The sequence below is a fragment of the Pseudoalteromonas sp. BZA4 genome, from assembly GCF_040104395.1.
Lineage (GTDB): Bacteria > Pseudomonadota > Gammaproteobacteria > Enterobacterales > Alteromonadaceae > Pseudoalteromonas.
Genome location: NZ_JBECOT010000001.1, coordinates 115,343 through 173,013, shown reverse-complemented (window position 1 = coordinate 173,013; position 57,671 = coordinate 115,343). Strand labels below are relative to the sequence as shown.

The following is a 57,671-nucleotide window of genomic DNA, read 5'->3' as shown; positions in this document are numbered from 1 at the left end:
ATTTACCATGGTAGTAATCAAGACACTCTGAGTAACTCAGATACAAGGCAAAATAGTACTCTGTCATTAACTTTCGAGTGCTTTCTCTACTTTTTCAAACAGATCATCACTAAGACCGTCTAAATCAGCTAAACGTTGAAGTTGTGCTTTCATTGCCGCAGAACGATTTTCATCATAGCGTTTCCATGACATAAATGGCGTTAGCATGCGTGATGCATTTTGCGGATTAATATTGTTAAGCTTCACTAATAAGTCACCTAATAGCTGATACCCTTTACCATCAGCACGGTGGAACTGAGTGATATTAAAGTGACTAAAGCTACCAACCAAAGCACGCACGCGGTTAGGGTTACCAAAGTCAAAACTTGGATGATCATAAAGCGCTTTGATATCACTAATACTCGTTGCTGAATCTTTCATCGCTTGCAGTGCAAACCATTTATCCATAACGAGCACATCATGACGCCATTTAGCATCAAACTCTGTTAAAAGCGTATCACATAGTGAGTGATTTGCTTTTACAACAGCACTTAATGCAGCAAGTGCATTGGTCATATTATTACTGTGGGCAGACTCTTCGATAAGGCTATTAACGTCGCTGTGATTTGTTTTCGCTAAATAGTGTAAACAAAGTTGCTTAAGAGCACGCACTGCAACGGCTGTAGCAGATGTTGAACCATCATCTTCAAGCGCGTTATAACAATTAACCAATGATTCTGTTAGGAAGTTGGCAATTTGCGATTCAAATGCATTTTGAACAGCAATAATGTCATCAACAGGGATGACGGCATATTCTGCCGCAAGAGTATCGTAGCTAGGTAGTTTTAACAGCTCAGCAATCAGTGCAAGGTCACCTTCACGATTATCAACTAGTAGCTTTAATGCCGACAAGATATCATCCGATAAGCAAGCTTCACCACTGGCAATCGCCGCTTTCATTTCATTAGTAAATAAGCGCTGCTGAGCATCCCAACGTGAAAAGTCACTGCGAGCAAAACGCATAATATGTAACAGATCAGCGGCAGATGTATTTTGATTAACGATGCATGGCGCAGAGAAATCTTCTAGTAGCACTGCGACTGGGCGCTGTTTAATGCCTTCGAAAACAAACTGCTGTGTTTTTTCTGTGACATTCAATACCGAATCTTGAGGCTGATTATCAATCACAAGAGGTAGCGACTGCCCTTCACTATCTAAAAGTTCAATAGCAAAAGGAATATGCAGTAAGGCATTGTTAGGCTGATTATCAGGTGCAAACTGCTCAATATTTAATGTGAAAGTCTGGTTTTGTTCATCATAGGCTTGCTCTACATTGAGCTTAGGTGTACCCGCTTGACTATACCAGCGCTTAAATTGCGTTAAATCAATGCCAGACGCATCACTCATGGCAGCTACAAAATCATCACAAGTAACTGCTTGTCCGTCATGGCGCTCGAAATACAATGCCATACCTTGTTGGAACTTCTCTTCTCCCAGTAAGGTGTGCATCATACGAATAACTTCAGCCCCTTTGTCATACACAGTCACTGTATAAAAGTTATTCATTTCAATAACTTTTTCCGGGCGAATTGGGTGAGCCATCGGCCCTGCATCTTCACTAAATTGGTGAGTACGCATGACTTTAACCGCATCAATTCGATTAAGTGCACGTGAGCCTAAATCACTACTAAACTCTTGGTCACGGAAAACTGTTAAGCCTTCTTTTAACGACAGTTGGAACCAGTCACGGCAAGTCACACGGTTACCGGTCCAGTTATGGAAGTACTCGTGACCTACAATTGATTCAATCGTATGGTAATCTTTGTCTGTAGCTGTTTCTTGATTCGCAAGAACACATTTAGAGTTAAAGATATTCAGGCCTTTATTTTCCATTGCGCCCATGTTGAAGAAATCAACGGCAACAATCATGTAAATATCTAAATCGTATTCAAGGTTAAAGCGCTCTTCATCCCATTGCATTGATTTCTTTAAAGAAGTCATGGCATGAGGCGTTTTTGATAAATTACCTTTATCAACAAACAAAGCTAATTCAACTTTTCGTCCAGACTGCGTCGTGTAATGGTCACGTAATACGTCAAAATCACCGGCGACTAATGCAAATAAGTAGCTAGGCTTTTTAAATGGGTCTTGCCATTTTACAAAATGACGACCGTCATCTAAGTTACCTGATTCAATTTGGTTACCATTAGACAGCAAGTGAGTGTACTTTTTGTCGGCAATAATGGTTACATCAAAGCTAGCAAGCACGTCTGGTCGGTCAAGGTAATAAGTAATCTTTCTAAAACCTTCAGCTTCACATTGCGTACAGTAAGCACCACCCGACAAGTACAAACCTTCTAACGAGGTATTCGTTTGCGGATCAATATGGTTTTCAATTTTCAGAATAAAGCTTTCAGGTAAGTTATGAATGATCAGTTTTTCATCTTCAAGCGTGTAATCATCATACGCTTTGTCATCAACCTTTACTGAGATAAGTGTTAAATCAACACCATCTAGCGCAAGATCAGCATTGCTTTCATCGGTACGATTGATTGTCATTGTTGACTGCACTGATGTTTTTAAAGGGGCTAATTCGAAGCGTAAATCGATGTGTTGGATTGAGAATTGTGGGGCTTGGTAATCTTTTAAATATTGAGCTTGAGGTTTACTCGTAGCAGACATTACTGACTCCAAATGGCCCTGCTTAGCAGGGCCTAAATAGTTTATTCGGCGTTAGCTTCTTGTTTAAGATGTTTTGGGGTAATACGTAAAATTTTAATACCAAAATAGGCATAAACAACCGCTAAGAATGGATTAATTAAATTAAAGAACGCGTACATTGCATAGTCAAATGGATTGATTAATAAAACACTTTGCATGTAGGCACCACAGGTATTCCAAGGAATAAGTGGGCTAGTAATTGTGCCACCATCTTCTAATGTGCGAGATAAGTTAACAGGCTTTAAACCGCGTTTTTCATATTCGTCTTTAAACATACGTCCAGGAACAACAATCGCGATATATTGGTCAGCTGCAACCGCATTGGTACCAATACACGTTGCAATCGTTGCAGTGATAAGAGAACCCGTGCTTTTAGCAATCTTTAAGATGCTCTTAACGAACATATCAAGTAAGCCAGTTTTTTCCATGATAGCGCCAAACATCAAGGCCGTCATAATCAGCCAAGTGGTTGTTAGCATGCCAGTCATGCCACCACCGCTTAATAGTGAATCCATTTTTTCATCACCAGTGTCAATGCTGAAACCATCAAAGAACGTTGTCCAAACTAATTTAAAGTAACCAATTGCATGGCCTTGTGATGCATCAATTTGGCTATTTATTAAATCTGATTGAAATAACATAGCCCAAATCGCACCTAGCACCGCACCAATCGAAATAGCAGGGAAAGCTGGCATTTTACGAATTGCTAAAAACAATAACACCACCAGTGGTACTAGCATTTCAAAACCAATATTAAAGTTTTGCTCTAATAAATTAACGATTTCATCAATACGGCCAGCTTCAGCAGAACCACCGGCATTAAAGCCCATAAAAATAAAAATAATTAACGCAATAATGAAGCTTGGCACTGTAGTCCAAAGCATATGATGGATATGCTCAAATAAATCTGCCCCTGCCACTGCTGGTGCTAAGTTTGTTGTTTCAGAAAGCGGGCTTAATTTATCACCAAAGTAGGCACCTGAGATAACCGCACCCGCCGTGACGACTTGCTCTAACCCAAGACCAGTTGCAACACCTAATAACGCCACACCGATAGTCGCAGCTGTAGTCCAAGAGCTACCAATACTCATAGCCACAATACCACAAATCAAACAGCTAGCGGCATAGAACCAGCTTGGATTGATAATTTGTAAGCCATAGTAAATTAGAGTGGGTACAGTTCCTGATAACAGCCAAGTACCGATTAAGGCACCCACCATTAACAGTATAATGATTGCTCCAAGGGATAAGGTGATCCCCTCAATCATGGCTTGTTCTAGTTTCTTCCAGGTGTAACCATTTTTTAAGCCAATTAATGCCGCGGTAAAGGTAGCGAATAATAAAGCGATTTGGTTAGGACCCGATGATGAGTTATCACCGAATAAATAAACAGCAGCGCCTAGTAGGCACACGAGCACAGTAATTGGGATTAAGGCATCTAAAAAACTGGCCTGTTTAATTGGCTTCTCTTCAATTGAATTCAAAAGATAGTCTCCTACACGTCTTATGTGGCGTGTTTAATTATTATTGTAAGCTTTGACGCAAAACTTCAGTGGCCTTATGCAGCCAGATTTTGTGATTATACCAATCTAACCTGTTTTAGGTAGCAAAAAAGGCGCTTAAGCGCCTTTTTATTAATCGATATTGCTAATTAATTGCTAATTATTTCTTAGCGATACGACCATATTTTATATAATCTTGGGTGATTAATGCCGCTTCTTCTAAGAAAGGGTCTAGCTCGTCAAGGCTATCAGGTAAATCGTCAAGCTTCTCTACTGGCTTTTCACCAAGGCGAACAAGTCGTTCATTAGCACGTTCTAACGCGCGTTCTTCACCTTCGTCTTTCTCTTTTATGCGCTTTGCTTCAACCAATGAGATTGTCTTACGGTCTTTCTCTTCTTGATAGCGTTCAATGTCAGCAAACACATAACCAAACTCAGGCTCATCTGCAATACGCGCATCATGAAGCTTATTAACGTAAGCAATCGCTGGCTTTAGGTTATCAACAGAGTTGTACTTAGCACGAATGATGCTATCCCAAGGTAAGGCGTTGTCTTGTTGACTCTCACCCCACTCTGATGGCTCAATTGCCGATGGGAATGACACATCTGGGATCACGCCTTTGTGCTGTGTGCTTCCGCCATTAATTCGGTAGAATTTTGCAATGGTATACTGCACGCTACCTAATGGATGGTCGTATAAGTCATAAGCACGGCCAAGTGGTTTGTGCTGCTGTACAGTACCCTTACCAAAGGTTTGCTCACCAATCACAATAGCACGGCCGTAATCTTGCATTGCTGCTGCAAAGATCTCTGAGGCAGATGCACTGTAGCGATCAACTAACACAGTTAGCGGACCATCATAAAAAGTGACACCGTCACGATCTTTTTGCTCTTCAATACGATTATTCAGGGTATGAATTTGTACAACAGGGCCTTGGTCGATGAACAAGCCAGATAACTGAGTCGCTTCGTAAAGTGAACCGCCCCCGTTTTGACGTAAATCGATGATGATGCCGTCTACTTTAGCTTCTTTTAATTTCGCAATTTCAACTTTAACGTCTTGCGATAAATTGTTATAGAAACCAGGGATTTCAATCACACCAATTTTGCTGGTTAAGTCTGAATATTTTGCTTCAAATACTTCAGATTTTGCAGCGCGATCTTCTAAGCGAATTTTATCACGCGTAATTTCAACCACTTTCGGTGTGCCGTGAGCATCTGCCCCTTTAAGATATTGCAGACGAACTTTTGTGCCTTTAGGACCCTTGATCAAATCAACGACGTCATCTAAACGCCAGCCAATTACGTCAACAAAGTCTTCGCCTTCTTGAGCAACACCAATAATACGATCGTCTGCTTTAATTTGTTCTGATTTATCAGCTGGGCCACCAGGCACTAAACTACGGATAACTGTGTAGTCTTCATCATAGCTAAGCACCGCACCAATACCTTCTAATTCAAGATCCATATCCATCTTGAACTGTTCAGCGCGTCGTGGTGATAAATAAGAGGTATGTGCTTCGATGCTTCGTGCGAATGAATTCATCACGATTTGAAACGCATCTTCACTGTTTGTCTGAACTAAACGTTTTTGCGCATTGTGGTAGCGTTTGGTCAAGACTTCTTTAATGCCTTGCCAATCTTTACCAGTCATTTTTAATCGTAAAGCATCGTATTTAACGCGCTGACGCCAAAGTTCATCAAGCTCAGCTTGGCTTGTTGCCCAATTAGCGTCTTCGCGGTCAAACAGATACTCATCTTCTTTATCGAACTTCATTTCGTTTTCAAGTAACGATAAAGAATAGTCATAGCGTTCAAAACGACGTTTTAAACTTAAGTTAAAAATATCAAAGGCAAATCCCAATTTACCTGTCGACAATGCATTATCAAATTGGTCTTTATATTGCTCAAATGAGGCAATGTCAGAGGCTAAAAACACATTCTTATTGTAGTCGAGAGATTCAATGTAACGATCAAAAACCTTCTCAGATAATTCATCGTTAAATTTAATTGGTTTGTAGTGTGCACGAGTAAATAAGTTTGTCACCCGTTTGCTTGCCGTACTATGTTGGCTTTCTTGCTTGAGTACTGGCAGGTCTTTTTCAGTCAGATTGTCTGAAGATGCCAATAATGAACCTGAAAACAGGGCAGCGACTAACGGAATGAGCGTAAACTTTTTACTCATACACAACTCCTTTATTTTTTACAGCTATTAAATGATATACAGGCTGTCTGCTTTGGTCTTAACTTGCATCCCTGTTACTAACTCAACGTGAACTTCATCTTTATTCACTTCAGTAATAACCGCGTTTACAAGTGCTTGGCCAAGTTTAACTTTAACTTTGCTATTAACCTTGACCTCTGAGGCAGGTAAAGGTTCAACTTTTCCTGAACGTTTTGCAGGAGCAGCTTTAGCAGGCTTATTATTTACTTTAGCGCCTTTTTCGCCAGATTTAGCGTGGTGGCCACTATTCTTTTTGTAAGATTTTGTGTCACCGTCTTTGCGTGGACGTTGTGGCTTCTTACGCTTCGCCATTTTAGCGCGGCTTTCTTCTAACGCTTTTTGTGCGTGCTCAATGTGCTCTTGTTCTACTTTTTCGTCTTGATTACCATCAAGATCGATACGGAACTCAGACTTAGTCACAGCTTCTAAATAGCGCCAGTTTGAGGTGTACTTTCTTAGTGCTTGACGAACCTGAGTCTTACTTACTTTCTCAGAACCTTCAATACGCTCAGCGATATCTTTAAAAATACCTACTTTAAGCGGCTGAATACCGTCTTTTTGTTTAAAACATTGTGGAAATTCTTGGTATAAGAAATCCAGTACTTCATTAATATCTTTTAGCTTGTTTGTGGTTTCCATGTTAGAACCTTTTATTACATCTTTTCATCAAGTGATGAATCGACATAGTGTGTTACCCAGTCGGTCAACTCTTCGAAGTCCGCTTCAATAAGCGCTAAATCACCACGAAGGTGTTCCCAAATACCATTTATAATTTCATCAATTGATTCACAGTCAAGGTCATCCGGTAGACGTTCCCATGCCATATGAATCAAGTCGTTGAGCCTTTCGGCAACAACTTCTTCTTCCCCTTCCCAATCACCAACATCTTGGATTGCAAAGAGGTAATCTTGCACATTTAGCAGATCTTTCATTTTAGATTTGCCTCAAAGCATTTTACCAATGCTTCTAAACCAGCTTGATCATCAGCATCGAATCGCGCAATGCTTGGGCTGTCGATATCAAGTACAGCAAATACTTTACCGTCTTTGAAAATCGGCACAACTACTTCTGAGTTAGATGCAGCATCACAGGCAATATGACCAGCAAATGCATGCACGTCTTCAATGAGTTGTGTTTGTTGTGTTTGCGCGGCAGTTCCACATACCCCTTTACCTACTGGAATACGGATACATGCAGGATTACCTTGAAACGGCCCTAGCACTAATTCTTCAGGTGAATCCATTAAATAAAAGCCCGCCCAATTGATATCCTCTAAAGAGGTAAATAACAGCGCACTAATATTTGCCATGTTGGCAATAACATTTGATTCACCAGTGATTAGCGACTCAGTTTGTTTAACTAATGACTGGTAAAAATCTTGCTTTTGCATACCAAACACCTTCTTATTAAACATACAGTAGCTAAAGGTACTCTTTGTAGACGACAAATGAAACCTTTTAAGGGCAAAAAAAAACATTTTGCCCTCAATTTCAGTCAGCTTGATTAAATATTCTGCTATTGATGAGAAGATTGTGTTGTAAGGCCCTGTCTTAAACCAAATAAAAACAGTCCAGCTGCCAGAGCAGACATCACAGCATTGACTATAAAAGCCATACCTGTTGTAGCGCTAAGTAAGTAGCTGAAAATAGCGCCACCTAGTAAGCCAAGTGTCAGAACACCTGAATAATTAACCTTTGCATACTTATACATAAGTAAATAACCAGGTACCACAAACGCTGCCATAGTAAGACCTACAATGTGGGCATTGGCGATTGCGCTAACGAATAAGTTAAAGAAAATGTTTAAACCATTTCCTTCAAGTGTAAACGCATAATAAAGGCCTAAGATACAACCGATGATCACAGGCGATAATAAAGAAAGTCCGACACTCTTTGCTAAACGATGTTTCATAAATTCCCTAATGTCACAAAGATAATACGAGAAGTGTTAAGCATGGACTAACTAGTTAAAATGCGAAATATCGACAATAGTCGTAATTTGCAGAACAAATGGAAAAGCAAAAGAAACAAAAAAGCCGCTGAATAAATTCAGCGGCTTCAATGATGGTGGAGAGATAGGGATTTGAACCCTAGAGGGGCTACAAACCCCTGCCGGTTTTCAAGACCGGTGCATTCGACCACTCTGCCATCTCTCCGAATGCGAAAACCTACCCGCTTGCGCCAGTAGTAAAAATAATGGTGGAGAGATAGGGATTTGAACCCTAGAGGGGCTACAAACCCCTGCCGGTTTTCAAGACCGGTGCATTCGACCACTCTGCCATCTCTCCGACGGCGTGCATAATAGATAAAGCGGCCGTGCTTGTGAAGCTTTTTTTTCAAAAAACTGTTTAAGTGATTAAAAAACAATTAATTTGCTCAGCATTAGTACAACAGCGTTTAGATTGTGCGCAACATTGAACTTTTCGATTATTTATCTTGTCTATTGATCCACAATAGTTTGCCCAAATATATAACTCTTGATAGGCTTAGTTCAGTTTAATAATTGGAACTAACGAACGTATAAGTTCATTTAAAGGAGCTCTAACAATGGCGTTTAATCAATCGTACAATACTGCAAGACCGGTAATGTCGACTATTGAAACCAATAAAGTTTTAAAGAATACCTATTTCTTACTGGCGATGACACTAGCATTTAGCGCAGTGACAGCAGGTATATCAATGGCAATGAATCTACCTTATTTTATGGGGTTAGTATTTAGTTTGATTGCATTCGGTGTGCTTTTTGTTGTTAACAAAAAGGCAGACAGTGCATCAGGTGTTGCTTGGGTATTTGTTTTCACAGGTTTAATGGGCGCAGGACTTGGTCCAATGCTTAACTACTACGCTGCAATGCCAAATGGCCCTATGCTGATTATGCAAGCGTTAGGCTCTACTGCGTTAATCTTCTTTGGTTTGTCGGCTTATGCGCTTACCACTAAAAAAGACTTCTCATTTATGGGTGGCTTTTTAACTGTGGGTTTAATCGTGGTTATTATTGCAAGCCTAGTTAACTTATTTATTGGCAGCTCAATTACCTTTATGGTTATTAATGCTGCAGTTGTGCTAATCATGTCTGGTTTAATCTTATTTGATACTAGCCGCATTATTAATGGCGGCGAGACTAATTACATTCGCGCAACAGTTGCTTTATACCTGAACGTATATAATTTATTTACGTCTCTTCTTCACCTACTTGGTGCAAGTGATGACTAATTAAATAGTTCTGCTAAAATAGCCCCTTTCTAGGGGCTTTTTTATTGGATGCGTTTTGGCACAATTTGTACTTTCTCTTCATACCGCGCCGACCGATCACGACACAACTCAACGGCTAATTAAATTTGCACAGGCCTGTCTTGAATCTGGTCACTCAATTGCAGCTATCTTTCTTTATCAAGCTGGTGTTTACCACGCAAGTAACCATTTAGAACTTGCCAGCGACGAGCTTCCGATTAATCGTTTGTGGCAGTCGTTAAGTGAGCAAGATATCCCTCTTCTGCTATGTGTCACTGCTGCTGAAAAGCGTGGCTTAGATATCGATAACACAGGCGTGTTTACCGTCGCTGGGCTTGCAGAATTTGCGATGCTTGTCAGTGAAGCGGATAAATGGGTGCAATTTAAATGAAAAACATTTTAGTAATAAGCCAACATAGCCCATTTGACGATCAACATATTCGTGAATCACTCGACACGACACTAATTTTTGCTGCTATTGAACAAAACATTAGTTGGCTTCTAAGTGGTGAGGCAGTTTTAGCATTGAAAAAAAATCAACAACCAGAGCAACTTGGCATTAAAAACTATTTTAAAACCATTAAAACCCTTGAGTTATACGATGTTGAAAACATATATGTATGTGAAAAGTCGTTGATGGATTTTAACCTTTCAGAAGATAGTCTGATTATCGATGTTAAAGTAGCTAACTTTGAGCAACAGCGAGACTTAATTAGCCAACAGCATCAAGTGGTGACCTTATGAGTACCTTGCATATTTTTTCAAAACCCTTAGCTCACTATTGCAATAATATGTTGGCAAATTTAATTTCTTCAGAAGATACAGTGCTACTTGTTAGTGACGCTTGTTATAACAACATGCAGTTTAAGCAGTTCTCTTCAGCAATTCATTTACTTGAAGAAGATGCTGCAGCCCGTGATATTTCATTTAATCAAGGCGATATCGCAATAAACTACGCGCAGTTTGTAGAAATGACTTTAAACGCAAAAAACACGATTACTTGGTAAACCATGCTTGAATTTAATAACAAACAGATAGAAACAGACAAACAAGGGTATTTACTTGATTCAAACGATTGGTGTGAAGATCTTGCACCCATTATTGCTGAGCAAGAGAACATTACCTTAAGTGAGCAGCACTGGGAAGTTGTGCATTTTGTGCGTGATTTTTACGTAGAGTACAACACCAGCCCTGCAATACGCATGCTGGTCAAAGCAATGGCCCAAAAGCTAGGTGAGGAAAAAGGTAATAGCATGTATTTGTATAAGCTATTCCCTAAAGGCCCAGCAAAGCAAGCGACTAAAATTGCAGGTTTACCTAAACCGGCTAGGTGTATTTAATGGTTAATAAAGCCAATAGCAAACCACGTCGCAGCAGCGGACGAACTTATTCAAGGCCGACTCAAAAACGCCAAGTTAAAAAAGCAATTAGCCCTGAGCAGCGAAAAGTGGTGCTATTTAACAAACCATTTGATGTGCTTTGCCAATTTACCGATGACCAAAACCGTAAAACGCTTGCCGACTTTATTACTATTAAAGACGTGTATGCAGCAGGACGCTTAGATAGAGATAGCGAAGGACTGTTGCTACTTACCAACTGCGGTAAATTACAACACACACTCACTGAACCCAATAAAAAAACAGCTAAAACTTATTGGGTGCAAGTAGAAGGTGATGTTACTGATGAGGCTATCTTTGCACTTAACAAAGGCGTAGAGCTCAAAGATGGAATGACCAAGCCTGCCAAGGTTAGGCGTATTGACGAGCCGTCAATTTGGCCACGTACCCCGCCCGTTCGCGAGCGTAAAAACATACCAACCAGTTGGTTAGAAATATCTATCACTGAGGGCCGTAATCGCCAAGTTCGCCGTATGACAGCGCATGTTGGCTTCCCTACTTTGCGATTAATTCGTTACAGCATTGGTAACTATACCCTTGATGGATTAGAGAATGGCCAGTTTAAAGTAGTGAACAACCCTGATGCATAAACCAAATGTCACAGTGGCCGCCATCGTCACATGCCAAGACAAATTTTTACTTGTTAAAGAGCGCGATAAACACACAGGTGATATTTGCTATAACCAGCCTGCGGGTCATCTAGAAGCCAATGAAACCTTAGCAGAAGCAGCTCATCGCGAACTTATTGAAGAAACAGGCATTAGCCTTAATGCCTGTCACCTTGTTGGCATTTATAATTTGCATGCCGCAAATGGCGTTCACTATATTCGTTTTAGCTTTGCTTTTAATAGCCCAGAGCTATTTGAACCATCTCCCCAAGATGATGACATTCTTAGCGCAGATTGGTTTAGCCTTGAGCAAATTAAAAGCCTGCCGCTTAGAAGCCCTCTGGTTTTAAAATGCATTGAAGATTATTTAGCTGGTAAAGCCTACCCACTTAGTTTGATTTACCAATAACCACTGTGATTTTGGCTGGTTTGGGTGTCTAAAAGTTTGCTATGCCCAAACCACTATTACTTGCAATCAATGCCTTGCCTAAATCGCTTTTAATTCCAACTGAAACTCGCATCTTGAGGTGGTTTGGGTATATAATATCGGCCTTTCCATAGCAGTTAAAAAATGACAGCGAATATTATGAGCGAAAATAGTCACATTAAAGTCATCGTGGGTATGTCCGGCGGTGTTGATTCTTCTGTATCAGCGTATTTATTAAAGCAACAAGGCTATCAAGTTGAAGGCCTGTTCATGAAAAACTGGGAAGAAGACGATAATGATGAATATTGCGCTGCAGCTGAAGACCTACAAGACGCACAAGCTGTGTGCGATAAGCTAGGTATTGAGCTTCACACTGTAAATTTTGCAGCCGAATACTGGGACAACGTGTTTGAATACTTTTTAGCAGAGTACAAGGCAGGTCGTACACCAAACCCAGACATCATGTGTAATAAAGAAATCAAATTCAAAGCATTTTTAGAATTTGCAGCACAAGCACTTGGTGCTGATTACATCGCTACTGGCCACTATGTTCGCCGTGAAAAGCGCGGTGATAAATTTGTAATGTGTCGTGGCCTTGATGACAACAAAGATCAAAGCTATTTCTTATACACTCTAAGCCATGAGCATATTGCGCAAACACTTTTCCCTGTTGGCGATATTGCTAAGCCTGAAGTACGCCGCATCGCTGAAGAGCAAGACTTAATCACTCACGATAAAAAAGACAGTACCGGTATCTGTTTTATTGGTGAGCGTAAATTTAAAGACTTCTTACAAAAATTCTTACCAGCACAGCCAGGTAAAATTGAAGATACCGATGGCAACGAAGTGGGTGAGCACGAAGGCTTGATGTACCACACACTTGGTCAACGTAAAGGTCTATTAATTGGCGGCATGAAAGAAGGTTCGGGTGAACCTTGGTATGTAGTTGATAAAGACGTTGATCGTAACGTATTAGTGGTTGGTCAAGGTAAAGACCACCCTCGCCTGTACAGCAATGGTTTAAATGCAAACCAGCTTCACTGGGTTGACCGCGAAGGCCCTAAAGGGACCACACGCTGTACTGTTAAAACTCGTTATCGCCAAGAAGATATCAGCTGTACTTTACTTGTTGGTGAAGATGGTATGGCACGCGTATTATTTGATGAGCCACAAAAAGCAGTGACACCGGGCCAATCAGCCGTATTCTACGCTGACGAAGTCTGTTTAGGTGGTGGTATTATTGATTCGGTGATCAAATAATGACAGAGCACCAAGTCATGGCTTTAGCTGCCATGTGTCAAGTTGTTAAACAAGTACAAAAAGTTGCGCAATATGGCCAAGGCAGTGATCACGAATTAGAAAAATTACTAAACTGTATTGTCGAAACATCACCAAATAGCCCTGAAGACGTGTATCAGGGTAAACATAATTTACGTGAAGGCTATCGCATTTTGATTGCACAGCTTTCTGCCGGCGCAGACAAAGACGTCGAAATCGTAAAATATGTGGGTGGTTTAATGCAATTAGAACGTGCATTAAGTTCAAAACAAAACAGCTTAAATGAATTAGGTCGTCGCATTGATGATGTTAAACGTCGCCTCGACCACTTTGCTATCACAGATGATACTGTAGTAGCAGCGCTTGCTGATATTTACTCATCGGTGCTAAGCCCCCTTGGGCATCGTATTCAAGTGTATGGCAAGCCAGAGTTATTAAAACAGCAGCTCACGCAAAACAAAATTCGTGCCCTATTATTGGCCGGAATTCGTAGTGCCGTGTTATGGCGACAAATGGGCGGTAAACGCCGTCACTTTTTCTTTGCAAAAAGAAAAATCCTCGCCATTGCTAAACAATCAATTTAATTATCGTTCAAACTAGACAATTTAGGAGTCATTATGGAGCTTTCAGCGTTAACCGCTATCTCTCCGGTAGATGGTCGCTATGGCAGCAAGACCACGGAACTACGCAGTATTTTCAGCGAATTTGGTTTAATCAAATACCGTGTAACTGTTGAAGTTCGTTGGTTACAAGCTTTATCTGCAGCTAGCGCAATCAAAGAAGTACCGGCATTTAGCGACGAGGCTAATGCTTTACTTAATGCCATTGTTGATAACTTTAGTGAAGCTGATGCAGCACGCGTTAAAGAGATCGAGCGCACAACTAACCATGACGTAAAAGCAGTTGAATACCTACTTAAAGAAAAAGTAGCTGATAACGCAGAGCTTAACGCAGTTAACGAATTCATTCACTTTGCATGTACTTCAGAAGACATCAATAACCTGTCTCACGGTTTAATGCTTACCGAAGCGCGTGACAAAGTATTACTTCCATACTGTGACCAACTTCTAAATGCATTAAAAGAAAAAGCAGTTGAGTACAAGTCAGTTGCAATGATGACACGTACCCACGGTCAACCAGCTACTCCTTCTACAATGGGTAAAGAGTTTGCAAACGTCTACATGCGCTTAAAGCGTCAACGTGACCAAATTGCTAACGTAGAAATGTTAGGTAAAATCAACGGTGCTGTAGGTAACTACAACGCTCACCTAAGTGCATACCCAGATTACGATTGGCACAGCCACGCTGAGCAGTTCGTAACGAGCCTAGGTCTAACTTTCAACCCGTTCACAACACAAATCGAGCCACACGATTACATTGCTGAGTTATTCGATGCAGTTGCACGTTTCAATACTGTATTACTTGATTTTGACCGTGACGTTTGGGGCTACATTGCACTTAACCACTTCAAACAAAAAACAATCGCAGGTGAGATTGGTTCATCAACTATGCCTCACAAAGTAAACCCGATTGATTTTGAAAACTCTGAAGGTAACTTAGGTATTGCTAACGCTATCTTTACTCACCTTGCGCAAAAACTACCTGTTTCTCGCTGGCAACGTGACTTAACTGACTCAACAGTGTTACGTAACCTAGGTGTTGGTATGGGCTACACACTTATCGCTTACCAAGCGACATTAAAAGGTGTTAGCAAGCTTGAAGTAAACGAAGAGCGTTTATTAGCAGAACTAGACCAAAACTGGGAATTACTAGCAGAGCCAATCCAAACGGTTATGCGTAAATATGGTATCGAAAAGCCATATGAAAAACTTAAAGACCTTACTCGTGGTAAGCGCGTAAACCAAGAAATCATGGCTGATTTCATCGATGGTCTTGAGTTACCTGAAGAAGCAAAAGTAGAAATGAAAAAATTAACTCCGGCTAATTACATTGGTCGTGCCGTTGAGTTCATCGACAACTTAGCTTAAATTCAAATTAAGACTTAAAAAAGCGAAAGGCCTTCCTTTCGCTTTTTTTATATCAATTCGCTTAGGTCATGTTATGTATCAATTAACCATCAATTCATTAACCAAAGAGCAATTTTTAGCTGAGTATTGGCAGAAAAAACCATTACTTATAAAGCAAGGCTTCAAGGATTTTGCAGATCCGATTGAGCCCGAAGAATTGGCCGGTCTTGCCATGGAAGAAAGCATTGAATCACGTATTGTGACCAATCACTCAGATGATTGGCAAGCATACCATGGTCCTTTTGAAGACTTTAGCTTGCTAACTGAAAAGCACTCAACATTACTGGTGCAAGCAGTTGACCATTGGCATAGCGATGCAGCACAACTACTGGAGCCATTTCGCTTTATTCCAAACTGGCGTATCGATGATTTAATGATCAGCTACTCTACCCCGGGTGGTGGCGTGGGTCCGCATTTAGATCAATACGACGTGTTTATTATTCAAGGTGAAGGAAAGCGCCACTGGCGAGTTGGTTTACCTGATGCGAACTTAAAGCAATTTGCACAAAATAAGAGCCTGTTACAAGTTGAGCAATTTCCTGCCGTGATCGACTGTGTGTTAGAGCCGGGGGATATTCTCTATATTCCACCAGGTTGCCCACATGAAGGTTACGCAGTTGAAAATGCACTTAATTACTCTGTAGGTTTTAGAGCGCCAAATCAACGCGATTTACTATCACAATTTGCCGATCACCTCATCGATACTGAGCTTGGTAATCAACGATATGGTGATGCAGAGCTTAAGTTGCGTTCATCTAAAGGTGAACTTAACCAAACTGAAGCAGAAAAAGTAAAGCAACTTATGATTGCTGCGATTAATGATGACGCAGTATTCAAGACTTGGCTTGGTAACAGTATGAGTCAGCCAAAACATGACATGGATTTAGCGCCTTTAGAGGAGCCATATACACTAGATGACGTAAATGACTTACTCAATGATGAAGACGTTGTTTTTGAGCGTTTAGGTGGTACCCGTGCCATTTATCAAGTAATTGACGATAAAATACTTTTAAGTATTAATGGTGTTAATTATATGCATGATTTAACTGACCTTGAATTAATAACAAAGCTCACAGATCAAACCTGCTTGATCTCTGCTGACATAAATTGTTCAAAAAATAATCACATTTTCTTGAAAACCTTTACTACACTTTTAAATGAGGGTATTTGGTTTTGTTAGGAGCGTGTGTTTATGAGCTATCAAATAGATGAAGTTGAATGGAGTATCGACAAGGAACTCTTACAACAGATCAGAGAGCGAGTATTTGTATGCGAACTACATATTCCTAAAGACATTGAGTTTGATCATTTAGATAAAACAGCACATCACGTACTCGTGACCGACGAGTGTAAATGCCCAGTTGCTACTGGGCGTTTATGTAATGATGGTCTCATTGGGCGAATTGCAGTTTTACCTGAACATCGTAACCGTTCGGTTTACAAATCATTATTGAATTACTTAGTAGGCATGGCTCAAAAGCAAGGCTGTGATTGCGTCAGCATTAATTGCATATTGAACGAAGTAGATAGATTTAAACGAAATGGCTTTTCGGCTGATGGCTTAGTATTTATGGAGGCTGGTATTCCAAGGCAGCGAATGCTCTGCCCTATTAAGCAATTTGATACGCGGCCATTCACTTTGGTGCATTAAGGTATATGTTAAATAAAAAAGCTGAATAACATTATTCAGCTTTTTTATTAGAAGTTATGCTGGCTCGTTTTGCCACATTTCTTCTTTTTCAAATAGCTCATATAAACCATGAGCACGGTTGATTAACAGGTTAGCAAAATCAACTTTGGTTTTATCTACCGCACCTGATTGCATTAGCTGATCAGCCTTCATTTGCCACTGCATTGAGAAATAACGTAATACTTCACGTGCATTATTTGCTGCACTTGCTTCAGCGTGATCGGTAGGTAAACGACCGGTGATCACCCAATAGCTCTTACCGTTTTGTGCTTTAAATTTCCAAATCGCTACTAATGGCGCGATAAAACGGCTTTCTTTTTCTACAACAGTTTGCGGAATAACGCCTTTTTCAGCTAAATGCTTTTGTGCATTTTGGAAACATTCTCTTTGCCAAATAACACTTTGTTTTTGCGCTTCGGCTTGTTCTTCTGGTGTTAATGGTCTTGCTTGTTTTTGTTCCATTGTGGTTACTCTTTTACAACATTTCTGACACTTTAAGGTTTAAAATGGCGCTGTGCAAGTGTTTACGGGGAATCAAAGAGCATTTTAATTTACTTGCGTACTATTCAGTCAACTCAGAAAGAAGAGTTAGGCTCAGTTAAGAATTGCAGCTCTTCAGAGGTTGATTCACGACCTAAAACTTTATTGCGATGTGGGTAGCGACCAAACCTATCAATAATCACTTTGTGCTTTAGTTCAAATTCATAATTACTCATGCCTTTAAACAATTGCTCAGCTTGCTGATTCAACTTCATCTGATTGCTGATACCAAGCTTCTGGTCCTAATTCATTAAACCAGAAATCGATAATCCTTTGCTTATCCATAAACACTCCTTAATTACCCAGTACTTTTGCAGGGTCAACTCGGGTTGCTTGCCACGCAGGATATAAGGTAGCCAAAATAGCGAGAACAAAGGTAACAATCACCGTGATAACAATATCTTGCCAAACTAATTTACTGGGTAAAAACTCAATAAAATAAACCCCTTGTAATGGGTTATCGCCAAATAAGTTACTTGCCCAAGTGAACAGTTCACTGATGTTTAACGCAAGCATCACACCGATAATCGTGCCCAGAATTACCCCGATTAAAGCTTGTGTAAAGCCTTGCATTACGAAGGTTGCTAAAATGGTGCTATCTTGTGCGCCCATGGTTTTTAAAATTGCGATGTTTGCCTGTTTTTCACGTACTTCCATCACTAAAGACGAAACAATATTAAAACTCGCTACGGCAATTATTAAAAACACCACGATATACACAATAGTGCGAACCATTTGAATATCTTGATATAAGCTACCCTGAGTTCTAAACCAACTCGATACATAGACATAATCTGGTATAACTTGCCCAACACGCATCGCTGTTTGATGGGCCGCGAACACATCAGCTACTTGTAATCGTAAACCGGTTACTTGGTTTTGCTCAAAACTCAACACGCTTTGCGCTTTATCAAGGCGAATGAAAGCCGCTGTTTCATCAATTGGGCCACCCATTTTTATAATACCCGCAAGATTCAAGCTAACACGCTTTGGAGCCAATAAAGTGTTACTTTGCTGGTTTATCTGTGGGATTAATAAGGTAACTGGGTCGCCAATTTTAAGGCCCAATCGGTTAACGATTTGTTGGCCTAAAAGCACATCTTCTTGTTGTAGCTGGCTAACTAAGCGCCCTTCTGTGAATTGGTTTAACGCCGACACTTGGTTTTCAAATTCAGGGCTTACACCACGCACTTCAACTGCTTTTAACTCACTTTTATATTGCGCCATGCCGTTGACACTAATAAACGGCGCAGCACCTGTTACACCGGCTTGAGAGCGTAGTAGAGCAACTTTTGACTGCCAATTATTGATTGGTTTGTTAGGGGCAACATATTCAACCTGAGGTACAACCGATAAAAGGCGATGTACTAGCTGCTGCTCAAAACCATTAATAACTGATAAAGCAACAATTAGCACAGCGACACCTAAAAGTATGCCGATTGTCGATGCTTTAGCGATAAAACTAACAAAACCGTTTTGTCCGTCTTTTTGGCCACTATGGGCACGAAAGCGTTTTGAAATAAAGGCACTAAGCAACATGCTGAGACTCTTTAATTGCGAGTTTACCATCATCTAAATAGGCAATTTTGCCTAGTTTATCTGCAAGTTCTAAATCATGGGTTACCACAACAAAACTGGTTTTTAAGCTAGTATTTAATTCTTTAATTAAATCGTAAATCTTAATTGCGTTTTGTTTATCTAAGTTACCGGTTGGTTCATCGGCAAGCACCAAAGCAGGCTCGGTTACTAATGCACGTGCTATTGCAACCCGCTGCCTCTCACCACCTGATAACGCCGAAGGTTTATGTTCACTGCGATGAGATAACCCTACTTTATCTAGCATGTGACGGGCTTTTTCGGTTGCCGCTTTTGCGCTTAAGCCTTTAATTAATAATGGCATTGCAACATTTTCAATGGCAGTAAATTCCATTAATAGATGATGGAATTGATAAATGAAACCTAAATTTTCATTTCTGAAACTGGCTTGTTGTTTACGGTTTAATTTAGAAACCTGCTGACCTTTAATTTCAACCTTGCCTGAGCTTTCGTTATCTAAGGTGCCTAATATATGCAATAAGGTACTTTTTCCTGAGCCAGAGCTCCCTACAACAGCTAGCATTTCGCCTTGATTAAGTGCTAAATCAACCCCTTTTAATACCGCAACCTCGTTATCGCCATCTTGATATACTTTATTTAACTGCTGACAATTGATAACTAAATCACTCATAACGTAATACCTCTGCTGGATTCACTTTTGCAGCTTTTCTGGCAGGATACAAGGTAGCTAAAAAGCTCATCGCAATACTCCCTGCGGCAATAAAACTCAAACTCATAACATCAAATTTAACGGGTAAACTCACGCCCGCTAGTAAATTGATGCCTAACATATTCAATAATTCATTAATGTTGCTACTTAATAGCACACCAAGTAACGCACCAATACTGGTACCGATAAGGCCGTTATATAAGCCTTGGATCATAAACACATGCTGTACTTGTAACGGAGTTAAGCCAAGTGTTTGTAAAATAGCGACTTCACTTTGCTTCTCGCTGACCATCATGGTTAATGCTGAAACGATATTAAACACTGCAACGAGCACGATTAAGCCAAGTAACATCGACATAATGCGCTTTTCCATTGCCACAGCGGCAAATAATGTGCCTTGGCTAGCTCGCCAATCAGTCACAGTGTAATCGTTTAAAATAGCTAACTGAGATTGCAATACTTGCTCAACAGCAAATGGTTCATACAGCGATACACTCAAATTAGGGGCTGCTGATTTTGCTAGTTTTAAAACTCTGCCTAACGAATAGCCACTGGTAAATGCCAATGACATATCAATTTCAGACTGTGTTTCATACAGTGCAGCAACGGTAAACAAGCGCTGACTCGGTACTCTACCAAGGGGGGTATACGAACTAGCGTTAGGCATGATCACCCGTACTTTATCCCCAAGTGAAATACCCAATTTGCGGCTCAAATAGCGGCTAATCGCAATATGGTAGTTGCTGTCCATCACTTGTGACCAATTGCCGGCAACAATTTTATCTTTTACGTTATAGATGGAGCTTCCTTCATCATAAAGGCCTTGTAACAATACGCCGTGCAAATCTTGGTTAGTTTGTAAAATGGCTTCGCCATGGCGGTATAGGTTAACTTGTTTAACATCTTGAGAATTTGCTAGTTGCTGCTTTAACTGCAACATGGTTTCTTTCGAATTATCTTCGGCTGATACTTCAATATGGGGAATTAAACCAAGCATGTTGGTTTTAAGGTTATTTTCAAAGCCATTCATTACTGAACTGACTGTAAACAAGGCCATTAAACCAATAGCAATGCCCGCGATAGAGAAAAATGAAATAAATGAGATAAAGGCATTGCCCTTTGAGGAGCGACTATATCTCAGCCCTATAAAAAGGCTAACAGGTTGAAACATAATAAATTATGGGTATTCCAAGGGCTAAATATGCGCTCATATTAGCATAGATTTAGCTAGCATGGGATGCGCGAAATTGTAAAAAATAATTATAAATCTGATACTTGAACAGTAGCAACCAAATGGTCAAGTAATGCTTTTACATTGGTTGCGATAAACTGCCTTGGTGGATACACCCCCCATACCCCTTCAGGTGCCGGTGCAACATTCGAAAGAACAGCAGTCAACCTGCCATCGGCTAAGTGTTCATTGACATAGTAATCTGGTAATTGCACGATGCCTAACCCTTTTATTGCAGCGTCAACCAATGCCCAACCACTGTTACAGGCTAAACGTCCAGCCACTTTGATGTGCTTGTCTTGGCCCTGCTCTTTTACCCGCCAGTAACTGTTATTACCAATCAGGCAATTGTGCTGATGTAATTCACTCACACTGTGTGGTTGGCCGAATTTATTGATATATTCAGGGCTACAACAAATAACAAGCCTGCGCTGACTAATGCGCCGTGCTTTTAAAGATGAATCTTTTAAATGACCAAGGCGAATAGCGAGATCATACCCATCTTCTAGTAGATTGACTTGTTCATTACTTAAATGGCTGATCACTTCAATATCTGGGTGCTTTTGCATAAACGAATGTACCGCAGGCATGATGAAACTTTCACCATACATCACAGGAGCTGTTAGTTTTATACTACCTTTTGGTGTCAGTTGCTGCTCTGCAAGCAGTGCCGTGGCATCATCCATGGCATGCTGTAATTGTTTAGTTTGATGCGCAAACACCTGCCCTTCTTGCGTTAGCACCACTTTACGGGTTGTTCGGGTTAACAATTGTGTGTTTAATCGCTCTTCTAATTGACTCACATACCGGCTTACATGGGCCACTGACATACCCAGTAGTTTACTTGCTTTTGTAAAACTGCCTGTTTCTGCTACCGCTAAAAACTCATCAATTCCGTGCCAACGATTCATTATTACCATACTGTAAAAGTGTTTTAATAAAACGAAGATTATCATTCATTGAGAAATAAATAAAATAGACTAAGTTTAATACTTACTTCCAACAACTATAAGGGAACGTTATGACTGATTTTATCAAATCAAAAGCGGCTATCGCTTGGGGTCCAAATCAACCACTATCAATTGAAGAAGTGGATGTAATGATGCCTAAAAAAGGCGAAGTGCTTGTAAAGATTGTTGCTACAGGTGTTTGTCATACAGATGCATTTACTTTATCTGGTGAAGACCCTGAAGGTATTTTCCCAGCAATCCTTGGCCATGAAGGTGGCGGTATTGTTGAAGCCGTAGGTGAAGGTGTAACACATGTTGAAGTAGGCGATCATGTTATTCCTCTTTACACTGCTGAATGTGGCGAGTGTAAAATGTGTAAATCGGGCAAAACAAATTTATGCTCTGCGGTACGTGAAACGCAAGGTAAAGGTTTAATGCCTGATGGCACAACGCGTTTCTATAAAGATGGCCAACCAATTTATCACTACATGGGTTGCTCTACCTTCTCTGAGTACACTGTATTACCAGAGATTTCACTTGCTAAAGTAAGCAAAGAAGCGCCTCTTGAAGAAATTTGTTTACTTGGTTGTGGTGTAACAACCGGCATGGGTGCTGTTACTAAAACAGCAAAAGTTCAAAAAGGCGATACAGTGGCTATTTTTGGCTTAGGTGGTATCGGTTTATCGGCGATTATCGGTGCGAAAATGGCGGGCGCTGGCCGTATCATTGGTGTTGATATCAACACCAGTAAGTTTGATCTTGCTACTAAACTAGGTGCAACTGATTTAATCAATCCAAATGACTTTGACAAACCAATTCAAGAAGTCATTGTTGAAATGACTGACGGTGGTGTTGATTTCTCATTTGAATGTATCGGTAACGTTAATGTAATGCGCTCTGCTCTTGAGTGTTGTCACAAAGGTTGGGGTGAATCAGTAATCATTGGTGTTGCAGGTGCAGGCCAAGAGATCTCTACTCGTCCTTTCCAACTAGTAACAGGTCGTGTATGGCGCGGTAGTGCATTTGGTGGCGTTAAAGGTCGCTCTGAATTACCAGAGATTGTTGAGCGCTATATGAACGGTGAGTTTGCGTTAAACGATTTCATCACACACACCATGAAACTTGAAGATATCAACGAAGCTTTCGACTTAATGCACGAAGGTAAGAGCATCCGCTCAGTTATTCATTATTAATCTTTTAATTTGGCGCTAGGATGATTCCTAGCGCCTTTGTTTCAAGGATTTGGTTATGCTAGAAAACATAAGCTCATCAAAAGTCAGCGGTGGCTGGCATAAACAATATACCCACCAAGCTAGCAGCACACATTGTGCTATGCGCTTTGCGATTTTTTTACCGCCAGGTGCCAGCGAAACGAATAAAGTACCAGTGATGTATTGGTTGTCAGGTTTAACCTGTACAGATGAAAACTTTATGCAAAAAGCCGGAGCATTTAAAAAAGCGGCTGAACTAGGTATTGCGATTGTCGCTCCAGATACTAGCCCGCGCGGTGAAAATGTGCCTGACGATGAAAATTACGATTTTGGTCAAGGTGCTGGTTTTTATGTCAATGCGACTCAAGCGCCTTACAATGTGCACTACAACATGTACGACTATGTGGTTTCTGAGTTACCTGCACTTATCGAAGCGCACTTCCCTGTGACGACCAAAAAAGCCATTGCTGGTCATTCTATGGGTGGTCACGGCGCATTGATGATTGCACTTAAAAACCCTAAACAATACGTCAGTGCCAGTGCTTTTAGCCCGATTGTGAACCCGATTAATTGCCCTTGGGGTGAAAAAGCGTTCAGTAATTACCTAGGTAGTGATAAAGCAAGTTGGCTTGAATACGACAGCTGTGAATTAATGAAAAATGCCGTCGCTGATGATTATTTACCGATGCGTATTGATCAAGGTGAGGCCGATAACTTCTTAACTGAGCAACTCAAAACTGAGAACTTATTTGCTGTCGTAAACGAAAAAGATTACCCAGCTGAGATCAACATGCACGCGGGTTATGATCATAGTTACTTCTTTATCAGCAGCTTTATTGACGAACACCTAATGTTTCATCAAAAGTATCTGTGATTAATACTTAATTTTTAGTGTGAGGGCTTAACTTCCTCACACTCTTTAATACTGCGTGTAATTTGCCTGCAAACTAATTGCGGTTGTTGTTCTTTTGGTTTGAGTAAACCAATAACAGCGCTATCAATTTCAAAGTCTAACTTTGCGAATGAAAAGCCTTCAGCATCGGTTACAGTACTGTTAGTTTGATTTGCATTTGTAGTTGCAAGATTTGTTGGTTGTGAGTTTTTTGAATAGCCATCAACTATTGACCCCGCCACTGTACACCCCACTAATTGGTAGCTAACTAAGCAAATAACAAGTTTTGAAAAGCTAATCTTCATTGTTAAAACTATCCATTAATGTAGGTCTCATTTTTGGCTCAGCTTTAACCTCAACACATTCTTTTACTGCGCGACTAATTTGACGACATTTAAGCTCAACGTCTTTGTCTTTACTACCGCTCTCTAGGCCATCAATAATCGCTTTGTCGATTTCATAACCTAGCATGGTCATGGTCATACCATAGTTAACTCGGTCATTATCTTTTTTATCTGCATAAGCGCTTGCCGGCTGTGCTTGACTAGCGCGCCCGCCAATACCATCTGCAACTAGGCCAACTGCAGTACAACCACTGAGTAAATTAACAGATAGTATTACGTACAAAGATTTAAGTATCGGTCCTCCAATACACCTAAGCTTATTTATAAGCATAATAACAAACGCGTAATTTAACTGTAAAAAACTGTAGATTAGTCACAAATATCGCGAATAAACTCTTTTAGAAACCCAACTAACTGCAATAGGAATATTAATAAAAAAGGTAAAGCGCCTAAAATTGCAACGCTACGATTTAATGGCTCATCTTGTAGCAGCAATAATGCAAAGCTACATATGAATAATGCTAGACACCATGCGTAGAGTGTCACACGGTTACTTTGCTCAGAGTCAACCAGCTCTCTTATGACTAAAATCGCGGAGTCAGCGGATGTGGCAACAAATATCAACAGTAGTAATAAGCTTAACCAAATAAACACGGTTCCTTGCCAGTCTAGTTGATTAAAAAATACAAATAAGCCTTGGCTGTAATCTTGTTTTATAGCAACTAAAATACCCGCTTGGTTAAGTCTATCCCATTCAATTGCTGCCCCCGAAAAGGTCGCAAACCAAATAATAGTCACTAAAGTTGGAATACACACAACCGCCAAAATGAATTGCCAAACTTTACGCCCCTGGCTAATTTTGGCTAGGAACACACCAACAAATGGCCCCCACGCTAACCACCAAAAATAATAGTTATATGTCCAATGAGCCGCCCAGTCCGGCGCTTTTAATTGGCTATCGAATTGCCAAGTGCCAGTTGCAAGCAACTGTAAATAGTAGCCTGTTCCATCTAAAGCAATCTTTATAATAGGCTCAATTGGCACCACTAGTAGCAACCAAAAAAGCAGACTAAATGCCAGAAGTACGTTAAATATACTTAGTGACTGTACCCCGCGTCGTAATCCAAATTTAACCGACAGCGAATAAATAACTGCTAACAAACAAACGATTAATGAACCCACTAATAAAGTTGAAGTAACCCCCAACTCTATTTCAACGCCTTTACTGATCAGTAAAGTGGAATTAGCTATGGTGCCGACGACACCAAAAAAAATAGCGATTACCGCAATTAACTTTACAATAAACGACACAGTAAATTTTGCAGGCTTATCAATGCGATTACCAAGCGCCGTTAAAACAGGGGCACAAATATCTCCTGACTTCCCACTGTATTGCGTTAATCCCCCAAGCACTAGCGCAAATACAGCATAGAGTGCCCAAGCATGAGCCCCCCAATTCACTAGGGTTAAAGCGAGGCTACTGGCTAGTCTATCTGGATATAAACTTTGTTTAAGTGGTGGGTCGAGAGAATGTAACGCAGGCTCTGCTACGCCCCAAAAAACCAAGCCAGAGCCCATTCCTGCTGCAAACAACATGGCAAACCAGCCAAAGTTTGAATACTCAACAACAGCCTGCTCACCACCGACTTTACGGCTACCGAGTGGGCTAATGGCTAAAATAATGATGGCAAACAATAAAAAATTCACCAATAAGAAAAAGCTACTACCAGTCCATTTTAACAGCATTTGTACAAACGGCTGAACTTGCTCAGTGATAACATCAGGCAAAATCACAGCAATCAGTGCACCAAACATACACAGTGCAAGCGCGGTTTTTTCAAGAGAGGAGATGGAATTTTTCAATGTGAAGCCTATTTAGTCAGCGTGTTTAGCATACTGTTAGCATGGCTGAAATTCAAACAGCCAAAAGGCTGAAAAAATGACATAGCACTGCGTAAAAATCGCAAATAATAGCAAGGCATGCTTTTAAAAACCCGGCTACATGTCCCTAGTTTCCTCATTTTATTTAATTTGTTGATCGGGTATTGAAATTGCAAAGCTATCATAATCTTTATAGCAAGGAGCAAAGCATGGACTTTAATATTGATTGGTATGAAATTCTCGATAATTTAATTCATCTAGGTATTGCCTATTTACTTGCTCTTCCAATGGCTTTTGATCGAGAAAAAACCAGTAATGGTGCAGGTCTACGAACATTTCCATTAGTCGCTGTTGCATCATGTGGTTATGCATTAGTGGGCATGTCTGTTTTAACAAGTTCAGAGGCAGAATCAAAAGTACTCGAAGGGATTATCACGGGTATTGGCTTTATTGGCGGTGGTGCCATTTTGAAGAACAAAAACTCTACCTATGGAACAGCCACAGCAGCCAGTATTTGGAACATGGGACTTATTGGTATTGCTGTGGCATTTAGTCGTTACGAAATCGCCTTTTTAATGGCGTTGATTAATTTCGTAACGCTAAGATATGTTAAGCGCTTAAAGTAAACAATTAGCTCGCGTCATATTTTGAGTTAACTATGGCATAGCCAGTTTGTTTAACTTTAATCTCAGCAGGGTTTGCAGATTTAACTAATAATCCGCAACGTCTGCTCTGCTCTGCTCTGCTCTGCTCTGCTCTGCTCTGCTCTGCTCTGCTCATCAATGATATAATTAACCGATTCACTTGCTTCAAGGTCAATGACTTGATCTGCACAGCGGATCTGTAATTTAGAAACATCGCTCGCGCCTTCAGTTTTGATTGAACCGCGAGATAAAGATAAATATGACAGCTTATCTTTTGAAACATTGATTTGTGAATTAATCTGCGGTGTACGGGCTAATAAGTCATCAATTTGCTTGATAGTGGCAAGTTTATTTTCTTCTGAAAACTGTTTACCCTCGATATTATCTAACGCATAAATAGCATTGTAAGCAAGATTAAAATCGCCCTTGAAGCTGTACCATTGTAGAGCACTTTTAGCGACTAAATATTGTATATTTGTTGGTAACTTAGCTCGCAGTAAATAGGCTACAGACAACTGCTCATTAAAGCCAAACCATTGCTGTTGATGGTAATAATATTGGCTTTTCAACCATACAAATAATGCTTGTTCTGAAGTATTTTTAGTATGATCTTTGTATAACTCAGCGAATGCTTGCTCAGCTTTTTTAAACTCTTTTGCTTGCAGCATTTTATTGATTTCATCGTATTCATTAATAAAACCACGGCTCGCTTTATCATTTGAGTAATCATTAAAATACTTACCTACTTCAAACGAAAACAGTTAACCCCCTTCTACGGTTTTGCCTTCTTTTGTGGCAGGTGCAAACTCTAAGTTGGTTAAGTATTTATCTGCATTTTTTCACTACCGCGAGTATCAGCTGCCATGATCACTTCAATGTCTTTTGCCTTACCATGTGTATCAACCAAATAATACATTAATGCCCAGCCTTTAAGGCGAGAGCCGTTATAACTACCTGGGTAACGTTTATTTGAATTTTTAACAATGTAAGCCGATGTGACAGCCTGTACATCAGTTGACATCTCGTGCTAAAGCCTTTGTTGGTAATGCGATAAGTGAACAAAGTGCTGCGAGTTTAGTGAATTTAATCATGACATTGGCTCCAAATCCCTTTGATAGGAACTCATATAGCACTAAAAAAGGCGCTTTAAAAGCGCCTTGCTGTCAAGAATGTGCTTAAACATGCCTTGATCTTAAAACATATCCTGGTAAGGGTTTGGTTTTGATAATAAAACTTTTTTATCAAAACCTGGGATTGTCATTGAATCTTCACTAATTTCAATGCCATTTTCATTAATTAAGCCATCTCCAAAACGATAAATTAGCTCATAATGACCTAAATCAGCTTGTTGTTGATAGTCAGCTTGCGCTTTGGCTACCTGAGTGTGACGGTCTTGATATTGCGCCATAACCTCATCACCATGACGCTTTGCAAGCATCTTTAATGTAATTGCAGGTGATAGCACAGTCGCCGTTGCGTTATTACCACCAAAGCCTTTTGAGTTTATAAAGGCAATGTCCATAGCATCACATTGATAGTGTTCAGTACGAATGTCTAAATGCTCGCTATACACATCATCTGCCACTTTATCGATTGTCGTAATACCCTGCATAATGTTGTGACTAAACACACCTAATGCCATAGCTAATTGGTCACCACTAGCTGGAGCAATGGTATGGCCAACATACGCTTTAGGCGCAGCAACCTTCCAATTATCAATTGCAAATGTTTCTGCCACTTTATGATAGATCAGTGATTCTGTTACGCGGTTTTGTGGTGTACTTGAGCCATGTGCCAAAATAAAGCTACGCTTTTGTACCGCCTCTTGGCCAACAATACTGTTTGCTAGTGCAACAGATTTTGCCATCGTGATGTAGTTACCTGGGCCCGGGGCTGTAATTGATTTTTTAATACCATCGGCATTGACGAACACATCTGCAACGCTGCCTAACACATCAGCGCCTAACTCTAATGCCAATGCATCATCCATTAATATAGCAACTTGTGCGCCTTCACCAATTGTAAAACCACAGTTTTCACCAAATGGACGGCTGGTACGGCGATGATCAACCACATCTGTATTATCAAGGCGCTTTAGACCTTCTTCATTTGCAAGTGCGCTCATATTGCCAAAACCTTCAACGATTTCGGGTGTAATTGCACACTCAACAGACGCCACAATAGCTACACGCGTACGACCCGCTTGAATATCGTTTACAGCTGCACGCAGGTTATATAAAAACGTTGCACATGCACCTGATGTAGTAAAGGTTGTGCCCACATTGCCTGTTACATAAGCATTGATAAAGTCAGTAGACATGGTGTTTAAGCCAAGTGCAAGCTGTTTTGTACTCACACGGTCGCCCTGCTGACGCGCACGAATAAGTCCACCAAATCCTTCATCATCAACTTGACCAGCCACAGAAGCTGAGTAAGTGCCAATTTGATCAGGCTCAACGCTATTCATCACCTGCTGCCACGCCAGACCTGTCGAACGAATCGCATCGGTTGCGGCAAAGATAGTCGCTTGCAAGCCTCTTGGTTGATAACGGCTGTTATACATAGCCGAAGGTTCAAAACCTGTTGGTAATTGACCGGCCGCTTTAATTGGATTATCGCGCGTACTGTCATGTTTAATAGCAAGATCAGCACTAATTGTGACTTTCACTTTTTTATCAGTTAATTCTTCAACCTGCCAAGCACTTGGTACTGGAGTTGGTAAATCACGGCGGCGCGTTTCAAAAACAATCTGCTGTTCACCTGACGCTGTTAACGTCATTTTTTGCTGCCATGGAGTCGCATCCACATCGAAGTGGTTTTTTTCAATTTTACGAATAAGTGTGCCAGCTAAAATTTCTTCACCGAACTTAGCTTCGATGTCTGATTCGGCAATGGTATTGCCTTGGGCATCTTTAAGTACACCTTCAGTAAGAGTGACTAAGTTCATTAATGTCGCTAAGCCTAAAAATGTCTCCTGACGGGCTTTAGCGTCCAAGCTGTCTAACACGATACGACGATAACCTTGATGAAAAGAAGTGCGGCCAGCGGCATTAATACCACCCATACCAACAATAACGGGTAATGCTGTCATAAAAAACCTTGAGAAAACGTGTTATGAGAATTAAGCCAAGTTTAAATGGATTAATTAACACGCTTTATGCTTAAATAGCCAAATAACATGCACAATAGGCCAAAAACAACTGGTCGGAGCAATTTGAGTGACGAAACTTCAACAAGTAAAAGCCATTGAAATTAGTATTTTGGTTTATCCCCATTTACTAATAACCAGTTTAACCTTGCCTATCGAAATGCTCAGAGCTGGTGAGGCCTTTGCAAAAAGCCATCGTCAGCAGAACGAATTTAAACCTCTAAACATCAATTTAGTGGCAAGTAGTCTAAAAGCGATCCCTAATCGTACTGGGCTTTCAATTATGCCCGATTGCGAAACCGTCACAGCGCCTGTTAGTGACTTGATTATTGTGCCTGGGATTTGGCGAAACCCGCGTCCTGTGGTGAGCAAACAACAAAGTTTGGTGAACTGGCTCGGTGAATCTTGGCAACAAGGCAGTCATATCATTGGTGTAGGCACTGGTAATTGTTTAGTTGCAGAAGCAGGCTTATTGGATGGCCACCCTGCTACCACTCACTGGCATTACGCAGAGCAATTTAAACGTGACTACCCTAAAGTGCAGCTTAAGCCTGATTTTTTCATCACACAATCTGAGCGCATGTATACAGTTGCGAGTTTAAATGCCCTTGCCGATGTTATTGTGCATATTATTAGTCAATATTACGGACGAGAAGCGGCACAACATGTTGAGCGTAATTTCTCCCATGAAATTCGTAAGCCCTATGAAGATCAGCGCTACCTTGAGGGTGCCGTCGATAAACACCCAGATGAACTCATCGCACAAATTCAATTTTGGCTAAAAAACAATTTAACCTCTGAACTGACTCTGCAAGAAATTGCAGCACAATTTAGTTTAAGCTACCGTACTTTTACTCGCCGTTTTCGCCAAGCCACCAGCCAAACTCCTGTGGAGTATTGGCAACAGTTGCGGGTACAAACTGCAAAAGAGTTATTAGCCTCTTCAAATTTGTCTATTCAAGAAGTTGCACTGGAAGTTGGTTATAACGACCAAGGTCACTTAACACGGGTATTCAAGAAAGTGCTTTCACAAACACCTAGTGAATATCGCACAGTCGTTAGACGAAAACTATTTGGATAAAGCTAAAATGCCGGAAATGTTCTAAGCCAAGGTCAGATAAATCATATTTAAGTTGCTGAATTAAAAATTATTACTAAGCTTTTAGTTAGTTGTATAGGTATTTGTTTGAGTCTAAAAATGTATCAGCTTGATTATGATGAGTTAGTGCAAAGTTGGAATAAAACCCTCGAAGTTTTAGCCTTGTTTGCTGATGTGCCCGTCGCCTTAGTAATGAAGGTAGAAAATAATATTATTAGTGTGTTTTCAAAAAACGATAACCAAGATAACCCTTATGGAATTGGTGACAGTGAAGAGTTAGAAGATTCAGGCCTTTATTGCGAACATGTCGTAAAAACCCAAAAATTACTGAATATTCCCAACGCACTTATTGATGAAGACTGGAAAGAAAACCCTGATATCAAGCTCAATATGATTTCTTATTTAGGTTTACCAATATGTGCAGGAGACACCACCCCATTTGGCACAATTTGTATCCTTGATAGCAAACCCCATGAATACAACGAGTCCGTGATAAAGCTACTCGAAACCATTAAACAAAGCTTCGAAACCCAACTGAAATTATTGCATCAGCAAAAACAAGCGTTTGAACAACAACAATTTGCTGAACTGGCCACTTTAATTAGAGGAATAGCCCACGAGCTCAACACACCACTTGGTAACTGTATTACAGCAGTTGATGTTACCCGGCTTGCTGTCAAAGAAACACAAACCAGACTGATAAAAAAACAGCTTAGCCAACAAGCACTGCAAAATACTTTAGAGACTTTGTTAAATACCAACGAACTACTTGACAGGAACTTAACTTCATCTGCTTATAAGATACGAATTTTACAAGATTTGCTTTATACCAAGTCACAATCAAGTAAAACAATCATGACGTTAGAGCAACTCTCTGAGTCATTGTATAAGCACTTAGAAGAGCAAATAAAACATCGCGATATCAAATTAGATATTAATTATCAAAACCCGCATAACCAATTTGAAGTTGATATAGACTTATTCAAGCAAGTGCTGTTTATTTTATTGCAAAACTCAATTGAACATGCATTCAACAATATTACAGACCCTTTAATAGAAATTGATATTTTTGATTTTGATGAGGTGTTAAAAATTCACTACACAGATAACGGCACCGGTATCAGCAGCACTGAACTAAGCTCAATTTTCACCCCCTTTTACAAAGGTAAAAACAACCAATCAGGTATAGGGCTTGGCCTCAGCATAGCGAAGAAAATAGTTAGCCAACAACTGCAAGGCGATATTTGCGTACAAGAAAGTGATGTAGGCGCCCACTTTTTAATTAGCTTGCCTAAGTAAGCTAATAAGTTTAAATGTCTTTCGTAAATAAAATCTTACTAGTTTGTGGGCTGCCTCTGTCTTCATAGACTATTATGGCATAGCCATTTTTGATAAGCATATTCAGCATTGCAGGAAAACGGTTCATCGACTTCACTTTTCTTTTCGATAATACAACTTTGAATAGCGTTTTACACGAGCATGTACACCGCGCCCTAAGCTCTTAAACTTAGCTTCAAGTACATCTACGCCATATAAAATACCCACCACCAGCACCGATAGTTTTATTGCAGCTAGTAAGTTGTCGGTGGCAATAACAACACCAATTGATGCTAATACCCATATCGTTGCAGCAGATGTTACACCAACTACCGCACCATCTTTTGCAAGCATCACCCCTGCACCTAAAAAGCCGATACCAGTAATGATCTGGCCAACTACACGTGAATGATCAATATCTTCGCCATGCAACATAAACGCTGTTGATAGAAACAAATAAGTACCCAACACAATGAGCGCTGAAGTTCGAATACCCACAGGTTTACCGCGTAATTGACGCTCCATACCAATAATTGCGCCGCAAAAAGCGGCGCTACCAATTGCTGACCAAGAATAAGGGGCAATATCAAATAAACTACTCAGTGTCACTGCACTTCCAAATCAAACTAACAATCAAAATTATAAATAAAAGGCCATCGCTGTACTGAGCCGTGATGAGCCAAAACTAGCCATTTTGCTAAAATCAGCTTTGGCTATTGGGACATGCTGACAATCAATCGCCAATTGTTTTTCGTTTTCACAAAACGGATCATGCACGTACAAGCAATGCTCATCAATATGCGTTACACACACCCAGTGCGGTGACTTTTTACCATCAAACCGATAAGTGCTGATCAATAACACCACCGCTTTACCCTCAGCAAGCCAATCTTCAATGGTAGCCAAGGTTAACTCTTGATAGCGTACTGGCAATTTTGCAGCTATCGCTTCGGCTACAAACTGATTGTGTACTGAATGTAAAATGGCTTTTTTCTTTTCACTTCTTACCCCGTCAATAAACAAAGTATCACGGGTATTTAAAACAACATCGGCTTTAAAACCACGTTTCATTGCTGCAAGTGCTAACCCTAAAGGATGACAACCGCCATGCCCTGAAGTCATGAAGATAGTCGTGGCTTCACGCCAGATATCCAGCTCTTTGAGTTGGCTCATTGCGGTATCATTCAATGATGACATTGCCATTAATAACGCCGCTGGGCCACAGGTAAATTCGGTAGTTTGCTGGTACCAAGGTGTGTGTTTATCGGCATTAAATTCGATATTACGACGAATGTTTTTTTGCATTCGATGAGCATCACTATGGTCATCATAATAATCACTGTAATGACCAAACACCTGATAACCCAGTTTTTCATATAAGCGAATTGCTGATTGGTTGTTTACCGCAACTTCTAAACGCATGTATAAACGGCCCCGTTTAGCCGTTTCATTTTCAAGCGCAAGAAGTAACTGTGAAGCAATCCCTTTGCCTTGCTGCGATTGCAAAACCGCCAGTGAATATAACCGAGCAAGGCGCGTTCCTTTATGGCACCACACTAAACCATAACCAACTAGTTGATTATCTACCTCAGCCACCATCAATAAGCCGTGAGTTGCGCTGATCCAGCGTTTTAAACTACGGCTACTTAATCTATCTTGGCTAAAGCTTTGCTCTTCAATGGCTACAAGAGCTGTCAAATCCGTGGCCTGTGCAAAGCGGATTTGACAAACAGATGCGTTCATTAACCGCGGCCTCGTGCTTCTAGGCGTTGTTTAAACTCATCCATAATGATCATATAAAGCTCATCACCTAAATAGGCATCTTCGACTTTATGGTCGATACTTGGGTTGTCATTCACTTCTAACACGTATGCTTTACCTTGATGCTCTTTAACATCAACACCATACAAACCTTTACCCACTGTTTTACAGGCTTTTAATGCTGCATCAAGTACCACTTTAGGTAGCTCAAAGGTTGGCAAGGTCTCAAAGCCACCTGAGAAGAAGCGTTTTGCATCATGGTTATAAATTTGCCAGTGATTACGGGCCATTAAATAACGACACGCATAAATTGCACGGCCATTTAACACCCCGACACGCCAGTCGTATTCGGTGTACATGTACTCTTGTGCAAGCACCAGTGCACTGAACTCAAACAGCTCAGTTAACTTAGCAACTAACTCATCACGAGTAGCAACTTTAAATACGCCTTTTGAGAAAGAGCCTTCTGGCATTTTTAATACCAGTGGGTAGCTAAAGTTTGCTTCTAAACTTTCAATTGTCTCTTCACTTGTATCAGCAACAACGTGAGTTTTTAAACTCGGCACTTTTTGATAATTAAAGGCATCGTGCAAATACACTTTATTACAACAGCGCAGTATCGACTCTGCATCATCTATGACCACTAACCCTAAGCTTTGCGCTTTACTCGCTAAACGATAGGTTGGATGGTCGATGGCTGTGGTTTGACGAATAAACAACGCATCAAATTGTGCAATATTGGTAATTTCATCAAATGTCAGTGCTTGAGCATAAATACCGTGCTTAGCAGCTGCTTTTATAAATTTAGCAATGGCATCTTTATCACTTGGCGGCACTTTTTCTTGGTGATCAACCAATATAGCCATATCCCAACGATAACGACGTTTTTTATCGTGAATACGCCACACTGACTCTGTAAAGCTGCTGAGTTGTTTTACAAACTCTGTAAAGCCAGTGTCATCTAATGATGCAATTGTGCCTTGTTTTACAACACCTTGCTCATCACACACCAAAATAGGCGCAGGATATTGCGAGAATAATGCTTTGGTTGCTTTACTTTGCTGCTCTTTATCTGTGTGACCAAAAAATACAGTGCCACCAGCAAGCGCTTTATGACGCGTGCTGTATTCATCGCTACGTAGCGCATTAATTGTTTTTACACTTGGTAATACCTGATGCTTTCTTGCTTCAGCAAGCAAAGAACAATAATAACCTTTACTTAAATACTGCCCTGTATCACACAAGTTTAAAATGCGTGTTTTTGGCTCATTATGTTTTGGGTAATCACGTAAGTAGGTGTCAAAGGTAATGACATTTTCGAAATTTTGAGCAATACGTTGCTCATTGTTATCAACCACAATCAAGGTTTTAAACACGACTTTTCCTAAATGAAGCCATAAATAAAATGAAAAACACCCAACCAATTAAGTGAACGCATGAGGCTAAACTTCACTTAACTAGATGGGTGCTTGAAATACCAATACGCATTAATTGGGAATTAAGCGTATTGGTATAAGCCTTAAGCTTGATGTGATTTATAGAGGTTTTTTTGCTTTGTGACCAACGAGATATTTTTTACTTGAAGATGAAATTTACTGATTAAAAATACCAATAATTAAATTAACTGTTCTATGGCGTACAACTGTTTTTTGCCAGCAATAGAGAGTTCAACTTCATCATCAAGGCACTTTCCAATCAATTGCTTACCTAACGGCGCTTCTCGGGTTACAACATAAATCGGTTGCTCTTTTACGGTGACCACTAAGCCACCAGCACTTGGGCCCATAAAAAACCATTTGGCGTTATCTTGCTCATCGGTAAGACACACTAATGCACCTTCACGAACCTTATTAAATTCGCTTTCTTTAAACACTGTATTGAATGCTTGTATGTCACGGTAGCATTCATTAACTCGCTCAGCTTGCCCTTGCGCTAGATAAGCAGCCTCTAAACCCAAGGTATCGTATTGAGTTTCAGCAACACTTTCTTCGTGAGTTGCTGCATCATGGGCCGCTTTTGCCGCTTCTTTAGCGTTTTGCAGTTGTGCCTCAAGCGCAAAGCGTAAATGTTCAATTACGTGTGTTTTATTCATATCAAAGCAGTTAAAACAGAAAAGCCGCTATTCTATGGAAAAATAGCGGCTGATGAAAGTAAGTTATAAAACTGACTTACGGCATCTCCATATAGGCTTTGGTTTTATCATCCAGTGTTTGGGTGTAATTTTCTGAACTTAACCCCAATAACTGCGGCAAGGTCGCAGCGATACAAATCGATGAGAAGGTTCCCACCACAATGCCTGCAAATAACGCGATGGCAAAACCCGTTAATGCAGCACCAGCAAGCAACCAAATACAGGCAATGGTCGCAAGTGTTGTGCCTGAGGTGATCAACGTACGTGTTAAGGTAGAACCAATTGCATCGTTAATCACAACATGGGGGTTAATGCGTTGATTGTCTGGCTGAATACGTAAAAGCTCTCTGACTCTGTCGCCAACAATAATTGAGTCATTTAATGAATAGCCAATAATAGCCAGTAAACTCGCCAGCACGGTTAAATTAAACTCAAGCCCAAGTAAGGAAAACAAGCCCAGCACTAAAGTTAAATCATGTAACAGTGCAACCACTGAACCTACTGCGAGTCGCCATTCAAAGCGCACGGCAAGATAAACCATAATTGCAATCAGCGCTGCAAATAAAGCTAAACAGCCCTGTTCAAAAAGCTCATCACCCACTTGTGAGCCTAAAAATGAGCTAGATAATACGCTATAGTCGACGCCTTGCTCATTCAGCTCTGCTTGCCAAGTACTCGCTTTGCTAGCCTCTGGTGCTTCTCTTAAAACAAAGTGATATTCACCCGCTTTACTGATAGCTAATTTACTCGCAACCTCGGGGCTTAACTTAGCCTTTAAATCAGCAATTGTCGTGACTGACGTTGTGTTGATTTCAGTGATGTAGCCACCTGTAAAATCAAGGCCAAAGTTTAGTCCTTTTACAGATAAAACAGTTAAGCTCGCGATGACTAAAACACAGCTTAGAACTAGCCCTAAAACGCGTGCTTTACTCGCTGCAGTTAATGTTGACCAACTCATGCTTTAGCCCCCGTCAAATTAGTTAGTTTAATGTAGAGTGTTTGGCTAAGCGCTTTTGAAATATAAACGCCAGTAAAGACACTGGTTAATAGCCCAAGCGCTAACGTGATTGCAAAGCCTTTCACCGGCCCATAACCAATGGCGTATAAAATAATTGCCGTGATCATCGTAGTCACATTGGCATCAAAAATGGTCGTAAATGCTTGGTTATAACCTTGCTCAATCGCTTGATATGTAGGTCGACCTTTACGCTTCTCTTCTTTTATTCGCTCAAAGATAATCACATTGGTATCAACTGCCATCCCTATCGTCAGAACAAGCCCTGCAATACCCGGTAAGGTCAGCACAACCCCCGGCAATAACGACATTAAACCAACTAAAGCCGTTAGATTAAGCAATAAAGCAATATTGGCAATCAGCCCTAAGCGACGATACCAAAGCGCCATAAACGCAAGGGTAATACCGATACCCAGCATTAACGCAGCTAAACCGTGCTCAATGTTTTCACTGCCTAAGCTTGGGCCTATGGTTTGTTCTTGAACGATTGTCACTGGCGCTGTGAGCGACCCTGCACGTAGTAAAAGCGCTAAATCGTAGGCTGCTTGAGAGCTTTTCATATTAGTAATGCTAAAACGAGAACTTAAATGCTGGGCAATGTTTGCCACATTGATCACTTCGCTTTTTTTAACAACGTCGCCATTTGCATCACGTGAGTATTCCGAATACACCGTGGCCATTGGCTTACCTATGTTGTGCTTCGAAAAAGTAGACATCGCATCGCCACCTTGCGAATCTAAACTGAGCTGAACTAAAGGCTTGCCCCATTCATCTTTGCCAACACTGGCATTATTAATGTGATCACCTGAAAAAATAGCCATCGGATTTAAATTAACAACGCCACCGCCTTGTACATTAAACGCTTTACCACCTACTTCGACGACCTGATAAAAATCGAGGGTCGCAGTTGCACCAATAATCCGTTTCGCTTCTGATGGGTCCTGCACACCAGGTAACTCAATGCGAATGCGCTGCTTACCTTGTCTTTGCGTTACCGCTTCTGTGATACCAAGCTCTTCAATGCGACCACGCAGGGTTGTTAGGCTTTGCGCCATAACTTGTTTATTGAATTCGTTTTGGCTTTGCTCGTTAAAATGTAGTAATACCGTGGTTAGGTTATTCGTTGTTGATTTAGTTTCCATCAGGCCTTTGAATTGACCTTGTAACGTTGGGACAAGTCCTGCAAGTTGCTCCTCACCACTTGGTAAAATTTGTAACTCAACCCCATCTTTTACTTCACTTGCCCGGATCCCACGAATTTTGTCTTTACGAAGCGTCAATTTAGTTTGTTGATACACACTGTTTAAGTGCTCTTGCATTGCTTTATCTAGGTCAACATCAAGCACAAATAAAACGCCACCATTTAAGTCGAGTCCCAATTTAATCGGTGAGAGACCCAGCTGCTGAAGCCATTGTGGGCTTGTCGCATGCTCAACAATTTTAGCCTCTAGCTGTGGGTATTGCGTTTTTATAAAGCTCAACGCATTAGCACTTTGAGTCGGCTCAGCTAATAAAATAGCCAGTTGTGCTTGGCTATCATTGGCTTCAGTCACTTCAAAACCATGTTGATTTAGTGACGTTGTCACACTTTGCAGCGTCACAGTTTGATCTGGCAAGCTAATGTGCAACCAGGATTTGTTAGGGTAAAGGTTAGGTAGTGCGCTAACCGCTAATAAAATACACGCCGCTATCATAGCGACATAACTCATTTTTAGTCGACGCCATAGCGCCGGCTTAGGTTTATGTGACATACATGACTTCCTTCCGGCATTGTCAGCCGGTAAAAATTTAATTCCAAAAAATAAAAAGTAACGAAGGAAGTCGTTTAGCTATGATAGGTCGTATTGGCTTTATACAAGAGATTAGCGTCTTTCCAGCCACTAATGCGGGATTTACGTTGAGTGGCTAATGCAAACCATGGGATCACACGCACAGCACTTGGCGGCGCTAAAAAGTGCTCTTTTCTCCAGTCTTCAGCAAAGAATTCAATTAATAGCTCGTAATCAGGATCAACCTGACTGTGATAAAGAAATAATGATGAATTACTGGCAGTTAAACGCGGCACTAGGGTATCAAACCCCGACGGCTCTACCGGTTTAGGATGTTCAACTGTATGAGTTTGTGAAATAACTGGGGTTTTAGTCAGCTCGACTTGGAACAATTTTGTCGCAGCAAAGTGTGAGTGAGTGTCAGGCATAGCCATGCTCTGTGCGCTAAAGAACACAGTAAATAGCAAGATAATGACTGAGAAAAACCGTAACAAGAATTGACCAATAAATTAAGTAGATACCGTGGGTATAATGGGGGTAAAAAAATAAAACACAAGGTATTACTAAAATAAAAGTGACTAAAACAAAAGCGGGCCTAATTAGGCCCGCTTAGTAATTTAACTTTGTTAAACTTCTAATGATGACATATCGATAACAAAGCGTGAGGCCATATCACCTTGCTTTAACTTATCAAAAGCGTCATTAATTTGGTCCATTTTGATCATTTCAACTTCAGGTAAAATATTATGTAACGCGCAGAAATCTAAGATTTCTTGAGTTTGCGCTATACCACCAATCAATGAGCCTGCAACACGGCGACGCCCCATTAATAATGGCACTGAGTTAGTCTCTTCAAGCTCACCTACTTGACCAACCAATACTTGCGTACCATCAATATCTAAAAGCGGAATATACGGCGTAAAGTCGTGTTTTACCGGAATAGTGTTAATGATCACATCAAATTGATTTGCATGCGCTTGCATGGCATCTTCATCGCTCGATACCAATAAATCTTTTGCGCCATAAGATAAAACCTGCTGTTTTTTCTTATCACTACGGCTAATCGCCGTAACATGTGCACCCATTGCAGCTGCGATTTTAATTGCCATGTGCCCTAAACCACCTAAACCAATCACACCAACACGGCTACCAGGGCCGACATTCCAAGTGCGTAGTGGCGAATAGGTTGTGATACCCGCACATAAAATTGGTGCACATTTAGCAAGGTCTAAGCCTTCAGGCACACTTAGTACAAATTCTTCACGCACCACAATGTGTTTTGAATAACCACCTTGAGTGAGTTCACCACTAATGCGGTCTTGTCCTGAGTAAGTTCCTACCATACCTTCGCGACAAAACTGCTCTTCACCGTTATGACACTGATCACAGCTTAAACAGCTATCAACCATACAACCCACAGCAACATTATCGCCCACTTTATATTTAGTAACGCCGCTGCCTACTTCAAGGACGCGACCAACGATTTCGTGGCCTGGTACCACTGGGTACTGAGTCCAGCCCCAGTCGTTTTCTGCGGTGTGTAAGTCTGAATGGCACACGCCACAATATAGAATTTCAATTGATACATCTTCATCACGAAGTGCACGGCGTTCAAAATGATACGGCTCTAATGGTTTTTCAGAATCATGTGCTGCATAACCGACGGTTTTCATGCTTACTCCTTAGTTTTCTTCGTGTTTTATTCATGCATTTAACTAATTTGCTAATGCGCTTGTGTATAATGCATTCAGTATAGAGGTAAATTAACAAATTACACTTGCCTAAAACACGAAAGCTTTTGCCTATTTTTATCAAATTGATTTTTAAGAGACCCCCATGCGTGGAATGAGCCGCAAAGAACAGGTGACGAGATCGCCTGATGCAATGAACCTATCACAAAGCATAAAAACACTCTGGCCCTATTTAATGACCTTTAAAGGCCGGGTTATTTTAGCCGTCTTAGCGCTTATTGCTGCAAAAGGCGCCACATTGCTGATGCCTTGGGCACTAAAAGAAATAATTGACGCGGTTGATGCGAGTATCAACCCGCTATTAAGCGTTCCTATTGCCTTGCTGATCGCTTATGGTTTGCTGCGCTTTGCCAGTGTATTTTTTGGTGAAGTACGCGATGCGTTATTTGGCCGTGTTACTGAGCACGCAATGCGCCATATTGGCTTAAAAGTTTTTAAACACTTGCATAGTTTAGAACTTGCCTTTCATCTTGACAGGCAAACAGGCGGTATCAGTCGCGATATAGAGCGTGGCACAAGTGGCCTCAGCTTTTTAATGCGCTTTTTGATGTTTAATATTGTGCCAACCCTATTTGAAATAATCACAGTAGCCATTATTTTTGCAACCTTGTTTTCACCTTGGTTTGCACTGGTAACATTAATTGCGGTTGCTAGTTACATTGCTTTTACTGTGATTGTAACTCAGTGGCGTAACCGATTTATTCGTGAAGCAAATGCTGCCGATAACAACTCAAACACCCGTGCAATCGACAGCTTACTAAATTACGAAACCGTTAAGTACTTCAACAATGAACACTATGAAGCGAGCACCTACGACGGCTTTTTAGCTAAATGGGAGCAAGCAAGGCTTAAAAATCGTTTATCATTACTTGCGCTTAATTCAGGACAAGCACTTATTATAGCCACGGCTATAACAGCGCTGATGTGGCTTGGTGCCAGCTCAGTGGTCAATAAAGAGCTGACAATAGGTGAGCTTGTGATGATCAATGCTTATATGATCCAGTTATTTTTACCACTTAACTTTTTAGGTTTTGTTTATCGTGAGATACGCCGTGCGCTGACTGACCTTGAAAATATGCTGGGGCTGTTAAATCGAAAAGCCGCCATTAGCGATGACAAAGATGCAAAACCATTAAATGCAACCAAAGCTGCTATTCGATTTGAAAATGTGTCGTTTAGTTACGACAAACAAAGGCCAATTTTAAATAACTTAAGCTTTGAGGTTACTTCTGGCAGCAAAGTGGCGATTGTGGGTGCCAGTGGCGCAGGTAAAAGTACTCTAAGCCGCCTGCTCTACCGTTTTTATGATGTTGATGCAGGTAAAATTTATATCGATGAGCAAGCTATCAACACAGTGACACTTGAAAGTTTGCGCCAAGCAATTGCCATCGTACCGCAGGATACCGTGCTATTTAATACCAGCATTCGCGAAAACATCGCCTACGGAAACCCAACAGCAAGCGAAGGTGAAATTGATCAAGCCATAAGCCTTGCCCATTTAGATGGATTTATTGCCAGCCTAGATAAAGGCGATAAAACCCTTGTTGGTGAACGCGGTTTAAAAGTATCAGGCGGTGAAAAACAACGCATTGCAATTGCCAGAGCCATTTTAAAGGGTTCACCCATTTTATTATTTGATGAGGCAACATCGGCGCTAGATTCGCATTCAGAACAAGCCATTCTCAGCGCGATGCGTGAAGTTGCACAAAGACATACCAGCTTAGTCATTGCGCATCGTTTATCAACAATTACTGACGCTGACAAAATTATTGTTATGAAACAAGGACAGGTTGTTGAGCAAGGTCAGCACCATCAACTGCTTGCAGCGAATAGTGAATACGCACGAATGTGGCAGTTACAGCAAAGCGAAGAATAAACACTGTTAACTAGTAGTTTAAATGATTAGAATAACCGCTTTATTTTTATCTATAACAAAAAGGCAACACGCAGATGGGCAGAGCTTATCAAAACAAAAAAGACTCAATGGCAAAAACTGCGGGTGCAAAAACCAAAGTTTATTCAAAGTACGGAAAAGAAATTTATATCTGCGCTAAGAATGGTGGTGTTGATCCCGATGGCAACTTAGCGCTTCGTCGCTTAATTGAGCGAGCTAAAAAAGACCAAGTACCTACGCATGTAATCGAGCGTGCAATCGATAAAGCCAAAGGCGGTGGCGGCGAAGATTACGTAGCAACTCGCTACGAAGGTTACGGCCCGGGCAACTGTATGATCATTGTTGACTGTTTAACCGACAACAACAAACGTACCTTTGCTGACGTACGTGTTTGTTTTACAAAAGCGAATGCAAAAATTGGTGCGCAAAACTCAGTATCACACTTATTTGATCACCTCGCTATTTTTGTATTTGATGGTGATGATGACGAGGCTGTTTTAGAAGCACTAATGATGGCTGATGTTGATGTAACAGATGTAGAAGTTGAAGACGGTAAAGTGACTGTATTCGCTCCACATACTGAGTACAACAATACCCGTACAGCACTTGAAGAAATGGGAATTACTGATTTCCACGAAGATCTAATTGCTTTTGTGCCGCAAGTAGAAGCCCCCATTGAAGGTGAAGACGTTGAAGTCATGGAACGCTTTTTAGCCATGCTAGAAGACTGTGACGACGTACAAAACGTTTACCACAACGCACAGTTTTAATTAAAAAGGCCAACCCAGTTGGCCTTTTACCTTTTAGCCCAAAGGAATCAACATTGAATACCCTCGAAGAGTTAAAAGCCGGTTCTCTATTAGGTTGTACACGGCTTCAGCTTGTTGCAGAACTAACCGAATTCCCAAAAGAAATTTATACCCTAGCCGATACGTTAGAAATCCTCGATTTATCTAATAATCAGCTAAGTGATTTACCTGACGATTTTTACAAATTAAAAAATCTCAAACGGCTGTTTTTATCATTTAATCAGTTTAAACATATTCCAGACGTGCTAAGACAATGCCCAAACCTAATCATGGTGGCATTTAAAGGTAATCAAATTACTGAATTTAAAGCGCACTGTTTACCAACGCAGATTGAATGGCTGATCTTAACTGATAATCAAATTCCTGTTTTACCTGATACATTTGGTGAGTACAGCAAGCTTAAAAAGCTCGCACTGGCAGGTAATCAGTTAACTCATTTGCCAGTTTCAATGGCTGATTGTAAAGAGCTTGAGCTAATACGTTTAAGTGCCAATAAGCTTACAAAAGTTGAAGATTGGCTTTTAGCTTTACCGAAACTTGCTTGGCTTGCCTTCTCTGGTAACGATTTAAATCGCTCAACTAGCTTACACTGTGAGCAGTTTAGCAAAATCGCACTGGATGAAATCGAAGTTAAAAAGCAGATTGGCCAAGGTGCGTCTGGGGTTATTCATTTGGCCAACTGGCATCAACGTCCTGTTGCCCTTAAGTTATTTAAAGGCGAGATCACCAGTGATGGCTATCCACTTGATGAGCTAAATTGCTGTTTAAAAGCAAGTGAGCATCCAAATCTCATAAAAGCATTAGGCTATGTTGATGAAGAGACACAACTTGGTTTAGTGATGGAGCTTATCAGTAAAGAGTTCACAAATCTTGGTTTGCCGCCCTCCCTTGCAACTTGTACCCGAGACACATTCGAAGACAACTGTCAGTACGCGCCAGAAATGGTGCTAAAAATCGTCAAGCAAATGGCAAGTACCCTCGCCCATTTGCATCAAAAACAAGTAAGCCATGGTGACATTTATGCCCATAACAGCATGATCAATTCACATGGCGAGTTATTATTTGGTGACTTTGGTGCTGCAACTGACTTATCAATACTGCCGCCTAATCAACAGCTGCTATTAGAAGGCATTGAAGTACGTGCCCTTGGTTATTTTATCGATGATTTACTGACTGTAGTCACTGAACAAAACGACATTACCGAGATGCTTGCTGACATAGCTCAAGAGTGCTTAGGACTCAACTCAGACAAACGCCCTCGCCTTTCTGAGCTAGTTTCGCGATTATGAGTGTAGTTAATTATAAATAAAGCCTCAGTGAGGCTTTATTTTTGCTTTTTAAACGGGAACACCTGCTGCTTAATCATTCCTTCACCCACTTGAAACTGCTCAGCCCTAAATAGCCGATGATAAAGACGTGCCATGCTATAAAAATCCATTTATCAATTTTTTGCAGCTTAACACAGGAGAATTTAGGAACAAATATACGCTGAGTCATCTCGAAAATGTGTAAATAAAGAATTAATAGCGAAGAACTGTCTAATATTATTGAACATCCATATCCTTATAAAACGATTTAGGCTTATATAAGAATAAGCCTTTAACTATTACTGAAATGCTTTATCAAACTTATCTTGATCAAGGTATTTATCAAATGCACCTAAAGCATTACCCACACTTGGCTCAGCCATTAACTCTTGCATTGCAACTTCACCGACAATACCGAATGCGTTTTCCATTGCTCCCTGACCGCCGACTTCTATCGCCGCCTTAGCTTGCTTTGGACAGTCTTCAGTTAATAAACGCGTAACTAACGCACCAACATAGCGATTAGTGTCATCCATATCTTGCTCTGTCACGTTCGCGAAAGGCTTAATTATACTATGCGTCGACATACCCAGATAAATCCACTTAGCGAGATTTTTCCGCTCTTTGCCATTTAGTGAATCAGTTAAACACACTGCAAGTTGCTGAGCTTCTTCTGATGCTGAAGCATAACTAGGCAGTAACGACATTACAAAGAGTGAAGTAGTTAATAAGATTTTTTTCATTATTTTCCTCATAAACTGGGATTAACCATAGAATTCTACTTCAGTTTTTACACCAAATGGTATAATGAATTCTCTAAATTCAGGGTCCCCTTGCTGAGCTTTTGGATATTTAAGGTTATACATATTCTTTTTAAACATATTTAAGAATTGCTTATTTTGCAGCTTATTATCCAATACACTGACTTTCACAACATCACCCGCTTGATTAACCATCATCATAAATAAAATTTTATCATCAGATCGTCTGAAGTCGTCTTTTGCTTTTGTTATCACATCTTTGGGAATATTAAAATCGGGTAGGTTTTTATCTTGTGTTGATGAGCAAGACACTAACAAGAGGCATAAAGGTATTAAAAATTTATTCATCATCTGTCCCTAAAAATATTTAAAGACAAGATACTGTGAATAAATGCTTTTATCCAGCAAAAACCAAAAAAGCCACGATAAACGTGGCTTTGTTGGATAAAGCTTAAACTTTTACTGTTCTATTATAAGAACTGACCTAGCGCTTTAACTTGGTCTAACATGCGGTTTGAGAAACCCCACTCGTTATCGTACCAAGCCATCACTTTAACAAGCTTACCATCTACTTTAGTTTGGGTAGAATCGAAGATTGAAGACGCAGGATTGTGGTTAAAGTCGATAGAAACAAGCGGTAGTTCGTTGTATTCAAGAATACCTTGCATTGCACCTTCTGATGCAGCTTTAACGACTTCATTAATTTCTGCTGCAGATGTTTCACGCTTAGCAACGAACGTTAAGTCTACTAAAGATACGTTGATTGTTGGAACACGAACTGCCATGCCGTCAAGTTTACCCGCAAGTTCAGGAAGTACTAAACCAACTGCTTTAGCTGCGCCTGTTTTCGTTGGGATCATTGACTGAGTTGCACTACGTGCACGGTATAAGTCTGGGTGATAAACGTCAGATAAGTTTTGATCGTTTGTGTAAGCATGAATTGTTGTCATGCTACCTTGCTCGATACCTACTGTATCGTTGATTGCTTTTGCAATTGGCGCTAAACAGTTTGTTGTACACGATGCATTTGAAATGATGTTACTGTCAGCGTTTAATACTTCGCTGTTAACACCATGAACAACTGTTGCATCCATGTCCGTGCCTGGTGCAGAAACGATTACTTTTTTAGCACCCGCTTCAATGTGTTTAGCCGCTGCGTCACGTGAAGTGAATAAACCAGTACATTCTAAAACGATATCTACGTTTAAAGCTTTCCAAGGAAGGTTTGCTGGATCACGCTCTTGCGTAAGGGTAATTTCATCATTACCAATTAGCATGGTGTTTTCAGCAAGTGTTACTTTTTGAGAAAATTGACCGTGTACTGAGTCAAATTGAGTTAAATGCGCGTTAACATTTGCTGGCGCTAAATCGTTGATTGCAACGATTTTGATTTCGTTGTTTTGAGCTGACTCATAAAGGGCACGTAATACGTTACGACCAATACGTCCATAGCCATTAATTGCAACATTAATCATTCTAATATCTCCCGTTAATTATTTTACTTCACTTGCTTGGCGAGCAAGCGCTTCAATGGCTTGCCAGTCTTTGTTTTCAATAAGTTGTTTATCTAGCATCCAAGTACCACCTACACAGATTACGTTTTTAAGTGCCAGGTAATTAGGTGCTGTTTCAAGGCTAATGCCGCCTGTAGGGCAAAAAGTTACTTGTGGTAAAGGGCCACCAATTGATTTCAGCATTGCTGTGCCACCTGCTGCTTCTGCAGGAAAGAACTTTAAGAACTTAAAGCCATGGCTTGCTAATTTCATTACTTCACTTGGTGTTGCTGCACCTGGTAAAAATGGAATATCAGTGTCTTTAGCCAGTGCTAATAATTCGTCGTTTACACCTGGGCTAACCATGAAGTCAGCACCGGCTTCAAAAGATGCATTAAATGTTGCTTTATCAACCACGGTACCTGTGCCAACGTATGCTTCTGGTATGGCTTCTTTCATTAGCTTTACAGCTTCTGCCGCAATCGGCGTACGTAAAGTAATTTCTAGTGCTTTTAAGCCACCGTTATAAAGCGCACGTGCAAGGGGTGCTGCATCTTCAAGTTTTTCGATAACAACAACCGGTACCACAGGTGCCGATGATAAAATTTTCTCAATGCTCATTGTTTGTTCCTCATAGCCCAGTAACGGCGTATTATTATTCTAAACCAAAGGCACTTGCGCCTAGGTCTGCACTACTTACTATATTTCTGAAACCTGCGAATAACTCTCGGCCTGTACCATATGTTTGGCTTGGTTGGCTAAGTTGTAATTCACGTTTTGCTAATTCTTCATCGCTTACGTGTACTTTCAATACACCCGCTGGTGCATCAAGCGTCACTAAATCACCTTCGTGAATTTTTGCGATTACACCACCTTCAACCGCTTCTGGTGCTAAGTGGATTGCAGCAGGAACTTTACCTGATGCACCCGACATACGGCCGTCAGTCACAATCGCCACTTTGTAGCCTTGGTCTTGTAGTGTTGCCATTACTGGCGTTAGTTTGTGAAGCTCAGGCATGCCTTTCGCTTTTGGACCTTGCTCTTTAATTACAGCAATAAAGTCTGTGTTTAATTCACCACGGCTATACGCTTCTTGTAACTCTCCTTGAGAGCTAAATACTTTAGCTGGCGCAGAAACAACTTGATGTGACTCAGCCACTGCAGATACTTTAATAACAGCTTTACCAAGGTTACCTGTAAGAAGTTGTAAACCACCTTGCTTGCTAAACGGGTTATCAATCGGACGTAACACTTCTTCATCGTGTGATTTTTCTGGACACGCCACCCATTTAACTTTGCTTGGGCCAGTGCTGTTAGTCATGATCACTGATGAATCTTTATCTAGCATTGGCTCTGTGGTGTATGCTTCTAAGCCATCACCCACAATCGTTTTCACGTCGTTATGTAAGTAACCTTTGCTTAGTAGTTGCTTCATTAAGAAGCCCATACCGCCGGCAGCTTGGAAATGGTTCACATCTGCTGAGCCGTTCGGGTAAATACGTGTAAGAAGTGGCACAACTTCTGATAAGTCAGCCATGTCTTTCCAAGTAAGGATTACACCCGCTGCTTTGGCGATAGCTACTAGGTGGATTGCGTGGTTTGTTGAGCCGCCTGTTGATAACAAGCCAACTAAACCATTAATAATTGTTTTTTCACTTACTACGTCTGCAAGGCAGTTAGCATCTTTTGTTTCGATTAACTGCTTTAACATGGTTTCTACAGCATGACCTGTTAAACCATCACGTAGCTCTGTGTAAGGGTTAATGAAAGAGCTACCTGGTAAATGTAGACCCATAATTTCCATTAACATTTGATTCGAGTTTGCGGTACCGTAGAAAGTACAAGTACCGGCACTGTGATATGATGCGCTTTCTGCTTCTAAAAGCTCTTCGCGACTTACTAAGCCTTGTGCAAATTTTTGACGAACACGGGCTTTTTCTTTATTCGGGATACCCGACTGCATTGGACCAGCTGGTAAGAAATACGTTGGTAAATGACCAAATGATAAGGCACCAATTAAAAGTCCAGGGACAATCTTGTCACATACACCTAAACAGAAAACACCGTCGAATACGTCATGCGATAAAGAAACCGCAGTAGACATTGCAATCACGTCACGCGAGAACAATGAAAGCTCCATGCCATCACGGCCTTGTGTAACACCGTCACACATAGCAGGTACACCACCAGCAACCTGTGCTGTAGCATCAAACTTAGTGGCAAGGCTTTTGATAATTTCTGGATAGTCTTTGTAAGGAACATGCGCAGAAAGCATGTCGTTATAAGCGTTGATGATAGCTAGATTTGGTTGCTCGTCTGCTTTTAAACGAGCTTTGTCATCGCTGCTACAAGCAGCCATAACGTGTGCAATATTACCACAGCCTAAACCAGCACGAACTCTTGTTTGTTTTTTTGCGTGCGCGATTCGCTCTAAATAAGCTTGGCGGGTCTCTTTACTGCGTTCGATAACGCGTTCGGTGACTTCTTGGATACGAGGATGCAACATATAAATTCGACTCATCTCTATAGTTAGAGGATAAAGGCTCAGTAACAATTACAGACTCCACGAAAATAATTGTACTGAGCAACTTTGATTTACCCGTTCAAAGGTACGCTGACAGGCTGTCTCTCACAACCAACCTGACACCGGTGTCACTGTATTAACTCATGACTGTGACACCGGTGTCAACCTTATCTGTTAAATTTAGTTTAATTTTTTTAAATGACCAAATAATGAACAATTAAATTTTAGTAGAATATGAGTAGAATTCATGTAAAGCACCACTATCAAAGGTGTATGCATAAGAAAGGTTTTGTTGTGAGCTTTATTTAAAAACAGCAACTTAGATCATAAAAATGCAATTTTTAGATTGAAAATAAAAAAGCCCGAGAACGCGTCACTCATTCTCGGGCTACTGTGAAAAAACAAGATGAAATTTATTTAATTGCTGCTGTCGACTCTCGAGTAATAAGTTTTGCTTCAAGGGTTACTTGATAAGGCGACTCTTGTGGCTCACCAATATGAGTGATCAATTGCTTAACTGCTTGCTGAGTCATTTCTTCAACTGGTTGTGCAATGGTCGTTAACCCTGGCCAGATATGACGTGCAATAGGTGCGTTATCAAACCCAGCAATAGAAATATCATCTGGCACTCTTAACTGCATTTGCGTAGCAAGCTTTAATACCGCCGCTGCCATGTAATCATTTGATGCAAATACTGCTGTTGGGCGAGGGTTTAAATCTAAGATTGTACGGGCACTATCAACACCAGAGTGATAACTGAAGTTACCTTCTTCAACTAAGCGTTCATCAAACTCGATACCATTTGACGCAAGCGCTCTTCGATAACCTTTAAAACGCTGCTCTGTCGCACTGTGATCAGGGTGACCTTTAATGAAGGCAATTTCTTTATGACCCAGCTTAATAAGATGCTCTGTTATTTCAAAAGCCCCCTGCTCGTCGTTACTTCTTACCGAAATAGAGTCGTCTTCAAGTACCGCAGATGCGACGCGAGCATACGGGATCTTTTTCGACTTTAAAAAGCTTACAAGTTCAGGAAAATCAGAAAATGGTGGGGTTAGTACAATGCCGTCTAAACGAGAGGTTTGAATTAATTGTTCAATATTACTAATTAATTCATCACCACGTAATTCGCATGGATGGATCAATAAATTATAATTAAGCTCATGACATGCCGCTAAAGCACCTGTTTGCACACGGGTAATATAGCTTTTACTCGGATTGTCGTACAAGCAACCAATAATAAAACTACGGTTTTGTGCCAAACCACGAGCGATTGGGTTTGGTGTGTAATCAAGCTCTTTAAATACTTTAAGTACTTTTTCGCGCGTTGCATCACTCACGTTAGGCTCATTGTTGAGCACGCGAGACACTGTTTTTTTCGATACACCGGCATAGCTGGCGACACTGTTGATGGTTACTTTCTTCATCCGCTCTACATCCAACTGCTAATTACGCGTTACTTTTAACATGTATACACGCAGCAGCACCAATGAATGGAATGTTGTCTTGTGTTACAAGCGTAACGGGGATCTGTGAAGTATATTGCGACATAATGCCTTTGTCTGCAAAACGCTCAACAAATCGACTAGATAATAGACGTTGTTGCATGCGAGGTAAAATACCACCGCCAATAAATACGCCACCTAATGCGCCAAATGTCAGGGCTAAGTCCCCTGCTACGCTGCCAATCCAATCACAAAATTGATTAAGTGTTGCATCACAGACTTCACACTGACCAGTGGTTGCAAGCTCACTGATTTGTGCAGCATCTAGATTCTTTGCTTCAACACCTTTTACCGCTGCCATAGCGCGGTATAAATGCGCGATACCAGGGCCCGAAAACACGGTTTCAACAGATACATGATTTAACTGCTTTTTAAGCTCAGTGATTAACTGGCGGTCTAACTCTGTCACTGCCGCAAGGGTAATGTGCCCTGCTTCGCAGCTAAGTACAGCACTGCCTTGTGATGTACGAACTAAACACGCAGCACCAAAACCTGTACCTGGCCCCATAACTGCGATATTCGCATTTTCATCAGCCTGGCCTGCTTTAACAGCCATATTTTGCGAATCATCTAAATAAGGCGCCGCATAAGCAAATGCTGCAAAGTCGTTGATTACTTCAAGTTGCTCAAATGAAAACTCTGCTTTTAAATCTGCAACGTTAAAGTGCCAGCCAAGGTTTGTTAAGTGAACTTGGCCTGCTTTAATCGGGCCAGCTACTGCTAAACATGCGCGGCTTGGCTTTGGAAACGAAATTTGACTAAAGTACTGGTTAATCGCGCTTTCTAAAGAGCCAAAGTCAGCACTTGGAAAAGTTAAATTGTGCTCGATAACAAACTGGTTAGTTTGTGCATTAAAGTCAGTGATTAAAGCGAAACGAGCGTTAGTGCCGCCAATATCGGCAACAAGAATAGGAGTGAATTCTGTAGTTGTCTGTGTGTTCATGATGTTTTCTCTATTTGTCTAAGCTAGTTGCCGCTTATTGTTCTAGTTTTCAATGGCAAAGCCACTGTGTCTGCTAAACTTTGGGTCATTGCCTCAAAGAAGCTATCTTTGGTATTAAAAAAATGCTGCCCAAATGAATGGGCAGCCAAATACGTTTTGACAACAAAATGATAAAACAGTGACATTATGACACCGGTGTCAGATTAGGATCAATAAAAATTTTCATTATTTGTGCATGCATACGTATTTAATGAGAAAACCTGCGTATTAAGTATCGAAAAAGCATTTATATACGCATAAAAAATGCCTAGCTGTGTACAGAACAGCCACACACACGCCGCTTGTCACAAATAGCTTGAAAAAAATATTAAATAGCCGAAAATGGTAATTACTACTTCTGTTATTTGGTAACCATATGAAAGGTAAGGCGACATCTTTTGACATTGCACATTATGCGGGTGTGTCGCAGTCAACCGTGTCTCGCGCGCTGCGAAATAGCCCTTTGGTCAACGAAGAAACGCGTCGACGTGTTCATGAGGTAGCAAAACAGCTCAACTATAAAGTTGATAAAAATGCCAGTAACCTAAGAACTCAACAAAGTAGCACCCTCGCCCTGTTATTATTTGAAGATCCCACTTCGGATGAATCACAAATAAACCCTTTCTTTTTGGCAATGCTAGGCAGTATTACAAGAGCTTGTGCAAAAGAAGGCTACGACTTACTGGTATCGTTTCAGTCGAGCAGCTCTGATTGGCAAGCCGATTACGAGGACAGCCACCGTGCAGATGGCTTAATACTGCTTGGTTATGGTGATTACCTCGATTACCAACCTAAATTTAAAACCTTAATTGACCAACATACTAAGTTTGTCTGTTGGGGTGCCAGCGTAGATAACCGCCCAGACTTAACGGTCAGCTGCGATAACTACGGCGGTGGTAAATTAGCAGCTGAGCATTTACTTGCAACCGGTAGAACCGACTGTGCATTTATTGGTGATGCTTCTGATCATAGCCCTGAGTTTTTTGCTCGCTACCAAGGTTTTAAAGATGCATTCTTAGCTAAAGGCATAGCTTTAAACGAACGTAAAATGGCAAATGCGATTTCAACTGAAGAATCAGGCTATCACGCGACTCGTTCCCTCATAGCAAATAACATTCGTTTTAATTCATTATTTGCCGCCAGTGATCTTATTGCTATTGGTGCTATTCGCGCACTGAAAGAAGCAAAAATCAAGGTTCCTGATGATGTACACGTTGTTGGCTTTGATAACATTGCTGTTGCCAGCTTTGTAAATCCACCACTTACAACCGTTCAGCAAGACACCACCCTCGCCGGACAAATGTTGGTCGATAACCTGCTCAAACTTATTCGTGGTGAAGATGTAGAGAATACCCTTTTACCACCGCGTTTAATTATTCGCGGTTCGAGTGTTTAATTTTTAGCGATAACAACTTTGTTATCGCCTACTCCTTACCCAACCAGAAACTTATTGCATTAAAATTAGTTTTTTTTCGATTTACCCAAGACTATTACTTCGAAAAAGCAGATAATTACGCCTATTATGTTGAAAACGCTTATCTGGCAAACAAAGCTTTAGATAACAACGCGCACAAAGGTGGAATTTTTTAATGGAAATTAAAGTTAATTTTCTCGACAACCTCAGACTTGAAGCCAAGTTTGATGATTTTTCTGTCATTGCAGACCAACCTATTCGCTATAAGGGTGATGGCACTGCACCTAGTCCATTCGATTACTTTTTAGCATCTTCTGCATTGTGTGCGGCTTATTTTATTAAAGTGTATTGTAATTCACGCGATATCCCGACAGATGGTATTCGTGTGGCGCAAAACAATATCGTTGATCCAGAAGACCGCTATAACCAAATTTTTCAAATTCAGGTTGAGTTACCAGAAAGCCTTTCTGAGAAAGACCGCACGGGTATTTTACGTTCTGTTGAGCGTTGTACAGTAAAACGTGTTATTCAAACTGGCCCAGAATTTAAAATCGATACTGTTGAAAGCATCGAAGCAGACGCGCAAGCAATGTTGATGGCAAAACCAGGTGATGACAGTAATACCTTTATTTTAGGTAAAGACTTACCCCTTGAAGAAACCATCGCAAATATGACGGCCATCCTTGAAGAGTTAGGGATGAAAATCGAAATTTCTTCTTGGCGAAATATTGTGCCAAATGTATGGTCACTTCATATTCGTGATGCAGCGTCGCCTATGTGTTTTACCAATGGTAAAGGTGCAACCAAAGAAAGCGCGCTATGCTCAGCTTTGGGCGAATTTATTGAGCGCTTAAACTGTAACTTCTTCTATAATGATCAATTCTTAGGTGAAGACATTGCAAATAGCGAATTTGTTCATTACCCAAATGAAAAGTGGTTTGCTCTGACTGATGATGACTCTCTACCAGAGGGCATATTAGATGATTATACCCGTGAAATTTATAATCCTGATGGTGAGCTGTGTGGCTCACACTTAATCGATACTAACTCTGGTAATAAAGAACGTGGTATTTGCTCTATTCCTTATGTTCGCCAGTCAGACGGTGAAACGGTTTACTTCCCGTCAAACTTAATTGAAAACTTATTCTTAAGTAATGGTATGAGTGCTGGTAACAACTTTGCCGAAGCAAAAGTACAGTGTTTATCTGAAATTTTTGAGCGTGCAGTTAAGCGCCAAATCATTGAGCAAGAAATTGTTTTACCAGACGTACCTCAAGAGGTTTTAAACAAGTACCCAAGTATTGTTGCGGGTATTAATGGTCTTGAAGAACAAGGTTTCCCTGTTGTAGTAAAAGATGCCTCGCTAGGTGGTCAGTTCCCTGTCATGTGCGTAACACTCATGAACCCTAAAACAGGCGGTGTATTTGCTTCTTTTGGTGCGCACCCAAGCTTTGAAGTTGCGTTAGAGCGCAGCTTAACTGAGTTATTACAAGGCAGAAGCTTCGAAGGCTTAAACGATGTACCTAAGCCAACGTTCAATAGTATGGCAGTTTCTGAACCGGAAAACTTTGTAGAGCACTTTATTGATTCAACTGGCGTGATCTCATGGCGCTTCTTCAGCGCTAAACACGATTATGATTTTGTTGAATGGGACTTCTCTGGTAGCAATGAGGAAGAAACAGCGAGCTTATTCGGTATTTTAGAAAGCTTAGGTAAAGAAGCTTACATTGCTGAGTTCTCAGACCTTGGTACTGCATGCCGTATTTTAGTGCCTGATTATTCAGAAGTTTATCCTGTGGAAGACTTGATTTGGGACAATACCAATAAAGCACTTAATTTCCGCGAAGATATCTTAAACCTACATCGTTTATCAGAAGATGAACTTGCTGATTTAGTTGAGCGCTTAGAAGAAAGTGAACTAGATAACTACATAGATATCATAACCTTAATTGGCATTGAGTTTGATGAAAACACAGTATGGGGTCAGTTAACGATTCTTGAGCTGAAGCTACTTATTTACTTAGCACTTGGTGATTTAGAAGCAGCAATGGAGCTTGTTGAAGCATTCTTACAGTATAACGACAATACCATTGTTGAACGCGGCCTATTCTACCAAGCAATGCATGCAACGTTAGAAGTTGCACTCAGCGATGACCTTGAGATTGAAGATTACATTCATAGCTTCACCCGTATGTTTGGTCAAGAAACGATGGATGCAGTCGTTGGCTCAATCAACGGCGATGTAATGTTCTATGGTTTAACAGAAACCAGCATGAAACTTGAGGGCTTAGATAGACACCTTCGTTTAATCGAAAGTTACAAAAAGCTACACACTGCTCGCGCTAAAAAAGCAGGATTATAATCAGGTAAATCGAGCTGTAAGCAACCAACTTACAGCTCCACCCCTTTGTTTATTAAGGAAATTAATTAACACCTCAAAAAAACACTTAGATTTTTATGTATTTGCACTGTAAGCTCCCTACCTTGTCCAGTTCTATTTAAACTGGTAAATTTCACTCAAGTTTCACCCTCTCGATTTATTAAATGGACTTAAAAGGCTCTATTACTGCCCCTCTTATCCTGTTTGTACTGTTTTGCACTCACACTTGTTTTGCAAAAATAACAATTGGTATATCAAGTGAAAATGGCGAGTCATTAAAGTACTCACGCAAACAATTTCACGGTGAATTAAAATCAGCCTATAGCTGCGTTATCAATCAACTTGATAGCAACTACGACGTAATCACTGTACCGCAAGCACGGCTTATTAAAATGCTGCAAAACAATGAAGTTGATATTGCCATGCCACTTTTATTGTTACCACAGAGAGATCTATTTGCGACTCGCTCAGCGACAATTTATCAAGTTGGATATGAGCTGATAAGCCACAGTACTAACCCAGATTTGAGTATCGAGAATTTACGCAGACAGGCAAACTTGAATGGTATCGTCTATAAACGCGGAACTGGGGCACGTACCTTAATGCTTAAATATTTAGGCATTGATAAAAATGAATCGATAAGCCATGAACATCAAGTCAGTACATGGCAACAAGCCGTTGATTTTGTGGCTAAGAACAGAGCTGGTATAACAGCTCTTCCTGCTGTGATTGCAAAAGATATCGAGCCTCACCACTTTAATGGCATTACACGCATTAAAATGCCTGACCATCAATTAGGACTTTACATGTCATCACGTTTTGCTAAAAGCGCTGAAGCAGCTGCTATCAACGATGCATCAAAAACCTGTAAAGAAGTTAGATGAGCGATAAGGTTATTTAATTTGCTCAGTCTTAAGCTTGGCTAAACGGCTTTCAACTTGTAAACGCTCTTGCGCTGTTAGTTCGCCATAAAACTTAGGGTATGGCCAGCCATAACCCCAACGAAAGCTAGTAGGTAAAAAAGGTATTCCACCCACTCTGACACCAGTAAGCATCAAGATAGCAATCTCTTTCTCACCCACTTTAGCAACACACTCTTTTAAATCTACATCAGCTTGCTCACGTTGCTTAAAAGTGCCACCTTGCCAATATGCTAGATCATGGGCTGTACAACACGCCAACTACAGTTTTTTGTGAGCCAAGGTTCCATCAGGAAATGAACTACAACCATCCGTTGTAAATGGCCTAAGCTCAGCTGACTCAGCTTTAATTAAGCACACAGGGAAAGCAATGAAAATAAATATAAAAAGAACATAATTTCGCTTATTCACGGTAAATTCCATTTTAAATTTGGCCCTATTATAAACAAAAAACCGCCGAGGTTAATTCGGCGGTTTAATTATTTAAGAAGTTATTTAAAAACAGCTTACTTAGCTAATGTTTCGGCTGCTTTTTCTGCAAAAAGGTTACCTAGTTTTATATAGTAATTACTTTTATAGTGCCATTTATCTTCAATGAATTCGACAGGCTCATCAAAGGCAACTAAATGAGCATTAGCTTTTTATTTAA

Annotated in this window: 59 protein-coding genes, 2 tRNA genes and 1 pseudogene (2 of these 62 running past the window's edge); 23 read left to right on the top strand and 39 right to left on the bottom strand. The window is 40.6% G+C overall.

The genetic code is table 11. From position 1 onward, the window contains the following. From ABMY41_RS00740 to ABMY41_RS00695, 10 genes are all read right to left on the bottom strand, one after another. A protein-coding gene (locus ABMY41_RS00740) for a DUF2835 domain-containing protein (RefSeq protein ID WP_082401568.1) crosses the window boundary here: on the bottom strand, window positions 1-67 show its beginning. Its footprint begins 155 nt before the window's first position; 67 of the gene's 222 nt are visible here — the first part of the coding sequence; the start codon lies at window positions 65-67; the stop codon falls past the left edge of the window. Then, window positions 67-2,661, bottom strand: a complete 2,595-nt coding sequence (gene pepN, locus ABMY41_RS00735) for an aminopeptidase N (protein ID WP_349273925.1) — start codon at window positions 2,659-2,661, stop codon at window positions 67-69. The genes ABMY41_RS00740 and pepN overlap by 1 nt, the downstream gene beginning before the upstream one ends. A 41-nt stretch (window positions 2,662-2,702) precedes the next feature. Further along, window positions 2,703-4,184 carry a Na+/H+ antiporter NhaC gene (gene nhaC, locus ABMY41_RS00730; protein ID WP_349273923.1) on the bottom strand — a complete coding sequence of 494 codons (1,482 nt, stop codon included), beginning with the start codon at window positions 4,182-4,184 and terminating at the stop codon, window positions 2,703-2,705. A 178-nt stretch (window positions 4,185-4,362) separates the two neighbouring features. Then, window positions 4,363-6,387, bottom strand: a complete 2,025-nt coding sequence (gene prc / locus ABMY41_RS00725; RefSeq protein ID WP_349273922.1) for a carboxy terminal-processing peptidase — start codon at window positions 6,385-6,387, stop codon at window positions 4,363-4,365. Between the two features lie 27 nt (window positions 6,388-6,414). Continuing rightward, a complete protein-coding gene (gene proQ, locus ABMY41_RS00720; RefSeq protein WP_054551396.1) occupies window positions 6,415-7,065 on the bottom strand; it encodes an RNA chaperone ProQ in 651 nt (216 codons plus the stop codon). 14 nt (window positions 7,066-7,079) lie between these two features. After that, on the bottom strand, window positions 7,080-7,358 hold the full coding sequence (locus ABMY41_RS00715) for a hypothetical protein (RefSeq protein WP_054561593.1): 279 nt from the start codon (window positions 7,356-7,358) through the stop codon (window positions 7,080-7,082). After that, entirely contained in the window at window positions 7,355-7,816 is a 462-nt protein-coding gene (locus ABMY41_RS00710) for a GAF domain-containing protein (protein WP_054561594.1), read from the bottom strand. Before ABMY41_RS00710 ends, ABMY41_RS00715 begins: the two co-directional genes overlap by 4 nt. A gap of 125 nt (window positions 7,817-7,941) precedes the next feature. Next, on the bottom strand, window positions 7,942-8,337 hold the full coding sequence (locus ABMY41_RS00705) for a hypothetical protein (protein WP_054561595.1): 396 nt from the start codon (window positions 8,335-8,337) through the stop codon (window positions 7,942-7,944). A gap of 153 nt (window positions 8,338-8,490) precedes the next feature. Beyond that, window positions 8,491-8,581, bottom strand: a tRNA-Ser gene (locus ABMY41_RS00700). 41 nt (window positions 8,582-8,622) lie between these two features. Next, window positions 8,623-8,713, bottom strand: a tRNA-Ser gene (locus tag ABMY41_RS00695). A gap of 259 nt (window positions 8,714-8,972) precedes the next feature. Between ABMY41_RS00695 and ABMY41_RS00690 the strand changes: the two genes are divergently transcribed. The 12 genes from ABMY41_RS00690 (at window position 8,973) to ABMY41_RS00635 (ending at window position 17,044) form a co-directional block, all read left to right on the top strand. Further along, complete coding sequence (locus ABMY41_RS00690) at window positions 8,973-9,638, top strand: Bax inhibitor-1/YccA family protein (RefSeq protein ID WP_062564480.1); 666 nt, start codon at window positions 8,973-8,975, stop codon at window positions 9,636-9,638. A gap of 55 nt (window positions 9,639-9,693) precedes the next feature. Then, window positions 9,694-10,047, top strand: a complete 354-nt coding sequence (gene tusD / locus ABMY41_RS00685; RefSeq protein ID WP_349273921.1) for a sulfurtransferase complex subunit TusD — start codon at window positions 9,694-9,696, stop codon at window positions 10,045-10,047. Then, window positions 10,044-10,400: a sulfurtransferase complex subunit TusC gene (gene tusC / locus ABMY41_RS00680; protein ID WP_058585115.1), complete on the top strand. Its 357-nt coding sequence runs from the start codon at window positions 10,044-10,046 to the stop codon at window positions 10,398-10,400. Before tusD ends, tusC begins: the two co-directional genes overlap by 4 nt. A 47-nt stretch (window positions 10,401-10,447) precedes the next feature. Beyond that, window positions 10,448-10,663 carry a DsrH/TusB family sulfur relay protein gene (locus ABMY41_RS00675; protein WP_235591819.1) on the top strand — a complete coding sequence of 72 codons (216 nt, stop codon included), beginning with the start codon at window positions 10,448-10,450 and terminating at the stop codon, window positions 10,661-10,663. A 3-nt stretch (window positions 10,664-10,666) separates the two neighbouring features. After that, a complete protein-coding gene (locus ABMY41_RS00670; RefSeq protein WP_175079584.1) occupies window positions 10,667-10,996 on the top strand; it encodes a TusE/DsrC/DsvC family sulfur relay protein in 330 nt (109 codons plus the stop codon). Continuing rightward, window positions 10,996-11,643, top strand: coding sequence for an rRNA large subunit pseudouridine synthase E (locus ABMY41_RS00665; protein ID WP_175079583.1), 648 nt, complete (start codon window positions 10,996-10,998; stop codon window positions 11,641-11,643). The genes ABMY41_RS00670 and ABMY41_RS00665 overlap by 1 nt, the downstream gene beginning before the upstream one ends. Then, window positions 11,636-12,070 carry an NUDIX hydrolase gene (locus ABMY41_RS00660; protein WP_287243974.1) on the top strand — a complete coding sequence of 145 codons (435 nt, stop codon included), beginning with the start codon at window positions 11,636-11,638 and terminating at the stop codon, window positions 12,068-12,070. Before ABMY41_RS00665 ends, ABMY41_RS00660 begins: the two co-directional genes overlap by 8 nt. Before the next feature lie 177 nt (window positions 12,071-12,247). Beyond that, a complete protein-coding gene (gene mnmA, locus ABMY41_RS00655; RefSeq protein WP_058585134.1) occupies window positions 12,248-13,348 on the top strand; it encodes a tRNA 2-thiouridine(34) synthase MnmA in 1,101 nt (366 codons plus the stop codon). Then, entirely contained in the window at window positions 13,348-13,950 is a 603-nt protein-coding gene (gene hflD, locus ABMY41_RS00650; protein WP_289096532.1) for a high frequency lysogenization protein HflD, read from the top strand. Before mnmA ends, hflD begins: the two co-directional genes overlap by 1 nt. Window positions 13,951-13,983: 33 nt before the next feature. Next, complete coding sequence (gene purB, locus ABMY41_RS00645; protein ID WP_054561603.1) at window positions 13,984-15,354, top strand: adenylosuccinate lyase; 1,371 nt, start codon at window positions 13,984-13,986, stop codon at window positions 15,352-15,354. Between the two features lie 73 nt (window positions 15,355-15,427). After that, entirely contained in the window at window positions 15,428-16,573 is a 1,146-nt protein-coding gene (locus ABMY41_RS00640; protein WP_289096530.1) for a cupin domain-containing protein, read from the top strand. 12 nt (window positions 16,574-16,585) lie between these two features. Then, window positions 16,586-17,044, top strand: coding sequence for a GNAT family N-acetyltransferase (locus ABMY41_RS00635; RefSeq protein WP_349273917.1), 459 nt, complete (start codon window positions 16,586-16,588; stop codon window positions 17,042-17,044). A 54-nt stretch (window positions 17,045-17,098) separates the two neighbouring features. On the opposite strand, the gene ABMY41_RS00630 is transcribed toward ABMY41_RS00635, so the two are convergent. The 6 genes and pseudogenes from ABMY41_RS00630 to ABMY41_RS00605 all read right to left on the bottom strand — a co-directional run bounded on the left by ABMY41_RS00630 (window position 17,099) and on the right by ABMY41_RS00605 (window position 22,031). Next, window positions 17,099-17,545: a DUF4826 family protein gene (locus ABMY41_RS00630; RefSeq protein ID WP_054561606.1), complete on the bottom strand. Its 447-nt coding sequence runs from the start codon at window positions 17,543-17,545 to the stop codon at window positions 17,099-17,101. A gap of 113 nt (window positions 17,546-17,658) precedes the next feature. Further along, window positions 17,659-17,832, bottom strand: a pseudogene (locus ABMY41_RS00625) (DUF924 family protein); the annotation flags it as partial. A gap of 85 nt (window positions 17,833-17,917) precedes the next feature. Then, entirely contained in the window at window positions 17,918-19,162 is a 1,245-nt protein-coding gene (locus ABMY41_RS00620; RefSeq protein ID WP_138600620.1) for a lipoprotein-releasing ABC transporter permease subunit, read from the bottom strand. After that, window positions 19,152-19,850, bottom strand: a complete 699-nt coding sequence (gene lolD, locus ABMY41_RS00615; RefSeq protein WP_175079576.1) for a lipoprotein-releasing ABC transporter ATP-binding protein LolD — start codon at window positions 19,848-19,850, stop codon at window positions 19,152-19,154. Before lolD ends, ABMY41_RS00620 begins: the two co-directional genes overlap by 11 nt. Beyond that, window positions 19,843-21,060, bottom strand: a complete 1,218-nt coding sequence (locus ABMY41_RS00610; protein WP_062564488.1) for a lipoprotein-releasing ABC transporter permease subunit — start codon at window positions 21,058-21,060, stop codon at window positions 19,843-19,845. Before ABMY41_RS00610 ends, lolD begins: the two co-directional genes overlap by 8 nt. Before the next feature lie 89 nt (window positions 21,061-21,149). Beyond that, on the bottom strand, window positions 21,150-22,031 hold the full coding sequence (locus ABMY41_RS00605; protein ID WP_287244382.1) for a LysR family transcriptional regulator: 882 nt from the start codon (window positions 22,029-22,031) through the stop codon (window positions 21,150-21,152). A gap of 110 nt (window positions 22,032-22,141) precedes the next feature. Between ABMY41_RS00605 and ABMY41_RS00600 the strand changes: the two genes are divergently transcribed. Both ABMY41_RS00600 and fghA read left to right on the top strand, forming a co-directional pair. Continuing rightward, window positions 22,142-23,263, top strand: a complete 1,122-nt coding sequence (locus tag ABMY41_RS00600; RefSeq protein ID WP_054561612.1) for an S-(hydroxymethyl)glutathione dehydrogenase/class III alcohol dehydrogenase — start codon at window positions 22,142-22,144, stop codon at window positions 23,261-23,263. Window positions 23,264-23,318: 55 nt separating this feature from the next. Next, window positions 23,319-24,155, top strand: a complete 837-nt coding sequence (gene fghA, locus ABMY41_RS00595) for an S-formylglutathione hydrolase (RefSeq protein WP_287244384.1) — start codon at window positions 23,319-23,321, stop codon at window positions 24,153-24,155. Between the two features lie 14 nt (window positions 24,156-24,169). On the opposite strand, the gene ABMY41_RS00590 is transcribed toward fghA, so the two are convergent. The 3 genes from ABMY41_RS00590 to ABMY41_RS00580 form a co-directional block, all read right to left on the bottom strand. Further along, on the bottom strand, window positions 24,170-24,415 hold the full coding sequence (locus ABMY41_RS00590; protein WP_349273915.1) for a hypothetical protein: 246 nt from the start codon (window positions 24,413-24,415) through the stop codon (window positions 24,170-24,172). A 52-nt stretch (window positions 24,416-24,467) separates the two neighbouring features. After that, on the bottom strand, window positions 24,468-24,800 hold the full coding sequence (locus ABMY41_RS00585; protein WP_289096524.1) for a hypothetical protein: 333 nt from the start codon (window positions 24,798-24,800) through the stop codon (window positions 24,468-24,470). Between the two features lie 86 nt (window positions 24,801-24,886). After that, a complete protein-coding gene (locus tag ABMY41_RS00580) occupies window positions 24,887-26,380 on the bottom strand; it encodes a BCCT family transporter (protein WP_289096523.1) in 1,494 nt (497 codons plus the stop codon). 227 nt (window positions 26,381-26,607) lie between these two features. Between ABMY41_RS00580 and ABMY41_RS00575 the strand changes: the two genes are divergently transcribed. Continuing rightward, complete coding sequence (locus ABMY41_RS00575) at window positions 26,608-27,024, top strand: MgtC/SapB family protein (RefSeq protein WP_054561617.1); 417 nt, start codon at window positions 26,608-26,610, stop codon at window positions 27,022-27,024. Between the two features lie 80 nt (window positions 27,025-27,104). Here ABMY41_RS00575 and ABMY41_RS00570 read toward each other — a convergent pair whose 3' ends face one another. The 3 genes from ABMY41_RS00570 to ABMY41_RS00560 form a co-directional block, all read right to left on the bottom strand. Then, the gene (locus ABMY41_RS00570; protein WP_289096521.1) at window positions 27,105-27,710 is read right to left on the bottom strand and encodes a hypothetical protein; all 606 of its coding nucleotides are present in this window, start codon (window positions 27,708-27,710) and stop codon (window positions 27,105-27,107) included. A 149-nt stretch (window positions 27,711-27,859) separates the two neighbouring features. Continuing rightward, window positions 27,860-28,063: a hypothetical protein gene (locus ABMY41_RS00565; RefSeq protein ID WP_289096519.1), complete on the bottom strand. Its 204-nt coding sequence runs from the start codon at window positions 28,061-28,063 to the stop codon at window positions 27,860-27,862. 171 nt (window positions 28,064-28,234) lie between these two features. Continuing rightward, complete coding sequence (locus tag ABMY41_RS00560; RefSeq protein ID WP_349273914.1) at window positions 28,235-30,133, bottom strand: beta-ketoacyl synthase; 1,899 nt, start codon at window positions 30,131-30,133, stop codon at window positions 28,235-28,237. A gap of 127 nt (window positions 30,134-30,260) precedes the next feature. Here ABMY41_RS00560 and ABMY41_RS00555 point away from each other — a divergent pair, with 127 nt between their 5' ends. Both ABMY41_RS00555 and ABMY41_RS00550 read left to right on the top strand, forming a co-directional pair. Next, the gene (locus tag ABMY41_RS00555; protein ID WP_062564495.1) at window positions 30,261-31,271 is read left to right on the top strand and encodes a helix-turn-helix domain-containing protein; all 1,011 of its coding nucleotides are present in this window, start codon (window positions 30,261-30,263) and stop codon (window positions 31,269-31,271) included. Window positions 31,272-31,376: 105 nt separating this feature from the next. After that, on the top strand, window positions 31,377-32,588 hold the full coding sequence (locus tag ABMY41_RS00550; RefSeq protein WP_287244395.1) for a GAF domain-containing sensor histidine kinase: 1,212 nt from the start codon (window positions 31,377-31,379) through the stop codon (window positions 32,586-32,588). A 132-nt stretch (window positions 32,589-32,720) separates the two neighbouring features. On the opposite strand, the gene ABMY41_RS00545 is transcribed toward ABMY41_RS00550, so the two are convergent. The 8 genes from ABMY41_RS00545 to ABMY41_RS00510 form a co-directional block, all read right to left on the bottom strand. After that, window positions 32,721-33,215, bottom strand: coding sequence for an MgtC/SapB family protein (locus ABMY41_RS00545; protein ID WP_054551426.1), 495 nt, complete (start codon window positions 33,213-33,215; stop codon window positions 32,721-32,723). Between the two features lie 30 nt (window positions 33,216-33,245). Next, window positions 33,246-34,349: a GNAT family N-acetyltransferase/peptidase C39 family protein gene (locus ABMY41_RS00540; RefSeq protein WP_289096515.1), complete on the bottom strand. Its 1,104-nt coding sequence runs from the start codon at window positions 34,347-34,349 to the stop codon at window positions 33,246-33,248. Next, window positions 34,349-35,743, bottom strand: a complete 1,395-nt coding sequence (locus tag ABMY41_RS00535) for a RimK family protein (RefSeq protein WP_349273913.1) — start codon at window positions 35,741-35,743, stop codon at window positions 34,349-34,351. The genes ABMY41_RS00540 and ABMY41_RS00535 overlap by 1 nt, the downstream gene beginning before the upstream one ends. 239 nt (window positions 35,744-35,982) lie before the next feature. Further along, window positions 35,983-36,459 (bottom strand): transcription elongation factor GreAB, encoded by a 477-nt coding sequence (locus ABMY41_RS00530; protein WP_349273912.1) that lies wholly within the window; start codon window positions 36,457-36,459, stop codon window positions 35,983-35,985. A gap of 76 nt (window positions 36,460-36,535) precedes the next feature. After that, window positions 36,536-37,456 carry a protein translocase subunit SecF gene (gene secF / locus ABMY41_RS00525; RefSeq protein WP_349273911.1) on the bottom strand — a complete coding sequence of 307 codons (921 nt, stop codon included), beginning with the start codon at window positions 37,454-37,456 and terminating at the stop codon, window positions 36,536-36,538. After that, on the bottom strand, window positions 37,453-39,264 hold the full coding sequence (gene secD / locus ABMY41_RS00520; RefSeq protein ID WP_349273910.1) for a protein translocase subunit SecD: 1,812 nt from the start codon (window positions 39,262-39,264) through the stop codon (window positions 37,453-37,455). Before secD ends, secF begins: the two co-directional genes overlap by 4 nt. A gap of 74 nt (window positions 39,265-39,338) precedes the next feature. After that, on the bottom strand, window positions 39,339-39,716 hold the full coding sequence (locus ABMY41_RS00515) for a hypothetical protein (RefSeq protein ID WP_349273909.1): 378 nt from the start codon (window positions 39,714-39,716) through the stop codon (window positions 39,339-39,341). A 192-nt stretch (window positions 39,717-39,908) separates the two neighbouring features. Next, entirely contained in the window at window positions 39,909-40,955 is a 1,047-nt protein-coding gene (locus ABMY41_RS00510; RefSeq protein ID WP_058585149.1) for an NAD(P)-dependent alcohol dehydrogenase, read from the bottom strand. Between the two features lie 172 nt (window positions 40,956-41,127). On the opposite strand from ABMY41_RS00510, the gene ABMY41_RS00505 reads away from it, so the two are divergent. The 3 genes from ABMY41_RS00505 to ABMY41_RS00495 all read left to right on the top strand — a co-directional run bounded on the left by ABMY41_RS00505 (window position 41,128) and on the right by ABMY41_RS00495 (window position 45,025). Continuing rightward, window positions 41,128-42,909 (top strand): ABC transporter ATP-binding protein/permease, encoded by a 1,782-nt coding sequence (locus ABMY41_RS00505; RefSeq protein ID WP_349273948.1) that lies wholly within the window; start codon window positions 41,128-41,130, stop codon window positions 42,907-42,909. A 74-nt stretch (window positions 42,910-42,983) separates the two neighbouring features. Beyond that, window positions 42,984-43,697, top strand: a complete 714-nt coding sequence (locus ABMY41_RS00500) for a YebC/PmpR family DNA-binding transcriptional regulator (protein ID WP_054561631.1) — start codon at window positions 42,984-42,986, stop codon at window positions 43,695-43,697. Window positions 43,698-43,750: 53 nt separating this feature from the next. Beyond that, complete coding sequence (locus ABMY41_RS00495; protein ID WP_349273908.1) at window positions 43,751-45,025, top strand: protein kinase; 1,275 nt, start codon at window positions 43,751-43,753, stop codon at window positions 45,023-45,025. Window positions 45,026-45,342: 317 nt separating this feature from the next. On the opposite strand, the gene ABMY41_RS00490 is transcribed toward ABMY41_RS00495, so the two are convergent. From ABMY41_RS00490 to glk, 7 genes are all read right to left on the bottom strand, one after another. After that, window positions 45,343-45,786, bottom strand: a complete 444-nt coding sequence (locus tag ABMY41_RS00490; protein ID WP_062564507.1) for a hypothetical protein — start codon at window positions 45,784-45,786, stop codon at window positions 45,343-45,345. Window positions 45,787-45,807: 21 nt separating this feature from the next. After that, a complete protein-coding gene (locus tag ABMY41_RS00485; RefSeq protein ID WP_349273907.1) occupies window positions 45,808-46,152 on the bottom strand; it encodes a hypothetical protein in 345 nt (114 codons plus the stop codon). Window positions 46,153-46,274: 122 nt separating this feature from the next. Further along, the gene (gene gap, locus ABMY41_RS00480; protein ID WP_062564508.1) at window positions 46,275-47,279 is read right to left on the bottom strand and encodes a type I glyceraldehyde-3-phosphate dehydrogenase; all 1,005 of its coding nucleotides are present in this window, start codon (window positions 47,277-47,279) and stop codon (window positions 46,275-46,277) included. A gap of 18 nt (window positions 47,280-47,297) precedes the next feature. Continuing rightward, complete coding sequence (gene eda, locus ABMY41_RS00475) at window positions 47,298-47,918, bottom strand: bifunctional 4-hydroxy-2-oxoglutarate aldolase/2-dehydro-3-deoxy-phosphogluconate aldolase (protein WP_349273905.1); 621 nt, start codon at window positions 47,916-47,918, stop codon at window positions 47,298-47,300. A gap of 34 nt (window positions 47,919-47,952) precedes the next feature. Further along, entirely contained in the window at window positions 47,953-49,803 is a 1,851-nt protein-coding gene (gene edd, locus ABMY41_RS00470) for a phosphogluconate dehydratase (RefSeq protein WP_054561636.1), read from the bottom strand. 431 nt (window positions 49,804-50,234) lie between these two features. Then, on the bottom strand, window positions 50,235-51,248 hold the full coding sequence (locus tag ABMY41_RS00465; RefSeq protein WP_349273904.1) for a LacI family DNA-binding transcriptional regulator: 1,014 nt from the start codon (window positions 51,246-51,248) through the stop codon (window positions 50,235-50,237). Between the two features lie 22 nt (window positions 51,249-51,270). Continuing rightward, window positions 51,271-52,269 carry a glucokinase gene (gene glk, locus ABMY41_RS00460; protein WP_289096501.1) on the bottom strand — a complete coding sequence of 333 codons (999 nt, stop codon included), beginning with the start codon at window positions 52,267-52,269 and terminating at the stop codon, window positions 51,271-51,273. Window positions 52,270-52,684: 415 nt separating this feature from the next. Between glk and ABMY41_RS00455 the strand changes: the two genes are divergently transcribed. The 3 genes from ABMY41_RS00455 to ABMY41_RS00445 all read left to right on the top strand — a co-directional run bounded on the left by ABMY41_RS00455 (window position 52,685) and on the right by ABMY41_RS00445 (window position 56,986). After that, complete coding sequence (locus ABMY41_RS00455) at window positions 52,685-53,704, top strand: LacI family DNA-binding transcriptional regulator (RefSeq protein ID WP_289096500.1); 1,020 nt, start codon at window positions 52,685-52,687, stop codon at window positions 53,702-53,704. Between the two features lie 193 nt (window positions 53,705-53,897). Then, on the top strand, window positions 53,898-56,084 hold the full coding sequence (locus tag ABMY41_RS00450; protein WP_289096498.1) for an OsmC domain/YcaO domain-containing protein: 2,187 nt from the start codon (window positions 53,898-53,900) through the stop codon (window positions 56,082-56,084). Between the two features lie 182 nt (window positions 56,085-56,266). Then, window positions 56,267-56,986 (top strand): hypothetical protein, encoded by a 720-nt coding sequence (locus tag ABMY41_RS00445; protein WP_287243134.1) that lies wholly within the window; start codon window positions 56,267-56,269, stop codon window positions 56,984-56,986. A 9-nt stretch (window positions 56,987-56,995) separates the two neighbouring features. Here the strand turns inward: ABMY41_RS00445 and ABMY41_RS00440 are convergent, their stop codons facing one another. Then, window positions 56,996-57,283 carry a hypothetical protein gene (locus ABMY41_RS00440; RefSeq protein WP_289096495.1) on the bottom strand — a complete coding sequence of 96 codons (288 nt, stop codon included), beginning with the start codon at window positions 57,281-57,283 and terminating at the stop codon, window positions 56,996-56,998. Window positions 57,284-57,667: 384 nt separating this feature from the next. Further along, window positions 57,668-57,671 carry the 3' portion of a sialate O-acetylesterase gene (locus tag ABMY41_RS00435; protein ID WP_349273946.1) on the bottom strand. The gene runs 305 nt beyond the window's last position, so 4 of the gene's 309 nt are visible here — the last part of the coding sequence; its start codon lies beyond the right edge, outside the window; it ends in the stop codon at window positions 57,668-57,670.

Bases quoted from the DNA above. Each gene is read 5' to 3' on its own strand.
- pepN (WP_349273925.1), bottom strand. From the start codon at position 2,661: ATGTCTGCTACGAGTAAACCTCAAGCTCAATATTTAAAAGATTACCAA.
- prc (WP_349273922.1), bottom strand. From the start codon at position 6,387: ATGAGTAAAAAGTTTACGCTCATTCCGTTAGTCGCTGCCCTGTTTTCA.
- proQ (WP_054551396.1), bottom strand. From the start codon at position 7,065: ATGGAAACCACAAACAAGCTAAAAGATATTAATGAAGTACTGGATTTC.
- ABMY41_RS00715 (WP_054561593.1), bottom strand. From the start codon at position 7,358: ATGAAAGATCTGCTAAATGTGCAAGATTACCTCTTTGCAATCCAAGAT.
- ABMY41_RS00710 (WP_054561594.1), bottom strand. From the start codon at position 7,816: ATGCAAAAGCAAGATTTTTACCAGTCATTAGTTAAACAAACTGAGTCG.
- ABMY41_RS00705 (WP_054561595.1), bottom strand. From the start codon at position 8,337: ATGAAACATCGTTTAGCAAAGAGTGTCGGACTTTCTTTATTATCGCCT.
- ABMY41_RS00690 (WP_062564480.1), top strand. From the start codon at position 8,973: ATGGCGTTTAATCAATCGTACAATACTGCAAGACCGGTAATGTCGACT.
- tusC (WP_058585115.1), top strand. From the start codon at position 10,044: ATGAAAAACATTTTAGTAATAAGCCAACATAGCCCATTTGACGATCAA.
- ABMY41_RS00675 (WP_235591819.1), top strand. From the start codon at position 10,448: ATGTTGGCAAATTTAATTTCTTCAGAAGATACAGTGCTACTTGTTAGT.
- ABMY41_RS00670 (WP_175079584.1), top strand. From the start codon at position 10,667: ATGCTTGAATTTAATAACAAACAGATAGAAACAGACAAACAAGGGTAT.
- ABMY41_RS00665 (WP_175079583.1), top strand. From the start codon at position 10,996: ATGGTTAATAAAGCCAATAGCAAACCACGTCGCAGCAGCGGACGAACT.
- ABMY41_RS00660 (WP_287243974.1), top strand. From the start codon at position 11,636: ATGCATAAACCAAATGTCACAGTGGCCGCCATCGTCACATGCCAAGAC.
- mnmA (WP_058585134.1), top strand. From the start codon at position 12,248: ATGAGCGAAAATAGTCACATTAAAGTCATCGTGGGTATGTCCGGCGGT.
- hflD (WP_289096532.1), top strand. From the start codon at position 13,348: ATGACAGAGCACCAAGTCATGGCTTTAGCTGCCATGTGTCAAGTTGTT.
- purB (WP_054561603.1), top strand. From the start codon at position 13,984: ATGGAGCTTTCAGCGTTAACCGCTATCTCTCCGGTAGATGGTCGCTAT.
- ABMY41_RS00640 (WP_289096530.1), top strand. From the start codon at position 15,428: ATGTATCAATTAACCATCAATTCATTAACCAAAGAGCAATTTTTAGCT.
- ABMY41_RS00635 (WP_349273917.1), top strand. From the start codon at position 16,586: ATGAGCTATCAAATAGATGAAGTTGAATGGAGTATCGACAAGGAACTC.
- ABMY41_RS00630 (WP_054561606.1), bottom strand. From the start codon at position 17,545: ATGGAACAAAAACAAGCAAGACCATTAACACCAGAAGAACAAGCCGAA.
- ABMY41_RS00620 (WP_138600620.1), bottom strand. From the start codon at position 19,162: ATGTTGCTTAGTGCCTTTATTTCAAAACGCTTTCGTGCCCATAGTGGC.
- lolD (WP_175079576.1), bottom strand. From the start codon at position 19,850: ATGAGTGATTTAGTTATCAATTGTCAGCAGTTAAATAAAGTATATCAA.
- ABMY41_RS00610 (WP_062564488.1), bottom strand. From the start codon at position 21,060: ATGTTTCAACCTGTTAGCCTTTTTATAGGGCTGAGATATAGTCGCTCC.
- ABMY41_RS00605 (WP_287244382.1), bottom strand. From the start codon at position 22,031: ATGAATCGTTGGCACGGAATTGATGAGTTTTTAGCGGTAGCAGAAACA.
- ABMY41_RS00600 (WP_054561612.1), top strand. From the start codon at position 22,142: ATGACTGATTTTATCAAATCAAAAGCGGCTATCGCTTGGGGTCCAAAT.
- fghA (WP_287244384.1), top strand. From the start codon at position 23,319: ATGCTAGAAAACATAAGCTCATCAAAAGTCAGCGGTGGCTGGCATAAA.
- ABMY41_RS00575 (WP_054561617.1), top strand. From the start codon at position 26,608: ATGGACTTTAATATTGATTGGTATGAAATTCTCGATAATTTAATTCAT.
- ABMY41_RS00570 (WP_289096521.1), bottom strand. From the start codon at position 27,710: ATGCTGCAAGCAAAAGAGTTTAAAAAAGCTGAGCAAGCATTCGCTGAG.
- ABMY41_RS00565 (WP_289096519.1), bottom strand. From the start codon at position 28,063: ATGTCAACTGATGTACAGGCTGTCACATCGGCTTACATTGTTAAAAAT.
- ABMY41_RS00560 (WP_349273914.1), bottom strand. From the start codon at position 30,133: ATGACAGCATTACCCGTTATTGTTGGTATGGGTGGTATTAATGCCGCT.
- ABMY41_RS00540 (WP_289096515.1), bottom strand. From the start codon at position 34,349: ATGAACGCATCTGTTTGTCAAATCCGCTTTGCACAGGCCACGGATTTG.
- ABMY41_RS00530 (WP_349273912.1), bottom strand. From the start codon at position 36,459: ATGAATAAAACACACGTAATTGAACATTTACGCTTTGCGCTTGAGGCA.
- secF (WP_349273911.1), bottom strand. From the start codon at position 37,456: ATGAGTTGGTCAACATTAACTGCAGCGAGTAAAGCACGCGTTTTAGGG.
- secD (WP_349273910.1), bottom strand. From the start codon at position 39,264: ATGTCACATAAACCTAAGCCGGCGCTATGGCGTCGACTAAAAATGAGT.
- ABMY41_RS00515 (WP_349273909.1), bottom strand. From the start codon at position 39,716: ATGGCTATGCCTGACACTCACTCACACTTTGCTGCGACAAAATTGTTC.
- ABMY41_RS00510 (WP_058585149.1), bottom strand. From the start codon at position 40,955: ATGAAAACCGTCGGTTATGCAGCACATGATTCTGAAAAACCATTAGAG.
- ABMY41_RS00505 (WP_349273948.1), top strand. From the start codon at position 41,128: ATGAGCCGCAAAGAACAGGTGACGAGATCGCCTGATGCAATGAACCTA.
- ABMY41_RS00500 (WP_054561631.1), top strand. From the start codon at position 42,984: ATGGGCAGAGCTTATCAAAACAAAAAAGACTCAATGGCAAAAACTGCG.
- ABMY41_RS00490 (WP_062564507.1), bottom strand. From the start codon at position 45,786: ATGAAAAAAATCTTATTAACTACTTCACTCTTTGTAATGTCGTTACTG.
- ABMY41_RS00485 (WP_349273907.1), bottom strand. From the start codon at position 46,152: ATGAATAAATTTTTAATACCTTTATGCCTCTTGTTAGTGTCTTGCTCA.
- gap (WP_062564508.1), bottom strand. From the start codon at position 47,279: ATGATTAATGTTGCAATTAATGGCTATGGACGTATTGGTCGTAACGTA.
- eda (WP_349273905.1), bottom strand. From the start codon at position 47,918: ATGAGCATTGAGAAAATTTTATCATCGGCACCTGTGGTACCGGTTGTT.
- edd (WP_054561636.1), bottom strand. From the start codon at position 49,803: ATGTTGCATCCTCGTATCCAAGAAGTCACCGAACGCGTTATCGAACGC.
- ABMY41_RS00465 (WP_349273904.1), bottom strand. From the start codon at position 51,248: ATGAAGAAAGTAACCATCAACAGTGTCGCCAGCTATGCCGGTGTATCG.
- glk (WP_289096501.1), bottom strand. From the start codon at position 52,269: ATGAACACACAGACAACTACAGAATTCACTCCTATTCTTGTTGCCGAT.
- ABMY41_RS00455 (WP_289096500.1), top strand. From the start codon at position 52,685: ATGAAAGGTAAGGCGACATCTTTTGACATTGCACATTATGCGGGTGTG.
- ABMY41_RS00450 (WP_289096498.1), top strand. From the start codon at position 53,898: ATGGAAATTAAAGTTAATTTTCTCGACAACCTCAGACTTGAAGCCAAG.
- ABMY41_RS00445 (WP_287243134.1), top strand. From the start codon at position 56,267: ATGGACTTAAAAGGCTCTATTACTGCCCCTCTTATCCTGTTTGTACTG.